This is a genomic window from Alphaproteobacteria bacterium, from assembly GCA_018662925.1.
Taxonomy (GTDB): domain Bacteria; phylum Pseudomonadota; class Alphaproteobacteria; order 16-39-46; family JABJFC01; genus JABJFC01.
This window is the reverse complement of record JABJFC010000021.1, coordinates 1-57,671: the sequence shown is the minus strand read 5'-3', so window position 1 is coordinate 57,671 and position 57,671 is coordinate 1. Positions and strand designations below refer to the sequence as shown.

Here is a 57,671-nt window from a genome sequence, read left to right as displayed (position 1 = left end):
CCTTTATGGAAAACAATTCAAAAGCCCTCAGCGTCCTGAAGGAAAACACAGCCCTTCTTAGGGCTGAAAAGCAGGTTTCTGTTCTTGCCTCGGATGCAACACACCCGCCCCACCCTACGCAACCTTGCACCTTGATATTCATCGACCCCCCTTATGGAAAAGATCTGGTGCTCCCCTGTTTACAGGCCCTGGATGAGATGGGCTGGATCTTTGAGGATACGCTTATCGTCTGCGAAATTGCGAGCAAAGAAAAACTCATTTTGCCGGCAACGTTTCATTTGGAAGAAGAAAGATCATATGGAACAGCAAAAATCGTCTTTATAAAGCCGTCATGAATAAGAAATTATAAAAAGTGGAGCGGGCGAGGAGAATCGAACTCCCGTCTTAAGCTTGGGAAGCTTCTACTCTACCATTGAGCTACGCCCGCTTTAACACACTTATATTATTACTAGATTTCATAAACAAGTCAGGTTGTTGAAAAAAATCCGTTGGGACCCCTTCAATGATCTTGAAAACTTTAAAAAGGGCTGATAGCGTGCGAGTAATTCAGATAGTTTTTCAGTGAGTCACAGGAAAAAATATGAAGATAAAAAATATTCTTCGAATTTACATACTTTTATACTTCGCTTTATTTGCCTGGGAAGCGCAAGCATCCTCAGAGACTGAAAATGTAGAATTGATCACATATCCTGAGAATGCTTTTTCAAAAATTGAGAAAGTAATTAGGCAAGCCCGTAAATCCATAGATATCTACGCCTATCATTTAAAACACCTCAAGGTAGTAGATCTTCTTATTCAGAAAAAAAGAGAAAATGTAAGCATAAGAGTTATTGCTGAACACGATCAGTACAAGCATGCTTTCAATAAAGAATCATCCACAGAGGCATACAGCAAGCTTGCAAATGCAGGTATCCCCATTCACCAAAAACCGAAATACTATAGAAAGAATCACCCAACGGGGCATTTTCATGCAAAATTTATTCTCGTCGACAATGAAACATTGCTTTTAACAAGTGGAGGATTCGATGGAATGACTTTTGACGTTTGCCGAGATTTAGGGGTTATTCTCCATCAGAAAGATTACAGTACAGAACTGCGTGAAGCTCACAATCTATTCCTAGCCGATTGGGTAAATCAGCCCTACAGAAACAGTTCGGATTCTTCTAGGCTTATTATTGGCCCCGAAGGTCAGAAGGAAATATTTCATAATTTTCTGCGCTCTGCCAAGAAAAGCCTACATGTCTACCAACAATATCTTAACGATGAGATGACACTAAAGATTCTTGCGAATGCTGTCAAAAAAGGCATCAAAGTCCAGGTGCTTATGATGCCTTTTCCCACCAGCTATGCCACTGATCCAAATTTTGAAGCACAAAACACCATGGCGAAGGCTAACGTTGATGTAAGATTGAATACCAACCACTACGTTCACACCAAGCTTATCATTGTGGATGAGAAAGAAGCTATAATCGGATCCGCGAGTCTCTCTAAAATATCTTTAGACGAAAACAGAGAGATCAGTTTTGCGTTGTCAGGCAAAATTGTAACGGAACTTTTGGACTTCTTCCAGAAAGACTGGAATAAGGCCCACTCCTTAGACAAGGGACGTACCCTGGCCCTTAAAAATAAAACCGACTGGAATCGCACTTTTAATAGCTAAAGCTTACTTTTCACTTGCCAACCTCGTAAGTGGAAATGTATGTTTCCAACAGCCTGTGGGGTCATAGCTCAGCTGGGAGAGCGCTACAATGGCATTGTAGAGGTCCGGGGTTCGATCCCCCGTGACTCCACCAACCTACGCTCTTACGAGCTTCGGTTGGCAGGCCACCCTCTTGGGTGGGCGACGACCGGAATCGTTAGAGATAGGTTGTCCGCCATAGCCTTGGCGAAGGCGAGCTAGAACAGCTTCCCATACTTTTTTTCTACGCCCTTCGGGCTACGCGTGGCGCAGCCAAGGGTAGGCCGATTAGGCCGAAGCAGTGGCCGGCGTAGCTGAAAGCGAAGACGGACTGGAGTTTCAACTGTGCTATGTGCACGCCCTTCGGGCTACGCGTGGCGCAAGGGTAGGCCGATTAGGCCGAAGCAGTGGCCGGCGTAGCCGAAAGCGAAGGCAAAAAAAAGCACATTTCATACCCGTGGGAAAAGCTGCATGTCTTCTTGGATCAATGCCTTAAAATCGTCAGAACAACTTCTCAATTCAATTCTCAGCTCCATACCCTCTCTCGCATTAATGCACTTCCCTACCCACTTGATACAATAAAAAAATCTCTCTATCCCCCTCAATCGCCCCCGGTCATGGGAACAAATCGAACGGGGAGCAAGACTTGGCGAACTAAGCCCTCTTTGGTCTTGGTAATACGCACGAGCTCTTGAATATTCTTTCCAATGGGCGCAATAAGACGGCCTCCAACTTTGAGTTGATCAAGCAATGCCTGGGGAACTTCCTCTGGAGCAGCCGTCAAAAGGATCGCATCATAGGGAGCCTCTGAGGGCCACCCCTTGTAGCCATCGCCAATTCTTACATGAACGTTGCTATAGTGTAGTTCCTTGAGAAGGCTCTGGGCCCTTTTGCCCAGCGGCTCTACGATTTCAATGGTAAAGACTTCCTGGCAGAGTTGAGACAGAATCGCTGCCTGATATCCAGATCCTGTTCCGATTTCAAGCACCTTGCTTTCTGGTGTTAATTGGGCCGCCTGGGTCATAAAGGCAACAATATAGGGCTGAGAGATTGTCTGCTCCCAACCGATGGGAAGCGGGCCATCTCGATAAGCCAAATGCTGGACTTCCTCGGGAATAAAAAGATGCTGAGGCGTTTCTCCCATGACCTTCAAAACAGTCGGATCTAAAATATCTCGGCTTGCCAATTGCAACTCAACCATCTGGTTGCGAAACATTTGGGCGTCACTTTCCTTCATAAGGGCTCCCTTTCCGTGCCCTATGAGAGTACACTGAAACAGGAGCAAAAGAAAAAGACTTTTGAGCAAACATCTCATCATTGGATTTCAAGAACGCCTGACCCTTGTATCGCATCATTTTTCAGAGCAATAAGAGCCTCATTTGCCGTCTCCATGGAGAAGACTTCGATCTCAGGCTTGATTCCAATTTTAGCAGCCTCTTTAAGAAATAGCTCTCCATCGCTGCGGGTATAGTTGGTGACACTGCGGATTATCCGCTCATCGTATATTAGTTCGTACTTAAGAGACGGTATATCTGACATATAGATCCCGCCCAGAACAATTGTGCCCCCCTTGTTTAAGCCCTGAAGAGCAATGGGAACAACTTTCCCCGACGGTGCAAAAATAATTGCCGCGTCTAATTTATCGGGGGGGATATCTCCTTCTCCTCCCACCCAATGGGCGCCCATCTGTTCTGCCAGAGCTTGGTGCTTTTTTTTATCACGGGTCGATACATAGACGTCTGCACCCCAGTCTTTCAAAATTTGAAGACAAATATGTCCTGCTGATCCAAAGCCGTATAATCCCACACGAGCCCCTTTCCATTGATCGATGCCCGTAAGTCGCAATGCGCGATAACCAATGATCCCTGCACAAAGAAGTGGGGCCGCATTTAAGTCATCATATTGTTTTGGAATTGGATAGCTTGTCCCAACGGGAACCACAATCTCTTCGGCAAAGCCTCCGCTGGTTGTCCAACCAGTATACTGAATGGAATCACAAAGATTTTCTCGACCAGTTATGCAAAAATTACACACCCCACAAACTTGGTTAACCCAAGCCACCCCGACGCGATCCCCAATTTTATATTCAGTGACGCCATTTCCGATTTCAGTCACGGCACCCACGATCTGATGCCCTGGAATGGTGGGATTCCTTTTCATGGGAAGATCCCCCTCGACGATATGCAAGTCGGTCCGACATACTCCACAGGCGTGTATGCGAATACGAATTTCATTAGCCCAGACAACTGGTGTATGCACCTCCTCGATCACCAATGGCTTGGTCTCAATGGGAGCTTGTTTATGTAACACACACGCCTTCATGAAATCCCCACTTATTGCATTCTAATTTCCATTATACTACAAAGAGAAGCTGTGATCTGCCTATTTTTTAGTCAATACTCTGGAAACTGCCATGCACACTCTCAAAATTCCTTTTGAAACTCGGGCCCTGAACCACCTCCAATCCCTTTCTGAGCAATTAGAAGAACAGCTTGGAGAGAAGGCCGATGTGGATTTCCACGAGGGTATATTAACGATCGAATTTGAGAACGGTGACCAGTATTTGCTGAATCTCCATAAACCCACACAACAAATTTGGCTCTCATCCCCCAAAAGCGGCGCTCATCATTTTTCCTGGAATGAAACGGGTGATCGCTGGGTTTCGACGCGCGACACCACGGTGCTAAAAGAACTTCTCAAATCGGAACTACAATAAACCGCCCTATTTTAGGCTGCAATTTCAACAACAACCTTGACCTCACCCACGACACACACTATACGAAACAAAGGTGGCCGGGTGGCAGAGTGGTTATGCAGAGGACTGCAAATCCTTGTACGTCGGTTCGATTCCGGTCCCGGCCTCCAGACTGGCTTACTGTGTCACTTTCCTTAAAAATCCCACACCCAATAGAGAGATGCTCGCAAAAATTGCACTGGAGATGAACGTGTAGGCTGGACCATAGAAATCCCATATGACACCCGCCCCCCAACTTGAGATCAGGTGAAGAATGCCATTTACGAAATAAAAGAATCCAAAAGCTGTGGCTCTTAGTTTCTCTGGCGACCGATCAGCCACCATGGTCATCAAGAGACTCTGACTCATCCCAATTTGCGCACCCCACAGGGCCACACCGATGAATGCCACCCAAATTGTCGTTGCAAATGCCAGAGTCAAATTTGAAAGCACAAGAACCCCAAAACTTATGCCCAAAAGTATTCGGCGATCAAAGCGATCTGACAATACGCCTGCTGGATATGCACTTAACGAATTGAATAGATTCATGACTAACATGACGAGGGATATGTATACCAAGCTAACGCCCAGCCCCTTCACCCTTAAGATAAGAAAAGCCTCAGAAAATCTGGCGAGCATAAACATCGAGGCAACAACAATAAGCCCCCAATAATCCCCACTAAAAGAGTGAAGGTCACGCCACTGAAGTTTACCTCTGGGCCCTTTTATTTCCTTCCCCTGAGCCTTGGCATGGAGAAGGGGGTCTTTCACCATAAAGAACAGAAGGACAGATCCTATAAGAGCCGGAACACAGGCGGCCCAGAAAACCGCATAAAAGTCATCGTCGGTGAAATACATAATGGGGATAACCACCAGGGCTCCAGCAAAAGACCCCACAACGGTCAGAGCATGGCGCAAGCCATAGCACTCACCCTTGATCTCCTTCGGCGCAATATCGCCCACGAGAGCATCTCGAGGCGCTGCCTGTAATCCATTGCTCAGTCGATCCGTTAATCTCCCAGCAAAAAAACCACCCACGCTCGCAGAAAGAGCAACCATTATACGTGAGATAAAGGCAAGTCCGTAGGCAAAACCCAAAAGCAACTTGCGTCGTCGCAGATAGTCACTTAGGACGCCAGAAAAAATACGACTGGTCAGGGCAACGGCCTCAACCACTCCATCCAAAAGCCCCATGACCGCCGCACTTGCCCCTAGCACGGATGTTAAGAAAATGGCGGAAAGGCTATACACCATGACCATGGAAACATTGATAAATAGATTTGAAAGTCCTATTCCCCATATGCCTTGTGGAATATGGAGCATCCCAGTCCGTTTCTTTGACTCCGGCTTGACGGCAATCGTCATGAATCATTCCCCAGATACTTAAAGGAAATCATATAAAAAATTCCTCAATTTACTTGGTGCCCCCGGGGAGAGTCGAACTCCCACTCCCTTGCGGGAAATAGATTTTGAGTCTACCGCGTCTACCAGTTCCGCCACAGGGGCAAATTTATCCTCGAGCATGATACCCATTGCCAAAGGAAGGTCAATGCTTTTATACAGAAATTCGGTAAGGATGTGTTTTAAGTCAATATTTGAGCTAAAAATTTAGCACTTTTGCACAACGTTATCCGGATACATTCTTTTGGATCTCACGGAAGAACATACAATCTTATTAATTGCAAAAGAAAGTTCTGGATGAGTGCAAAAATGCCTATTAAAGACCCAGTTCAAAACTCCATACACTATCCAAAACTCTCTTCATGTTCCATCAATTTTAGGCTGCTTTTTACAGTCTCAAGAGTCCCTTTGCGGCATTGAACACCTTTATAAAAGGTCTTGAATAGATTGCGAGATCCTTCCTTCTCACCTTCCAAGTATAATTGCTGTTCGCTGGCTCATAGCCCATTGCAGCAGCCTTTCTTAGTGAAGGCATAGCTTCTGAATTGAGAAGATCTGTATCTCTTTTCTTTTCAGAATTAAAATCCAAGTTATTGAAAATAGCGCTGCTCAGCATCATCCGAGCCTTCATAAATGGCGCTCTAGGATCCACGTTTTCTATCATCTCAAAGAGCGATTCAGCCAATCCATAATTTTTCGGAGAAAAGATTCCTTTACGATTTAAATAAGCATAGGTAAAGGCCGCAGGCGCAAACCCTTTTGAAGCAGGTTTTCTTAAATATTCCATTATATACTCACCCAGCTCTCCCTTATGACCGTGGTTGCTTTCTTGCCGCATGTACACTAAAGCCAAGTTATATGAAGCTACGGCACTTTTCGTAACAATGCTTTTTAAATGCCTTTCAACCTCTACTAAAAGGTTACTCGCTCTTTCGAAAAGTAGACTTTTTAGTGCCTTTTCTGGATTTTTCTCTTCAAGAAGAGACGTCATATAGTTTACAACTCTGTTCTTTGCATCTGATCCCATATTTACGATTTCAGTAACATCACCTTCCTTAACAGCAGTTACGAACTGACTTAACTTTTGCCGTGTAAAAAGGTTTTTGAACTTCCTACTCCCAATCTGCTCAAATAGGTCCATAGCCTCATTGTATTTTTCTACCGCCAAATTATTAGTATTTGCCGTAACTTTATCGTAAGTAGGCTTAGATCCTATAAAGAAATTCTCAGGTCTAATTTTTGCTCCCCTGTTGGTTATGGTACGTAATTTTTTATCAACAGAAGTAAGATTTGATTCCTTATAATATGCTTCATTGTCTAACATTAGATGTCCTGAAGTGTGAATTAGTTCAGAAAATTCGAAGGCATTAGATAATTTTCTATTTCTTAAAAACCTATATATTTTAGATACAGAGCCAACCCTCTTAAAATAATTGGGCGTTAAGGTTACTTTTTCCGGATCCATTTTTTTTTTCGCAGAAACAGCTTTCCCTGTATGTCTATCAGACAAACCTTCTGCATCTCCAAGTATCCCAGCTACATCTCCTAAGACGTCAAACACTCCGTCAGCCCAAACCGAATTCATCTGCATTGTCCCCATCAGAGATAGGGCTACAACCGTAGCTATCTGTTTTATATTCATGATTACCTTCCTGAATTACCTTCCCAATTTTACCTTCCGACTCTCAATCTACTCTTCTAAAGTCTTTTTAGGCTTTAGATCGTCCTGTTAGTCTCCGACACACAACCAACCATTTTAGGCCTGAAATCGTCCTGTTAGTGCCCGATGCGCAGCCCATATATTTAGCCATTTCTCAAAGTTTGAATTTCAAAGAATGTCAAAGTCACCCTACTCAATCATAGTACCTTCGCCTCCCAGACTTTAGTTTTAAAACCCTGCTATTCCTCCAAAAGGCCCTACTACCCCGCCCGGATCCATCACACTACCCAATTTTTTTCCCCCAACCCCAGAAGAAGTTCTGGTTAATTCCTTTAAAAGGGGGCCTGCTGTTGGATCATTTGCGGCAACAGCGTGACGATAGAATTGTGCCGCTAGAAACGTATCTCGATCTAAACCAAATAAACCCTTTTCATATGCGAATCCAAGAAATGTTAGAGCCTCTACTACACCATCACCCGCAAGAGACATGGCCTCTGAAATCACATCACCCGTAATCGAAGCACCGTTCAAATGGGCTCTCGCCTTAAACTTAACTAAATTCATCCGTGCCAGCGAACTGCCCGACGCATTGGCTCTTTTTAGCTCTTCTTCACTACGGCTATGAAAATGTGCAACTGTAGTGGTAAGCCCCTCTTTAAGTTCATCCCCTGAGCCCTCAGCAACTTTTGAAAGGGCTTTTATTTCTTTTCTAAAGGTGTCTGGATCAAGCTGGCTTAACTTTGTTCCATTCCGGAGCTCAGCAATGACTTCATTTAGCATTTTCCGAGCTTCATCCGTATCCTTAACTTCCAAAACAGGACCCACCGTATCAGCGAGACCAATTGCTACCATGGCACGCCGAGTTGCCTTGATGGCCTTTGGTGATAAATTTTCCGAAACGCTTGTGCCTTCAATGGCTTCTTTAGGTGTTAGGGTGAGCACGTCATTTGAGATGGATAACGAAATTGGCCTGAGGGCAGAAGCTGACTCATCATTAAGTCTAATCCCAAACAGCCCAGAAAACTTTCTAACAATTCTATTTTTCGCCGACGAGAACATACGTGCTACTAAATTTCTTTTAGAAGCTTTTTGAGGCTTCACATTTTGTTCCTCAGCATCTAGCACTTCCGATTTTGCACATGCATCACCGGCTAAGCAGCTTCCAAAAATTGTTAAAATGGCAAATGACGACACCATATAGCCTAGTGGCTTTTTCATTATTATTCTCCCAGACATTTAGTATTCATATTATGAACGACACATTCTTATTAAGTCAAAGTAAATATCGTTATCTCTTGTATTCAAAGTAAAAATTTAACTTTTTAACCGTTCAACAATCCTAAGTTAGAAGTTGAACTTTCCTGCCAGAAAGAGACGGGGTTTTCACCTCCGCCTCTCTCCCGTAGGGATTATTCTACTTAAGATTCTTATGGTATTGGAAGCGGTGGCAATGGAATCGGAAGAGCTGCACCTACAACAAGCTCAGCCGCCGTTAATCCTACCAAGCTTGCGCTCCCAAGAATCTTCAACCATTTTAGAACCCTTTCATTTCTTAGTGTGGTTCTTTGGTCCTTAAGAGCATGGGCGTTTCCTAATCCTGCTGCCCGATACAAATCGGATTTCCCTTCTACAAACTTGCCCCTCACTTGGTGTCTACTTTCCAAGGCATTTTTGTCGTTAGGAAGCATTGCCCAATACATACTGGCGAGATTTTCATTTCTATCCTCACCCCACCAACCAAACCTGTAGACCTGACCAAGCATGCTCACTGCAGGAGAAAACTTTTGCTGAGAAAGTGACTTGAGAACAGCCACTAAAATAGTTCCCGCCTCAGCATCATTTTTATCCACCAAAGGAGCTAAAAGTTGAAACAAGTTAAACGTAGCGACCACATTTCCTGACTGAACAGATTTGACAAGCTCTTTATCTGCAGGGTCAAATAGTTCTTCTGCTGATTCTCTTAAGCTGAGCCTGATTTCGGTTTTGTATCTCTTGTTAAATTCTTTTGCAGACAGTCGTGACCACTCCAGAAGTTGTGCTCTTATGACATCACCTCTACTGCCTTCAAGTGCTTCGAAGCTTGCCCACTTACCCCTATCTTCCACGATCCGAAGTAATTTCTTGCGAGCTTTTTTAGCATCTTTCGTATTAAAGACACGTGCCAATTCTTGCGCATCTTCAATCATTATGCGCGCTGCATTGTTTTCTCTGGCTGATTCTTGGTCAAAATCAGGCGTTTTCACACGTTGAGACTTAACAAACATATCAATTGGAGATATTCCTGCTGTTCCTGTCAGAGCACCCACTGAGTTAAGACGAGCTATTTCGTCCATTGCATCATTTCCAAGAAAATCTGCAAAGTAATAATAATCCTGACGGTCAACCATTAAACCCTCAGTTCTATCGCCAATTTTTTTTCTGTAGGTACTCGAAGCATCAGGATTTGCGAGCCAATAATTTTTGACTTGATCCATCGTTCTTTTGTCAACTTTATTAGGTGCCTTCTTAGCCAATTTCGATTCTACTTCTGTAACTGAATCAACTGCTCTCATAAGACGTGCCGTGTAATCCTCTGCCATTACCCCCTTACCAACGAAATCGGAGTTTCCAGAACCCTCGTATTCAAAACTAGGTATTTCGTCCACAACTCCTTTAATACGTGTGGATACTGTATTTGTATTACTGAAAGCATCATTCGCTGCCCCCAAACCAACCGTTGCCAAGTCAGCAGAGACCCACGCATTTGCCTCAAAACTAGACATTAAACCTATGCTGGTTATAACTGCGAATACGGAAAGGACGTTTTTAAGTGATTTTTTCATTATTATTCTCCCAGACTTTTTTTACAACTCTACGCATTGCATGTTTATAACACTATGCGCAACAATTGCATTTATACTAATTGGTAGTATGAATAGGCCGAATGACAGAAGTCAAAACAATTTTTACTACCTACTGTTTGCAATGGGAAAATTTACGAACCGAACCGAAACAGTTGGGATCCATTTTTTTTCAGCCAAGTTCTATGGATTTTATAGTCTGGACATAGCTGCTCTACAATCTTCCAAAAATCTGGTCCATGATTCATTTCCTTTAGGTGGGCTGTTTCATGGACGCACACATAGTGAGCCACTTCGAGAGACGCAAAGGCAAGACGCCACGAGTAAGAAATATTCCCCTCTCCGGAACAGCTCCCCCATCGGGATTTTGTATCTCGAACCCGCACCTGGTTAAGTTGAGCACCGATCATAGCGGCATAATCCTGGCTACACTCTTCCAAATAAGATTGGGCGAGCTGTCGAATCCATTTTTCCGTGATGAACTGGTGCCTTTCTTCTGGTCCCCTAAAGGAAACTTCCTGTCCCTCTACCCAAACATGAGCTCGCTTTCCCTCATGATACCTAAAAACGTAGGGTTTTCCCAAAATTGGCACTTGCACCCCATCGGTGAACGCCTCACGCTTCACGGGCCTTTGAGCCTTAGAAATAATCCAGTCGTGGGATTGATGTATAAATTTTCTGGCCGCACGCTGAGAAATACCCGGTGGCACAGTCAGTAGCAACTGATCCTTTGTATGAGCAAATCGCAAAGAAAGCCTCTTTGCGGTCCGACTCTTTCTTAAAAGCACGGGAATTTCTTGCTCTCCAAGCTGAAGTATTTCGAAAAATTCCTTAGGCGCTGGTATCATGGGCTTTCTATTCGTATCAAAAACGTTTAATATTAAAAAATAAGAACTAACAAAGTTTTAAGGTTTTGACCATAACCTGAAATGGAAAGCCTTATAAAGGAGAGTGCTTTATGAAGTCCCAAATACTGTTCGTCTTATTCTCTGCATTAATTGTGTTTTCTCAGCCAACCTACGCTCAAGAAGAACCTGTTGGCACAGAAGAACCTGTAGGCACAGCAGATACATTCCAAACAGAAGTAAATGAGATGGATTCTGTTCTGAGTGAGTGGCTCCACGAAGAATTATTCTGGTCAAAGAATACAACTGACCGACGCTCTAAACAGTGCCGACGCCTCGCTCATGAGCATGTCTCTAAAATGACAGAATTTCAACAATCCACCAATTCGGTGCATAGTGATCTCTTGAAAGAAATCGCTTACGAAATCCGAGTTAGATACGATGGGTTAAAGTGCCATCTTCACGGGGGCTGATTGATCTACTCGTCGCGGTAGGTCTTTTCCATCCGTTCATGGCGTTCTTGTGCTTCCAGACTAAGGGTTGCAATGGGACGCGCCTCCAATCTAGCCAGACCGATGGGATCACCTGTTTCTTCGCAATAGCCGTATGTATCCTCTTCAACTCGCGCTAGCGCCGAATCGATTTTAGAAATCAGCTTCCGTTCCCGATCGCGTGTCCGTAGTTCCAAAGAACGATTTGTTTCTGAAGTTGCGCGATCAGCCATATCTGGCTCGAAATGATCCTCTTCCTGAAGATGGTGAAGAGTCTCTTCTGATTCATGTAACAACTCAGAACGCCATTTCAATAATTTTTGCCGAAAATACTCCAGCTGTTTGGGACTCATATAGTCTTCGCTTTTTGATGGCTTGTAATCAGGCGGCAAAACTGCGCTCTCTGGAAGTGTCTCTGTCATTTTATCTCCCCTATAAGGTATAGAATCACGGTTTATCGTAAACATAAAGCCCCGATTCATGCTAGGACCTTCCAAACCGTACGCGATATTTTTTCTTATACTATACACAAAATATCAAGAAAATATAGTCTGTAAGAGCCATCTTTTGCCAAAAAATTACACTCCAACTTCCGTTGAATTTTGCAACTCGATTTTCTCCCTTAAAAAATCCACTGGAAAAAGGCAATGCATTGCCTTATGAATGGAACAAGAATCATCTCACTTAAGGGAATAAAATGACCGTCAGTTACAAGGAAACAATATTTTTGCCGAGAACATCCTTTCCCATGAAAGGAAATCTTCCAACACAAGAACCAAAGATTCTTGAAAAATGGCAAAAAATTGACCTGTACAAAAAACTACGAGAGAACGCAAAGGATTGTGAAAAGTTCATCCTCCACGATGGTCCTCCCTTTGCCAATGGACATATTCACATGGGAACCTCTCTCAATAAAATTGTGAAGGATGTCGTTATCAAAGCTTACCAAATGAGAGGCTATGATGCCCCATACGTCCCTGGCTGGGATTGTCATGGCCTTCCCATAGAGCGACAAATTGAAGAGAAAGCTAGAAAAGCCGGAAAGGTTTGGGAAGATATTCCCATTGCTCATATTCGCTCTGATTGTCGCAAAGAAGCCAAAAAATGGGTTGATATCCAGCGCTCTGAATTCAAAAGGCTCGGAGTTCTTGGTGACTGGGAAAATCCATATCTAACAATGGATTTCCATTCAGAGTCCCTGATTGTTAAAAGCCTATTTGACTTTTTAATGATGGGAAATCTCTATAAAGGCGTTAAGCCCATAATGTGGTCGGTGGTTGAGAAAACTGCCTTGGCTGATGCTGAAATCGAATATCATGATAAAACCTCTTCAAGCATTTATGTGCGTTTTCCAGTCAGCAAGACAGATTTCCCCGAGCTAAAAGGAAGTGCCGCCGTCATTTGGACAACGACACCTTGGACTTTTCCAGGGAACCGCGCCGTTTGCTTTGGGCCAGAGGTAGACTACCTCCTCATCAAAATTAAAAAAGACGTCGAAAAGGACTCGGATCATAAAGGTTCTTTAAAAGTTGGTGAAACCCTTATCATTGCCAAGGAACTTTTGGATGACTTTAAAGAAAAAGCCGGTATAGAATCCTGTGACATTCTCAAAGAGTTCAAGGGAGAGAAACTTGGCGGAACCATCTGTCATCACCCCTTCCATGGTAAGGGTTATGAACATGATGTTCCTTTGTTACCTGGAGATCATGTCACAATAGACCAGGGAACTGGACTGGTTCATACAGCGCCTGGACATGGTGAAGAAGACTTTTTCATTGGCAAACAGTTCAATTTGGAAGTCCCTGAAACTGTCGGGCCCGATGGTCTTTTCTACGAACAAGTCCCTTTGTTTGCTGGCCAACACGTCTTTAAAGCCGACGATAAAGTCATAGAGCAACTCCAAGCTCAAGACGCTCTCATCAGCGCAGATAAGATTGTTCACAGTTATCCTTGCTCCTGGAGGTCAAAGGCTCCCCTTATTTATAGAACGACACCCCAATGGTTCGTCAGCATGGAAAAAAATAATCTTCGCGAGAAATCTCTCAAGGCAATCGAAGACACCAACTGGGTCCCAGCTCAAAGCCGCAATCGCATTCAAGCCATGATGAACGGACGACCCGACTGGTGCCTTTCTCGTCAACGGGCTTGGGGAATCCCTATTCCTCTCTTTGTCTCAAAAACATCTGGCGACGTTTTAAAGGACGAAAAAGTTAATGACAGAATTGTGGAAGCCTTCTCAGAAGAAGGCACCGATATCTGGTTCACCAAAGATCCTCAAGAATTTCTGGGCAAAGCCTACGTTGCTGATGACTATGAACAGGTGAAAGACATTGCGGATGTTTGGTTTGAAAGCGGTGCCTCCTATCGATTTGTCTTGCAGACTCGAAAAGATTTGGCTTTTCCGGCATCTCTCTACTTGGAGGGATCAGATCAGCATAGAGGATGGTTCCAAGTCTCCCTCTTAGAATCATGCGCCCTTGAAGGAATAGCCCCCTTTAAGTCGGTTCTTACCCATGGTTTTGTCCTGGATAAAGCAGGCTACAAAATGTCTAAATCCTTGGGCAATGTTATTTCACCATTGGATCTGATCAAAGACTTTGGGGCCGATATTATCCGCCTTTGGGCCATTAGCTCCAACTACACCGAAGACCTCCGGATCGGAAAGGATATTCTCCAACAGCTGCAAGATATCTATCGGCGATTCCGTAACACCTTGCGATTTCTTCTGGGAAATCTATCCAAGTTCTCCGACAAAGATCGTGTAAATTATAAAGATCTCCCTGAACTGGAAAAATACGTTTTACACCGCCTCCAATGGCTAGACGGTCGTTCTCAGGAAGCCTTAAAAACTTTCAACTTTCATGTCTTTTTGACAGAGCTTCATACGTTTTGTTCCCAAGATTTGTCAGCCTTCTATTTTGACATCCGTAAAGACAGTCTCTATTGCGATGCTAAAAATAGTGATACCCGAAAAGCAACGCTCACGGTTCTAGATCACATCTTTACCTATTTAACAAAATGGTTGGCACCGATTCTGTGCTTTACGGCTGAAGAGGCCTATTTAGCTCGTTTTCCAGAATCTGAAGATAGCATTCATCTAGAAACGTTTCGCGACATCCCATCAGAGTGGCTCAACGACACTCTGAATCACAAATGGAATATCATCCGCAACGCACGGCGTGTCATTACAGGGGCACTCGAAAAAGAGCGTGCCCTGGGAAAGTTTGGATCAAGTTTGCAGGCCTCTATCATGGTCCACGCAGACTCTGAGACCATCCAAGCCTTCATGGGACAAAACCTTGCCGACATAAGTATTGTTTCTTCCGCACAAATGATTGAAGGCCAGATCCCAGAAAAAGCATTCACCCTAGAAGATGTTCCCAATGTGGGCATTTCTGTCCAAGTTACTTCCGGCGAGAAATGTGAAAGATGTTGGAAAATTCTTCCTGAAGTTGGTGATTCAAGCCAACATTCAACTTTGTGTAAGAGGTGTATTGATGCTGTCAACGACTACGGTCAAAACGATGCCGCGTAACTTAGGCTCAACCCGTCTTGGATATCTTCTGTGTTGTGCAATTATCATCGTAGATCAACTAACAAAGTTTTTTGTTCTGCAATATGGGTACGTCCTGAAAAAGGGGATTTCTATTACGCCCTTTTTCGATTTAGTATTGGTTTGGAATCGAGGAATTAGTTTTGGTGTCTTTAATGATGGTAACTATGGCCCCATAAGGACATGGGGACTGATTATCATTACACTTATAGCCATTTTCGCCCTTAGTATCTGGCTATACCGGTCCAAAGATACTTTTTCTAGTTTAAGCCTTAGCATGATTTTAGGAGGAGCGATCGGCAACTTGATTGACCGTCTCCGATTCGAAGCCGTCATAGACTTTTTATCTTTCCATATTGATAAATTCTACTGGCCAGCTTTTAATGTAGCCGATACTTTTATCACCATTGGAGTTGCTGGGCTCGTCATTGAGTCCTTGCTTCTTTCCAAAAAAAGATCTACAAAGTATCCGAATTAACCATGTAGAGGTTCTTTATGATTTTATTACGCCTGATGGCCATTCTCGCAATTCCAGTCGCCCTTTCCGGATGTGGTGACACACGAAAGGCACTGGGACTCGACCGGAGCTCCCCCGATGAGTTTACCGTTATTAACCGCGCACCCTTATCCTTGCCTCCTAATTTTAATCAACAGCCTACCAGAGGTGCAGGCTCTTCGAAAAGTGAATCAACTGATTCTCGAGCACTCACAGCAACTGAACAGGCCGAACAAGCCCTGTTTGGACAAAACAATCAGCGCTCAACTGAAAGAACTGCCAACTATAGCCCCTCGGCAGGTGAAAACGCGTTCCTGGACCTAGCTGGATACACAAAAACGACTCAAGAAGAAGCCTCTAATATCCGAGAGACGGTTGATCAGGAAGCAAAAGTCGCTCAAATGGACAAGACTTTTGTCCAAAAAATGCTTTTCTGGCAGAACAAAGATCAGCCTGGGAAAGCCGTTGACCCGAAAAAAGAATATAAGACACAGCATGACGGAAAGCTCCCTGGAGATATGTAGGCATGCTTGGAAGAGACTCCTTTACGTCTCTCAGCCTTTCTCTTAAAGCAACTTTCTTTTTAATTCTTTTGTTCCCAAGCGGCGTGTGGAGCGAGGTTTTTAACCCAAGCTCATTTACGCTCAAAAATGGTCTCCAGGTCTTTATTGTCAGCCAAAAGCGCTCACCTGTTGTCAACCATTCATTGTGGTTCAAAGTAGGTGCAGCCGATGATCCCCTAGGAAAATCCGGGCTGGCCCATTTTCTGGAGCATCTTCGCATAAAGGGCGGCGCCAAAACGTACAAGCCTCTGGAATTTCCAAAAAAAATTATGCGTATGGGGGGGGAAGGAAATGCTTACACAACACATGATTACACCTATTATACATTCCAAGTCTCCAAAGATAATCTTGAAAAACTTATGGCACTAGAATCTGATAGATTTGAAAATCTCCAGATTACCGATGATCTTATGGAATCAGAAAGGCGCGTTATTTTAGAAGAGCGACGTATGACCATTGAGACCAATCCCTTTGATCAACTAAACGAAAGCGCCATGGCTGCTTTCTACACACACCATCCTTATGGGACTCCTATTTTGGGCTGGAAAAATGAAATCGAAAAAATAACAAAAGCAGACACGGTCAATTTTCTTAAAAAATGGTATATGCCCAGTAATGCTGTCCTTACCCTCGTCGGGGATATCACTTTAGAGGAGGCACAGACACTTGCTGAAAAATATTATGGCCATTTGCCCAAAGACTCAAAGCCGGAACGAAGATGGGTGAAGGAGCCCATTCATCACGGAACCACTCAAGAGGTAGTGCTAAAAAGCCCAAGCTCACCAGGTATTTTATTTGAAGTCTTTTATGATGCTCCGAATTTAAAGTCAGTCCCCGCGAAGGATGCCTATGCTCTCCAAATTTTTTCAAAAATTCTCACCGGAAGCTCTAACGCAGAACTCTACAAAGCCCTTATTAAAAATCAAAAACTTGCCCAATGGGTTTCCTCTAGATATTCTCCTGGCTTACGATCTCCTTCTCCCTTTCGTATTTCCATCGGGGCCATATGGGCTCATGAGTTGCCTAAACTTGAATCCACTTTGCAGGCTGAGCTCTCTCGCATAATTACACAAGGTGTTACGCATGAGGCAGTAGAACGAGCGAAACAGATTCTCCTAAGATCGGTTGTTTATGAAAAAGAAAGCCTAGCAGATATCTCAGAAAACATTGGCCTGACCATTATGTCTGAACGCTCTATACAATCCCTTGAATCTTGGCCAGAAAATATTAAAAATGTTACCCGGCACGATGTAAACTCCGTGATCCGAAAAGTATTCGGTTCCCCACCCCGTATCGTTGCAAAAGGATTGAAGAGTTCTGAACCCAGTGGGACACTAGAATGAAACTTTTAAGATCTCTCACTTTTCTGACAGTATTGATCGTAGGAAGCATTTTCCTAAATACATCCCCATCATTGGCTGTGAATATTCAAGAAATTGAAACACCTAAAGGATTTCATGTCTGGCTCGTGGAAGATCATTCCGTCCCTTTGGTATCTATAGATATAGCCTTCCAGAAATCTGGGGCCTCCTACGCTCCACACGCTAGGGAAGGTCTGCCTGTTATGTTAACCGACCTCTTGTTCCACGGCGTTGCAAATCTAGATCGTCACCAGTTTGGCCAATACCTTGAAAACGTGGGCATTGACTCAGTGGAAGCCTATATCAATAAGGATAATTTCCTTCTCAGCACTAAGGTTGTCACCAGCAGTCTTTCCCATGCTTTTAAAACCTTTTCTTTAATTCTTAAACATATCCGCCTTGATCGCCTGGAAGTGGAAAAAGTTCGAAAGCAATATCCCCATAACGCTGTGATAGCCACTGGGAACGCCACTGACATTGCTCAAAGCACTCTTTGGAAAATACTCTTCGAAGGACATCCTTATGAAACTCCTTTAACCGGAACTCTAGAAGGGATTCAGGGTGTAACGATTTCCGATCTTAAAGCCTTTATGAAAGATCATTTTACCAAAGACAACCTGATCATCTCAGTTGCAGGGGATATTACGCCTTCAAAACTGTCTGATCTGGTGGATCAGACCTTTGGCAGCTTGCCTGAAAAGTCGCACATAAAAAATGTGGCAAAACCGGAACCAAAACTTTCTGGAAATATTATTGTCAGAAAAAAAGACTCTCCCCAGAGCGTCATTCTCTTTGCTCAAAAAGGGAAACTGCGCAGTGACCCCGACTTTTTTGCCCTCTATCTCCTCGTCTATTTGCTGGGGGGAGAAGAACACGTTTCGCGTCTTTCGGAAGAAATACGTGTAAAACGTGGGCTCGCCTATAACACACAAGTTTGGTTAGATTGGAATCAGCATACAAGTCTTATAACCGGCGAAATTCATACCAAAAATGCTTCCGTTAAAAAGGTTACCCAGATTATCCGGAAGGAATGGAAAAAACTCCAGGACAACGGCATTACCCAACAAGAATTATCCGAAGCCAAAGCGTATTTTCTTGGGAACTATCCTATGAATTTCACATCCCTTTCAAAAACCTCTAAACATGTCCTCAATCTACAATTGGACCACCTACCAAGCACTTATCCTGAAGATCGAGAAACAATCATAAGAAATTTAAAACTCGAGGATATTAATCGTGTTGCAAAAAAACTCTTTAATCCAAACACATTAACTTTTATTGTGATTGGAAAACCTGAAGGCCTCTAAACAAATAGTGAAAGACTCCAAATATGAGCACATACCTTCAAGACATTACGGGGTGTATTGGAAAAAATACACAATTCCATATTCAAGATTTGTCGGATCAGCTTGAAAAAATTACACCTCTATTTGACGCCTTTAAGAAAGATCCTAAATCCCAGAATTGGCCCTTCATTAAATGTCTTCAAGATAGCCAAGTACTCGACTCACTCCATTCTTATATCCAAACCTACACGTCACATTTTTCTAATATTTTAATCCTCGGAACAGGGGGATCTAGTCTAGCAGGACAGGCTTTTCATGTTTTAAAAAAACCATCCACTAAACCTACGCTATATTTTCTAGATAATATTGATCCCCATACATTTGCCACTCAATTAAATAAACTATGCCTAAAAGACACCGGCGTTATCGCTATTTCAAAATCGGGAACAACTGCTGAAACCAATGCACAGCTATTATTATGTTTAGAAGCTTGGAAAAAAGAAGTGGGAGAAAGAGAGTTACGTACCTATTTCACCCTTCTCACAGAAGATAAAGATTCTCCCATGAAACGCATTGGAGTTGAACATAACTTACCCTTCATCCCCCATGACCCACAAGTCGGAGGACGCTTTTCCGCTCTATCCTCAGTGGGACTTATTCCGGCACTGCTCTCTGGCCTCAATCCCAATAAAATACTTGAAGGTGCCCAGGAAGTCTTATCTGAAACAATAAATGCCACAATTCCTCACGATGCTCCTCCTCTTGTAGGAGCCGCCATAAGCGTGGGCCTTAATCAAAAGGCAAACGTTAATCAGACTGTTATGATGCCCTACGTAGATCGCCTCTCCATTTTTAGCAAATGGTACCGTCAACTTTGGGCCGAATCATTGGGAAAACAGGGTCGCGGAACAACGCCTATTTGCGCCCTCGGTGCTGTGGATCAACACAGTCAATTACAACTATATCTGGATGGCCCAAAAGACAAAATGTTTACCCTGCTTCTAAAAGAACCAGCTGAGTCCGGCACCCCCATCAAAACAAACGATCCGGCCCTTGCTTATCTGAATGGGCATACCTTAGAAACCCTAATAGAAGCTGAACAAGAAGCCACCAAAGAAACACTCTTAAAAAATGGTTGTCCTACGCGTGTTTTTTACCTACCCTCCATTTGTGAAAAAACCATAGGCGCCCTAATGATGCATTTCATGCTTGAAACTGTTTTTGCAGCTAAACTTTTAGACGTTGATCCCTTTGATCAACCAGCTGTAGAGCAAGGAAAAATTCTCACGAGAGAAAGGTTATCAATATGACGGTTCGACTCCTCCATCCCACCCTTATCAATCAAATAGCTGCAGGAGAAGTCGTTGAGCGTCCTGCCGCTGCTGTCAAAGAACTCATAGAAAATGCCATAGATGCTGGTGCAAATAAAATTGATGTGATCATTCGTGATGGGGGCCGTAGTTTGATTTCCGTAACAGATAACGGAACAGGGATGTCCAAAGAAGACCTGGAACTTTGTGTCGAACGCCATGCCACTTCAAAATTGCCCAACGAAGACCTTTTCAACATCCAATTTCTTGGCTTTCGCGGAGAAGCCCTTCCTTCCATTGGGGCTGTAAGCCGACTTTCCATTACATCTCGGTCCAAATCCTCAGATACAAGTTGGTGTCTGAAGATAGAAGGAGGAGACAAGTCCCCTGCCACTCCCGCCTCTTTTCCCGTGGGAACAAAAGTTGAAATTCGTGATTTATTTTTTGCCACCCCTGCCCGTCTTAAGTTTCTGAAAACGCCAACAACCGAGTTTTCCCATATCCAAGACGTCATTCAACGCCAAGCAATGGCCCATCCCAAAATCACTTTTACCCTCAAAAATGGTGATAAAACAGTTTCAACTCTCGATGGTGATTCTTCGGAAGATGGCCAACTCAATCGTCTGAAAGGAATCATGGGCCAAGAGTTTTCAGATAATGCTCTCCTGGTTACAGGAAATCGAGATGGCGTAAACTTGACTGGTTACGCCGGTATTCCGACTCTCAACCGAGGCAATGCGACCTTCCAGTATCTTTTTGTGAATGGTCGGCCGGTCAGAGACCGTCTTCTTGCAGGCGCTATTCGGGCCGCCTATCAAGACTTTCTAGCGCGCGACCGCCACCCCCTTTTGGCTCTTTTCATAGAGTGCCCATCTGAGCAAGTGGATGTAAATGTCCACCCTGCTAAGACTGAAGTCCGCTTCAGAGACGGAAATTTCATCCGTAGCCTGATCGTCAGCAGTCTACGACACGCCCTATCTGGATCTGGACACCAGGCTTCTACAACCGTTGCCAATCAAGCAATCAATGCCTTCCAAACGACTCCTGCTTCTGGCAATACATTCCCATCCTATAGCCAACGGCCAACGTCCCAATCATACGCCACGTATCCCCGATCAAGCGGTAGTCCAGCTCCATCTGCCACTCCCTCAGCGACTTTGCCAGAGTTTGATATTCACCCCTCGGCAAAGGGAGCCCCTTACCCTGTTGAAACACCAGATGACGAAGCAACAGATTATCCCCTAGGGGCTGCGCGGGCCCAAATTCATGAGACCTATATCGTCGCCCAAACTAAAGATGGCCTTGTTGTTGTGGACCAACATGCCGCCCACGAACGTCTCGTATACGAGCGTTTTAAAAAATCTTTGGCGGCCGATGGCATCAAGCGACAAGCACTTTTAATACCTGAAGTCGTTAATTTGACCGAAGATCTAGCCGCGCGCCTTCTTGCTTTCAAAGACGATCTCAAAACCTTTGGACTTCTCATTGAGGGCTTTGGAAAGGATGCCATTTTGGTCCGTGAAACCCCAGCTATTCTTGGAACTGTGGATGCTCAAGGACTCATCAAAGATTTAGTGGACGAGATTGTATCCTTTGGGGACGCTCTGGTGCTTAAAGAAAAAATTCAAGAAATCTGGTCCACCATGGCCTGCCATGGCAGTGTCAGGGCAGGTCGCATTCTGACCCTCCAGGAAATGAATGCCCTTTTGCGCCAGATGGAACAAACGCCCCACTCAGGCCAATGTAATCACGGCCGACCCACATACGTTGAGTTGAAACTCAAAGACATTGAAAAGCTCTTTGGTAGACGGTAGAAAAACATTACCAGTATTAGCCTGGAATTGGCTTACTCAACGGCAATATATATTTCCAAACTTGTGTTCTCAGGGTCACGCGCGTCTTCTCCATAGAGCTCATAGTCACCCGTATAAGTCCTTATATACTCTGGATTCCCATCAAAATATTTCCATATATGCTGCCACGCAGCAATCACAACAGCGGGCATAGGCCCCTTTTCTGTTTTGAAAACGAGATATTTTGACGCTAGTAAAGTTTTTACGACAAACCCCTCTGGAACAGAGTCTGTATTTTTCACTATAGTTCCTATGGAGAAAGAGTACTGCCCTTTCTCATCGGAAGCGTAATCCGAATAGAGTCCGTATAATTGATTGTCAGCAATTTTTTGGGGAATAGCTTCCGCTGCCCCCAACTTAAAAAAGCTCTCCCATGCTCCAGGTATTTTTCCTGTTTCAGGATTAAACTCCGCCTCATTACTTGTTCGTGTTTCACGACCAATAAAATGTTGCTCGGGTTTTTCAGCAATCCGGCTGTTCATTATTTTTTCCTTTTGATTACGATGCGGGAAATCTAACCCAATGGGAACAGTATCGCCATAAAAAAATTATGGGAGGAAAAAACTAATTTTCAGAAAGCATCCTTAGCTATTCTAAGCTTCCCTTTTACCTCTTTTTCGAGCAACTCAAACTTATACTCAATATATTCCATATGTCGGATAATAAGCTCGTTTTCTTTTTCCGACCGTTTATTCACAACAAAATCAGACTCTGCCAAACTTTGCGTCTGAATCCCTTGCAAATTTTGACCTACCATGATCAAGGGCATAAGGCAGATTTGAATTACATTGGACATAAAAAGCCACAGAACAAACCCTGGGAAAGGGTCAAATCTCCATACTTTGGGCGCTAGCGTATTCCAGGAAAGCCATATCACTGTCCAAAGTAGTATAATCATAAAAAACCCAAATGTCCCCACCTGGTCGGTGATCCAAAGGGCAAATTTCTGGATAGTAGAAAGCTTATCACTATAGGCTTCAGCAGGCTTTTTTACATGTGGTCGAGATTTTAAAATCTCTTCAACACCTGGTGGTCTTTTTAAATTGTGAGTTGAGGTAGCTGGTTGACCCCACGCCACATTCATACTCATAAATGCCAGAAAACCAAGGCAAAAGACAACAATATACCTTGCTGCAAACTTTAGGTCGTTATTCATTTTTCTTTTCCCACATTCGCACATTTAATGTAAGTTTAAGCGAAAATGAAACAAATGAAAAGTAGCTTCAGAGGTGTAGATACAAATTAAAGTTACTATTCCCCTAAAGAACACCAGACGGGCGTATGATCCGAGGCTTTTTCTTCTCCTCGAGGTAAGCGATCGACTTGAACGTCTTTCAAACGATCTGCTGCCTGCGGAGATACCAGAAGGTGGTCTATACGCAGACCTTCGTTTTGATCCCAACGCCTCCCCTTGTAATTCCACCAGGAGTATAGCTGATCTTTGGGAATGCCAGAAGAAACATGAAACTCCTTCAAGGCATCGGTAAGACCGAGATATAATATTTTGCGAAACGCAGCGCGCTCATGGTCGCTACACAGAATTTTACCTTCCCAACCGACCGGGTCATGAACGTCATCGTCCGTGGGCGCGATGTTATAGTCCCCTCCCACAACCAGTGACTCATCATATGTTAGCAATGTTTTCATGTGATCATAGAGCCTATCCAAAAATCGAAGCTTGTACTCAAATTTTTGAGACCCAACTTCTTGTCCATTGGGAACGTAGACTGAAGCCACCCGAACATTTCCTGTAACAACTTCAATATATCTGGCCTCTACGTCCAACGGATCTCCTGGCAACTCTGACCTAATATCTTCTATGGGAGATTTTGAAAGAATCGCCACCCCATTATAGGATTTCTGACCCACGATCGCCATGTTGTACCCCAAATCTTCAAAGGTGGTTTTGGGGAAAGTTTCTTCAATCGTTTTTGTTTCCTGGAGAAGCAAAACATCTGGCTGAGCCTCCCTTACCCAAGCCTCAACATTTGGCAAACGTGCCCTTATGGAGTTTACATTCCAAGTTGCAATCTTGGTCATTGGACTCTCTCCCTTCTAAACACTCTTCCGCATACTTGAGTTAAAAAATCGAAAACGAGCTACCACACCCACATGAAGAAGTGGCGTTTGGATTATCCTTGATAACGAGGGCAGATCCAATCAATTCTTCACGAAAATCAATCTCAGCCCCATTTAACAAATCAAGGGAGGGCCCATCAATGAGTATCTTGGCGCCCTCTTTCTCAAAAAATAAATCTTTTTCTTTACGTTGATCATCAAATTCAAAAGCATACTGGAATCCAGAGCAACCCCCACTCGATACAACGATACGCAACATCACGTCCGAGTTCTGTTCCTTACTTTCTTGAACCAACAACTTTGAAATATGCTCAGCTGCCTTTGGACTGATTTGAATTGAACTTTTACTTTCCATAAATTTACTACTTTGCACCATTATTAGAGGCCATTACCTCTTACTCTTCACTGACACCGACTACCACTTCTACACCGTTTCGGCCCCATATTTCAACGATAAAGACTCGACAGCAGAATACTTTGCAGACTATATTGCCATTCTGATAGAATGACTTGCGACATTTGGGAGCCCATAGAGTAACATTATGAATCTATATCATTTTTTCCGTGACTATATCCATCATTGTCTCGACGCTTTGGTGATGGAAGGAACACTTCCAGAAAAGCTTGATTATTCTAGAATAACGGTCGAACCGCCAAAAGAAAAAGAACACGGTGATATTTCCACCAATGCCGCTTTGGTTTTGGCTAAACTGGCAAAAATCCCCCCGCGCGAACTTGCTGAGCACTTGAAAGAAAAATTGGCAACCCACGAAGATGTGGCGTCTTTGGATATTGCGGGGCCAGGCTTTATCAACTTAACCCTCACGCCAAAATTTTGGCAAGACCGCTTGAAAGACATTCTAAATGCTGGAACCAGCTATGGCTGTTCCACTATTGGCAAAGGACAGCAAGTTAATGTGGAATATGTATCCGTAAATCCAACGGGACCAATGCACGCAGGACACGGCCGAGGAGCCGTCTTTGGAGATGTTCTAGCATCCCTCTTGAAAAAAATTGGGCACAAAGTCACCAAGGAATATTATATAAATGATGCTGGCGGACAATCAGATACGGTCGCAAAGTCGGTTTATCTCCGTTACCTGGAAGCCACTGGGGAAAAAATTGGACCCATTCCAGAAGGACTCTATCCGGGTGAATATCTAATTCCGATTGGACATGCCTTAGCAGAGAAAGATGGCCTAAAATGGAAAAACCTCCCAGAATCAGAATGGCTTAAACCAATCAGGGAATTTGCCGTCAAAGCCATGATGGATCTTATCCGCAGAGATCTGGATCTCTTGGGGGTTCACCATGATGTTTTCAGCTCTGAACTGAAACTTGTTCAAGAAGGACGCGTGGATGAAGCCCTCAAAGTCCTTGAAAAGCAGGGTTTACTCTACACAGGCGTTCTGGAAGCCCCGAAAGGCAAACTACCAGATGATTGGGAACCTAGGCCCCAACTACTCTTTAAATCAACAGAATTTGGCGATGATGTGGATCGTCCTCTCAAAAAATCCGATGGAAGCTGGACGTATTTTGCAAAAGATATCGCCTATCATTTTGATAAATATAAGAGGAGTGGCAGTCATCTCTACAATGTTTGGGGCGCAGATCATGGGGGATATGTAAAGCGCGTTAAATCCGCGACGCAAGCCATTACAGAAAAAAAAGGATATGTGGACGTATCTCTGTGCCAAATGGTGAAATTCCTAGATAAAGGCGTCCCTGTAAAAATGTCCAAAAGGGCCGACAACTTTATTCCCCTCCAAGAAGTGATCGAAAAAGTTGGAAAAGATGTGTTCCGCTTATTCATGCTGACCCGTAAAAATGATGCTCCTTTGGAGTTTGATTATTCGAAAGTCCTTGAAAAATCTCACGAAAATCCAGTCTTTTATATTCAGTATGCCCATGCACGTGCCCATTCTGTAAAAAGACAAGCGAAAGAAATATTCCCAAATATGCAACTTACACCAAATTCTTTTCAAGAAACTGACCTCCAGCCCTTGACGGATAAGGAAGATCTTTCCATGATGAAGAAGTTGGCCAGCTGGCCAAGGCAAGTTGAAACAGCCGCGGAAATGCGTGAACCTCACCGGTTAGCGTATTTTCTGTACGAGACGGCAGGGGAATTCCACTCTTTGTGGAATAAGGGAAAGGAAAACACCCAATTGCGTTTTATTCTCTCTGATAACAAAAAACTAACCCAAGCGAGACTTGCTCTTGTGCAATCTGTTGCTCTTGTGATTGCATCGGGACTTGAATTGTTCGGCGTACAGCCTGTGGAGGAAATGTAATTATGGACGAATCTCTTTGGAATAAAACCAATAGACCATCTGATAAACCACCGTTGCCTTTGCCTATAATCTTTGGTATCGGAGGTGCGGTAATCCTTTCCCTCGTCATCTGGTATGCATACCTCACCCGAGAAGATGCTATCCTCGACCCTCCCGTGAGATATAAAGCCGATACGGCACCCCTCAAACAACGACCTGATGATCCAGGAGGGGTAGAAATCCCCTATCAAGATAAGACTATATATGATCGTATTTCCATGACTGAAAGTCCGCAAGAAACTTCACAACCCGATCGTTTTCTCCCCCCACCTGAGGTTCCTATAGATTTTGACGAAGCCGAGACAGACATTGAAGCTTTTGTTGAGGAAGCTTTTGAGCAACCCATTAAAACCATTGAGACATTGGCAGATCCAGTACCAATGCTTCCTCAAGCACCGGTAACTCCTCAAACGGTTGTGTCCGAAGAAAAAGAGATTGAAATAGATGTGTCCATTCAGGAAACACCGGCTACTCCAAAAGCTCAGGCTCCTGCACTCCCAGAGGGGTCCTATTATCGCGTTCAAATAGCCTCTCTGCAAACGAAAGAGCTGGCGCAACAAGAGTGGAAATACTTATTTCGAAAGCATAAAGAAATTCTGAAAGATCTCCCCATGGCAATTTTCAAAGTAGATCTTGTGAGCAAAGGAATTTTCTTTAGAGTCCAAGTGGGAGAATACAAATCTGAACAACAAGCTGCTGAATTGTGCAACAAACTCAAAGCACAAAAAGCAGCCTGCTTTGTCATTCGAGATTAGAAACCCATGGACATAAGCCACTTCCTCCTGATGGCTATTGTTTGGGGAATTCCTGTCATCCTTGCTATTACATTCCATGAAGCTGCTCATGGGTTCGTTGCACGCTGGAATGGCGACGACACTGCCTATAGACTCGGGCGGGTCACTTTAAATCCCATACGTCATATTGATCTCTTTGGGACCATAATTCTTCCGGCATTTTTGATCCTGACCAAAATGCCATTTGTATTCGGATATGCAAAACCGGTTCCGGTGGACTTTTTACGCCTAAACAATCCAAAAAAAGATATGGTTTTTGTAGCTCTGGCTGGTCCCCTCACAAATATAATCCTGGCCTATATATCCGCACTCCTTTTTCATACGCTCCCATTATTCCCAGAAGTTATTGCGGAAAATTTTGCCAACTTACTGCGCAACTCTGTCCTCATTAATGTGGTCTTAGCCATTTTCAATATGATTCCAATCCCACCCTTGGACGGTGCAAGAGTCGCCCTTGGGCTCCTACCTATCAGATTTTCAAAATTCTTTATCAAACTAGAGCCCTATGGGATGTGGATTATTGTTGGACTTATTGCATTCCCTGCGCTATTGGAAAGTCTTACGGGGGTTTATATCCCCATATTGTGGCATATTTTAAGATGGCCCATGGCCGCAATCATTACCACCCTTGAAGCCTTAAGCGGACTTGGGTAATATATCTCTAGGAACTTGGGAAATAGGAGGACTATATGAGCATTGGTTTTGGACAAATACTACTGGTTCTTGTGATTATTTTGGTTCTCTTTGGAGCCGGAAAACTTCCAAAAGTAATGGCTGAGCTAGCGCAGGGCCTAAAGTCCTTCAAGAAAGGACTTAATGAGGAGGAAAAACAGATAGCTCCCAACCCTAAAAAATCCTCTAAGAAAAAGGCTTCATCCTAAAGGAACGCGCCATGTTCTCTATTGGTTGGTCTGAAATTGGCCTCATTTTAATTGTAGCAATCGTGCTGATCCGGCCCAAGGATCTCCCGCAGCTTTTGACATCTCTTGGCAGGTGGATCCGTAAAGGTCAAACTCTTCTGGGAACTACCAAACGCCTTTGGCACACGCTCCTAGATGAAGCAGAAATTGAAGAAATTAGAAAGAAAGCATACGATCAGGCGACTAAGATAAAGGCCTCCATAAACGAGAAAAATTAAGGAACTTCGATAACTTCTATCTCCACCAGGCTATCAGAAGTCTCTCTTATTATGGGCTTAGACTGATCGCGTCGTCCCTTATATTTTCCAACATATTGCAGATAGCTCGGATCCATAGGAGAATCACCTAAATCCATGTATCCACTCATACCAGATCCGTACCCAGACATAGCCTCCCTAGCCAATGCCTCCTGGCCCCAGCATAATCCAACAGCCATCCCCACAAAAAGGGCGATACCCATTATTTTCATTGCACTTACTCCGTAACCACAGCCCAACTATAAAACTCGAATGACCACATTCTAAATAGCTCTTAAGGTGTCTTATTCTTAAGGATATGGGAAAAAGGTTAACAAAAGGTTAACGAAGCGATTTTTTTAAAAAATAAAATATAACCTAGGATACATAGTAGATGAGGAAACGCTTCAAGAAAGGAAAAAGCACTCCTCTGTATACATTCTAGTCCAAAAACAAATTCTTTAGCTCATATTGTGAGTTATAGAAAAGAGTTCTGTAATTCGTGCCTTGGAAATAACATACTCCATTCAGCTCCGTAAAATTCTGATATACAGCCACACTCATTCAAAATTATAGAGATTTTCCCAGCGCTTTGTGTAATATGAAGACAAACGAGTGAAGAGTATAATGAGTCAGAAAGCAAAGCTTAAAGAGCAACCCCTTTTGGATCACCTGGTAGAACTGAGAAACCGGTTAGTTTGGTGTGTGGGCTTTTTTTCAATGGCCTTTATGGGATGTTATTTCTTTTCCCAAGAAATATTTTTGTTTCTGACTCGGCCTCTGATAAATGCCCTGGATGGCAATACCTCCCATCGTTTCATATATACGGGCCTAGGAGAGGCCTTCTTTACGTATATTAAGATCGCATTTTATGGGGCCTTCTTCCTATCCTGTCCCCTCATTCTGCACCAAATATGGAGATTCATTGCCCCTGGGCTTCATAAGACTGAAGCTAAAACGGTGAGGCCTCTTTTAATTGCGTCTCCGCTCCTCTTTTTAACGGGTGCAATCTTTGCCTATGCCGCCGTCCTTCCCATGGCATGGTCCTTTTTCGTGGGCTTTGAAGTCCCTGTAGCTCAAGACCAAATGGCCATAATGCTAGAACCTCGCATGACTGAGTATCTTTCTCTCACGATGGTTCTCTTGATTGCTTTTGGGCTCAGTTTTGAGTTGCCCATTTTACTGATCCTCCTCGCAAAAATTGGGCTTATTACAGCAAAATCTCTTCAGTCCAAACGACGCTATGCCATCATTCTCATCTTTGTCATGGCGGCCGTTCTCACACCTCCAGATGTGGTTAGCCAAATTGCGTTGGCCTTTCCGCTCCTTATCTTATACGAAATAACTCTGTTCCTCATAAGACGCATGGAACAGAAACAACCCTCTATACAGACTGAAGAACAGGCCTCTGCCTGACAAAACACATGATATGTCTGATGTAGTTAACAAGTTAGTTGTACGAGAAGAAGAAGTGTCCTGACTGCAGCTCCCCTTGAAGAAAGAGGAATTTCACTACTTATTGTGAATAAATATAACAACTTTTTAATAAACAGAGGTCTTATTTATATCTGGATACTTAGGTAACTTATTTTTTATATTGACATATAAATAGTATTAGTATAGGTAAACCATTCTGATTACATTAATATCATAGGTGCTTTATGGACTTATTTCATGTCTCTAAAAAAATGATATTGGCCATTTTAGCCATTTCACTCATTGTTCTTCCACAGATTGCTTTTGCTAACGATGGTGACGATAAAGAAAACCTCCCAATGCCTCCAATAAACGGTGGTTTGAGAGTGTCACCCTCAGATTTTGAGAGTGAAATTCAAAATGTTTATCCTATTCAATTTAGTGGAGCATCAAAGATTGATGCTGAAATTGTTCGTAGTATTCGCATTGAAATGGATAGAGCAGGCGGCCACCCTTTTTCAGGCAAGGGCTGTGACTATGCAATATATGCTGAACCTTCAGATGTAGCTTTACAAATGGCGTCCAGAATGAAGGAGTATTTACAGATTTTTCTCAATAGAAGTTCCAATCCAGAATTTACAAATAATTTACTTCAAGAGGTAACTGGATACTGTACGCGTTGTGATGCAACTCTCTCAAAAGTTTATATGATGTTTTTACGGCATGCCGCATCTATCAGTGTGGTTACTCCTGAAGAATTAGAGTTATTTAACCATGCTGTTTACCCTGGTTATGTTGATGCTTTTCAAGACAGGAAAGTTTGTGAAACTCATGATAAGACACTTTTACGTCTAGCTTCTGTTTCTCATAAGGTAGATGGAATTACTCGTGAGAATCTCAACAAGTCTTATGCTCCTATGATTTCCTATAGAGTAAAAGAGAAAATTAGATATCAGGTGGAAGAGCTTTTGGGTCCACAACTTCTTTTTCCAGTTCTTGGCCATGGAAAATTTGGTCTTTCAACTCTCACGAAAGCCTACTTACAAGAATTATTTCTTTTGGGCGTTCCCGACAAAAATGTAGTTGCTCATGGAATTAGTTTAAGTCCTGTGACTTTTAAATGTCATGATTTGGCTCACAAGCTTGTGGATCCAAGACGGAATTCTCTGAAGGATTATATTCTTTTTATGACAGATTTTCATATTGGGAAGATTATTGAAACTGGCAACCCTTCTTCTAAGGAGCCTTTACCCCCAGAGTATTCAGCTGATACGTTTTCTAAATTTTATACTCCTTTAGCTGTTGCAAAGTATTGTGCCTTACACGATGCCTTGCTAAGCATTTATAACTCATTTTTGACAAAGATTTTACCTTATCGTGGGCAAAAAGAGTTCGATGCCGTGATGGCGGGATTCTTCTGGGCTTTGCACGAAGAACCCAATTTCCCAAGTGAAATTTTTGGAGTTCCGGACCTTGATCTTGTCATTGATACTTTAGTGGGGGATTATTCTCCGACACTACCTTATACGCAAAAAAACACTGAAGAGACCTCTGAGGTTGATATAACTCATGACCCCCTTATAACGTCTCCATTAAATGGAACGACTTCAATGTCTGATGATGAAATTGTGGAATACGTTCTCTCCCATGGAAAAATAAGTGATTCTGAAGAAGTTAAATTTAAAGAAATGAGTGTTTTCTCAGAAGATGCAATATATAGAGAGGATGTTGTGGACTCGAAGGTGTTGAAAAGGAGCTCGCGATACATTGACGTGCAACTTAGTTTAAGAAGCGGAGATACACTGACGTTTTATTTTCCAACACTCTACCAAAAATGGCGTAACGCCGATGATTTGTTAGGCATATTAAATATAGCACACTCTTTGTATGACACGCCTTTGCAAAAGCCAGATCTTGAAAACGCTGATTCTCCACGGGAACTGGCTCAACAATTCCTCGGGAAGCTTGAAGAAAGAAAGTCAATCATGCTCAAACACTTTGCTAAATATGCAAAGTTCTTTGCTCATTACGCACCCTCTGAGGAGCCTGCTTTGGCGGATAATTATTTAAAAACTCATATGGTCCTGAATCTCGAGCTTATAAAAAAGTTTCCCTTGCTATTTCAGCAAGGACCTGCCGAACAATGAACTTAAGCTTTCTTGATTTTGGAGCGCTCTTTCTTTCACGCTTTCCAACGCCATCCAGCTGACACAAGCCCAGAACATACAATGGGACTAGCAGAGTTTGATGCCAAAAACACAGACAAAACCCTGAAGAAGAGATGCCAATAAGAAGTGTTCCAATGGAATAGCCAAGGGAGCAGACACCGACCGCATAGGACCCGGGTCATAAGCAGAGATCTCATGTCATTGTCAGCATCTGCCTGACCCATTTCTTTTCTTTCAAAAATAAGCTACGCTAAAAGAAAAAAAGGAGTAAATCCTATGCGAGGCTTATTTCAAATAATTCCACCTGTGATTCTATTGAGCATTATCTTGGCAAACTCTAATGCATTGGCTGATAGTTCTGCCCGATGCTGTCATTGTCTAAAGCCAGGAATAAACATTCATAGCACAGCGTACAAGTTTAAAACCAATACTCATTTTTTGGCCAATGGACCCTGTGAAAAAAGTGGCTTTACCTGTGATGCTCCGTACCGCACCCTTGAAGTGTCAGCGTGTCAGACACAAACCAAACGTAACATGGTGCAACGAAAAAAATTACGCAAAAAATCCGTAAAGTTCGCAGCTAAGAGATAATCTACTTTTCTTTTTTAAGGGTAAGGACTTCTTCCAAGTGCTCACCCAATGCTATGACGCGCTTTGAGTTCTTCAGCCTCTCTGGATAGACATAATAGAGAGGCAGTTCGACAGGATCGAGTTTGGGAAGCACCCTTACAAGATTAGATCCCTCAATTCCTGGATACTCTTCTGGAATAGAGGTAATGCCCAGGCCTGCTTCAGCAGCTTGGAATATACCCGCCGTTGTGTTGATACACATAAACGGTTCCCGTACACGACCGGACTCTGCACCAACCCGCAAAGGCCAGTTGATGTCACTGTATGGGTGCGCAGAAACATTTCCAAAGACGATGAGACGATGCTTGTCTAGGTCTGCCGCTTTTTTAGGAGTCCCGAATTCTTCCAGATACTCTTTACTCGCATAGAGCACTAAATGGAATGTATAAATATATTTCTGTATCAAGTGAGCTTGGTCTTGAATAAACGGACGAATAGCGACGTCTGCCTCTCGCGTACGAAGATCCAAGGCCTCATCACTCCCAATGATCGTCAAACGAATCTTCGGATATTTTTTAAGAAAGGACGGTATGTAATTCATAAGCCAAACAGACGCATTGGTCATGGTTGTCGCAATCCAAAGAGGGCCCTGGGGTTCTTCAGATTCTTCTTTGACCAACATTTCAGCACGCGTGGCTTCTTCGAACATTTTTTGAACAGATTCGAACATGATCTCACCCTGTTGCGTCAATACGACGCCACGGGCAAATCGTTCGAAAAGTCGGGCACCCAACCGATCCTCTAGCGTTGCCACACTCCGACTGATAGCCGACTGACTTATATTCAGAAACTCAGATGCCTTGGTAAAGCTGCCTGCTTTCGCAACATAGTAAAAAGTTTTAAGTCTATCCCATTCCATGCTGGCCTCCCATTTGACATCTCCAAGACAACCTAACACTATTTTACGACGAATGAAAATCCTGTATTGGGATAGGTCGTTTTAATTATACGTACACCCTATGTGTCCCTTTTCCAATTCCCGTCAACATTTCTCGAGAGATAGTTTGAGCAAGCGCTCCAAGGTGGTCCAAAGACATTCCAGCATTTACCAAATCAATCCATCGCCCTTCAGCGACAACGGATTCGGGTACATCCGTTACATCAACAACAATATAGTCCATAGAAACTCGCCCCAAAACAGGAACTTTCCAGTTTTCTAAAAAGCAAACTCCCTGATTGCTCAAAGAGCGCAAATATCCGTTGGAGTACCCCGCTCCAACAACAGCCAAGCGACTGGGCCGATCCAGCACGTGCGTCGCACCATACCCAACGCTATCACCAACTTCGCCTTCTTTGACTTGTATGATCCGGCCCCGAAAACGAACACAAGGTGTCATAGGATTCTTATCCATGCCATGATGTGTAGGGTTCATTCCAAACAAAGCAAACCCAGGACGCACAAGATCAAAATGATACTCAGGCCCAATAAAAATCCCCCCCGAATCTGCAAGACTGATAGGTGCTGTCGGCAATTGGGATACAATGCCCTTTAATCTCCCCAACTGTACATCATTCAAAGGATGATCTTTGACAGTAGAACAGGCAAGATGAGTCATATAAAAATGAATATTCATGGCTGCCAGCCATTGAAGATTATTAAGAAGTAGCTTCTGATCCTTTTTGTCTAAACCATTTCGCAACATTCCAGTATCAAAGTGAATAGCTGCATCTTTAGCGTTTTCCTCTTTACGGCACAGTTCATACCATGTCTTTATTTGCTCAATGTTGTTTAAAACAGGAATAAGATTGTGCTCAATAAAGCAGTCAGCTGTTCCCGGCAAAAGTCCCGTAAAAACATATATATTGCCTTGGGGCAGTGCCTTTCTCAAAGCAATACCCTCCTCAACATGAGCCACAAAGAACTCCTGACATCCAACCCGTTCTAAAGCAGCTCCCACCTTCTCTGCCCCTAAACCATACGCATCGGCTTTCACAACAGCTCCACATTTCCCAGTGGAAAGCATTTCGTTTAAAAAATAATAGTTTTTAATGATCTCTTTGGTATTTATTTCCAAAACGGACGTAATATGGTCTGGAACAGTCTCCGCAGACAAAGTTGTAATATCTTCTGTTGCTAAAAAAGTCATTTATTTTCCCATAATCAAACTCAACTCCAACACACTGTCTTCTTGATCTCCTCTTTATTAAAGCTCTTTGCTGAATGGGTCAAATATAATTGGCAGAAATCTCTAAATCTTATCTCTCCTTAATCATATCTTTCACAGCAATTTCTTTCATGTTACAAGGATGCAGAATTAGCTTTTTCATATTTAACCATTCTTCAAAATTAGACTGAAAATTATAAAATGTTTGACCTAAAATGGATCCGAGAGAACAAGGCACTGTTTGATGCGGGACTTAAGCGTCGAGGGCATGTGCCTGTGGGTAGCAAACTCCTTGAACTAGATGAACAGCACCGATCCTTAATTACCTCCATACAGGACATTCAACAAGAGCGGAATGAAAATGCTCGCAAACTGGGAATGGCAAAAAGCAAGGGAGAGAATATCGAATCTCTTGTAAAGGAAGGGGCTCTTCTCAAGAAGAAATTTCCTGAACTAGAAGCTAAAGAAGGCAAACTTTCCCAGGAAATTAAAACTCTTCTGGCTGGTCTTCCAAATCTTCCCGATGAAAGTACACCTGATGGTAAAGATGAAAGTGAAAATGTTGAGATAAGAAAATGGGGAGAGATTCCAACATTTGATTTCAAACCTAAAGAGCATGTGGAGATTGGGGAAGAATTGGGGCTCATGGATTTTGAGAAGGCGAGCCAAATGTCAGGATCACGATTTGTTGTCCTAAAAGGAGCCCTCGCACAACTTGAGCGGGCCCTAGTATCTTTCATGCTCGACCTACACACCCAGAATTTTGATTATGAAGAAGTAAGCGTTCCCTTCCTTGTCCGAGACAATGCCGTTTTTGGCACAGGTCAGCTGCCCAAGTTTTCGGAAGATTTATTTCAGACGACCGATGGCCGATGGCTTATTCCCACCGGAGAAGTCCCCCTCACTAATCTTGTAGCCGGAGACATACTCGACGAAGAAGATCTGCCAAAACGTTTTGTCGCCTACTCATATTGTTTTAGATCCGAGGCTGGTGCTGCCGGAAAAGATACACGTGGTATGGTTCGGCAACATCAGTTTAGCAAAGTAGAGCTTGTCAGTATCACCCATCCTGATACCTCTGGAAATGAGCACGAACGTATGACAAAATCAGCCGAGGAAGTCCTTAAGCGTCTAGCTTTGCCATATAGAGTCGTTTCCTTATGTACCGGTGATCTGGGGGTAGCTGCACGCAAAACATATGACATTGAAGTTTGGCTTCCAGGACAGAATACCTACAGAGAAATTTCCAGTTGCTCCGTTTGTGGTGACTACCAAGCACGCCGTATGAAGGCCCGCTTCAGGCCTATTTCTCTCGGAGAGAAGAAGGAAAAGCCGCAATTCGTCCATACTCTCAATGGCTCAGGGATTCCTATCGGCCGTACCCTCGTAGCGATCCTTGAAAATTATCAGCAAGAAGACGGTTCCGTCATCATCCCAGAAATTCTCCATTCTTACATGAATGGTCTAACGGAGATTCATCCACATGAGCGCGACTAAATATCCAAAAGTCACTGATCCATCTTCCCTAAGGATTCTTGTGAGCAACGACGATGGCATCAACGCACCGGGACTAAAGATCCTCAAAGAAGTTGCTGAACAACTTTCAGATGATGTATGGGTTGTTGCGCCAGAAACAGAGCAGAGTGGGGCTAGTCATTCGCTGACCCTCAGCCGCCCTCTTCGCATTCGACAGATTTCAGATCGGCGCTATTCGGTTGATGGCACTCCCACTGACTGCGTCCTATTAGGTGTCAATCACATTCTTAAGGACAAAAAACCTACTCTCGTTCTCTCAGGTGTGAACTACAACAGCAACCTAGGAGAAGAAGTAACCTATTCTGGCACCGTTGCTGCCGCCATGGAGGCGACACTTCTCGGCATTCCTGCCATTGCGCTAAGTCAAGTAATTGATCGCCGCCATCCGCCTAAATGGGCCACAGCCCTCCATTTTGCTCCAGACATTATTCGAAATCTTTTAAAGACCTACTGGCCAAAGGAATGCCTGATGAATATCAACTTTCCAGATGCGATTATCCACTCTGTCAAAGGAACCAAAGTTGTTCCTCAAGGCTTTCGTGATCTGTCCGGTGGCGAACTTTGGGAATGTAAAGACCCTAGAAACCGTCCATACTATTGGATTGGACCTCTTCCTGTGCAAAAATCCTTCACCCCTAGAACAGATCTATCTGCTATAGAAGAAAGTTATATTTCCATCACACCATTACATTTGGATTTAACCCATCATCAGACTTTGAACGCTCTGAAAAAGACTTTTAAAGAATAGGAAAGAGCGCCAATTTAGCTGATCGCTCGTTTGTTATCATCCTAAATCTCTATAGTGGAATTTGGGGAAGTGGAACTTAGCCCAATGGAACAGGAGCATAGGCGCGCCTCTGCCTAACTGTTCCCATGTTTAACTCCCCTCCATAAATTTCTTTTCCTGCCTCCACGACAAGAACACCGGAGAATTTTGGAAACCACTTGTGGGCCAAGTTTTCCCATATGGTGGCTAAAGAAAGGGATAATTTTGATCGAAAGGGGGGAATAAACAAAGCACCCTCCCGACGCAAAGGCGTAAAGAGGGTCTTCCGCAAAAGGGCACCCAGTTCCCGATAGCTATAGGGATGTCCAATGCCAAACGGGGTACGATCAAATCGTGTCCACATGCTTCGACGATGGGGCACCACCAAAAGCAGCTTGCCATCATCTTTAAGAACGCGCCAAGCCTCGCGAAGAAGGGCCGGTCCATTGGATGCATGTTCAAGCATATGTACCATTAGCAATCGATCCACGCTGGCATCAGGAAGGGGAAGAACATCCTCTTCAGTTAGTGCAACCAAAGAGTGAGTCTCCCTTCCTCCGTGATTAATTGCTGCAGAATGCAAGGTTGGCCATGGTATTGCTCCTTGTGGACCAGGCATAAAGGCAACCACGTGATTGCTATCCGTCATATAGTTGCGCAAATAGGGAGTCGCGTATCCCAATCCCAAAATAGTCATGTTTTTTGTATTCGGCCACATGGCTCGGACACGTCGCCGTATCATCCGTCGAACCATCTTACCACGACGGGCGCCATAAAAGTTTCTAAGATCTACACATTCCCAACGCATATGCCCTCTTACCGAATCTATCCAAAATCTCTTGCTTATAGAGTAAGGTGTTCATCATCATTTGCCAACTGGTGAATTCAAAGATGAAGGACGCGTTTTAACTACTCGTTAAAACGGAATGACAAAGCCCAAAGGCCTTTATCATCGGTTGTAATGACACCATGTTTTTTAGAACTGGGGATAAGAACAGAATCCCCTTCAAAAATCTTTTGCTCTAAGTCGCCGATCAATGCACCCTGGCCACGGGTCACAATCATGAGAGTGTCCACAGGGTGATCGTGAATCTTTACTTCTTGCCCTGGCTTTAAATGTAACCACTTCATAGAAAGTTGGCCAATATTCTTCGAGCAAAAGCGACTGATAGACTTGTGATCATTAAAAGCTTTAAGCGTAATAGCATCTTTACTGGCTGCATGTACTGGAGAATAGATATCCTCCATCTCTTCCCTTGGGATCACCTTAAAGGGAACTTCTTTCATATTTCTATGTCCTCTGTGTTCTCTAGGCAAGTTCTCGGCCATAATCATCCCTCGTAGACAAAAGTGCCAAAATCGTTATAACAGCCGTACCCATCAGATAAAAGGCGGGCACGATGTTTGTACCCGTCACTTGAATTAAGTAGGCAATCGCGACAGGCGCGGTTCCACCAAAAATTCCCATACTAAGATTATTGGTCAAGGCTACTGCAGAATAACGTACATTTGTGTTAAAGAACTCTACCAAAAAAGTGGGCAACGGTCCCAACACACCACCCACGAGGAAGGAGAGAGTTAAGTAGCCAGTCATATAGGCTTGTACATTCCCCTCGATGGTCAAAGAAATACAAGGATAAGCCACAACCATAATACTGATCGTGGAAAGCAGCATGACTTTCTTACGCCCGTATACATCCGATAGCTTCCCAAATAAAACTGTCGACAGGCCTAAAATTACGGTTCCCAGAGCATTTATAAAGAATGTTCCCTGACTCGTAAATTCAAAAATGGTTTTGGCAAAATTTATATAAAAGATCGTAATGGTATAGATTCCAACTGCTAGGGTCGTTTGGACCAAAACAGCTTGAACGATTTTTGGAAAGTTCTGAAACAACTCTCCAATAGGGAGTCTAGAAAGTCGATTTTCATTTTTGCAGTCCAAATACTTACCAGTCTCCTCCAATGAGCGACGCATATACATACCCCAGATAGCGCCTACCAATCCGAGGAAAAACGGAATACGCCACCCCCAAGTATAGAGTTCTTCCTGACTCAAAAAGGCTTCACAGCTAGCTCCTGCTATGGATCCCAACAACATTCCAGATACAAGACTTAGGGCTGCTAAACTTCCATACAATCCGCGTTTTTTGTTGGGAGAATGCTCAAGAATCGAAACAACGGTTCCGGCATATTCCCCTCCCATAGCAAACCCCTGCAAAATTCGCATACATACCAATAAAATGGGCGCCAGGGCCCCTATAGTTGCATAGGTAGGCAAAAGTCCAATGGCCGCCGTAGGAAGCGCCATCATATAAACGGACAGAATTAAAGACTTTTTCCGGCCAAGTTTATCTCCTATGTGTCCCAACACAATCCCCCCTATGGGGCGAACAAAAAGACCGACGGAGAAAATGGCAAAAGAGAAGACAAGAGGATAAAGTCCCTCCATAGGAGGAAAAAACAACGTCCCAATTACGGTGGCAAAATAGCCATAGAGCATAAACTCATACCACTCAATAATATTTCCAATCATACAGGGAAGAAGGGTTTTTCGCATTTTAAGCCTCACATTTTTTTGTACAACTTTCTGCACTATATCAGAAATAATACATGGGGCAATCTATGAATTCTGTTTCGGAAACGGCTAGAAATAATTGACAATTTTGGGGAAAGTTTTGATGATATTACAAATAAAAAAAAGGGAGACTGAAGAGTCTCCCTTTTGTATGAATTCACCCAACAAACGTGTGTTTTTAAGGATGGTAAACGTCCACCATGAATGCTTTATGCTCTGAAGCAACAGGCCTTCCCTTCTTCCTCTTGTGTCTTCCCCCACCAAAAGATTTAGGATGTTTTTTCTTTCCAACACTGACGGGAAAAGGATGTTGTCTTATAGGACATCGAACTTTGGCGAGAGACTCACCCGGCACACAATTGTACCTGCGAGCTCCTCCACATGATACACATGGAACCCTCTTCGGTGCTTTACGCTTTGCCAAGCCAGGACACTTCAAAGTAGACAAATAACATGAAGTAAATCCTTTTTTAGACTTAGATCCAGGGCAACACATATGCTTTTTATGACCCACAATAACTGGCCCTTTTCCAATACCACCAGGAGGTATCCGCTTTCCATGACGAACTGGCCCTTTTCCAATACCACCAGGAGGTATACGCTTTCCATGACGAACTGGCCCTTTTCCAATACCAACCTTATGTTTTAATCGCTTTTTAGTAGGTACTGCCTCAGCATCGTTTGGAACAACGGCAGACTGAATGAATAAGCCACCCACAACAAATAAAGAAATAATTAAACATCGATACATTGTTTTGCCTCCTGTAAATGAATCAAACTCCCTGCGCTTATTATGCCATATTATCGGAAATTTCTGCATATATTTCTTCGCATTGCCCACATCATACTTGCTTGCTCCGTCAGTTTAACTCAAGTAGGGTCCTAGAAAATGGAGAATGAAAATGGATTTTGCTAATTTTTTCCCACAAACTTTTTTAGCAATGTGCCTGAGTGCCTTGTTTTCTTTTATCATGATTAAAATTAATATTCATGATGTCCCAAATGAGCGTTCTTCCCACATGGAAACAACGCCTAAAGCAGGAGGCGTTGCCATTGCCCTTAGCTTTTTCCTTATGTCACTCTTCGGCACACGGCCTTTAGTTTCAGACGTAAGTCCCCTCATCACTCTTTGGATTGCGGCACTTGTCATGATGCTTATGGGCCTTTGGGATGACATCAACCCGCTGACATGGAAAATACGCTTAGGGCTTCAATTACTGGCAACAATTGTCATTGTGAGTCTGGGAATCAGCTTTGAAAATATTCTCCTATTACCAGGCCTAACCATTCCCCTAGGCCCATTAGGGTCCCTCCTCACAGCTTTTTGGCTCCTTTATTTCATCAATATGTTCAACTTTATGGATGGCATTAATGGGATTGCTGCCGTCCAAACCATTGGGGCATGTTTCTTCTTGTTCTTTCTTTCCTCTTCCCTAACTAGCACTTTTGCCCTTCTAGCCTTCGCAAGCCTGGGGTTTCTGTTCTTTAATTTTCCAAAGTCTCGATTGTTTTTGGGAGACTCTGGCAGCCAGTTCCTGGGATTCCTCCTCCCCGTCTTGGGTCTCATGATCGCGCTGCCCCAATTCTCGGATCATCCTATTTCTCCATTAGTCCTGCCCGTCTTATTTTTTAACTTTATCTACGATACGCTCTTCACCCTATTCCGACGGACCTTACGAAAAGAGAAAATATGGGACGCCCATCGGGAACATCTTTATCAACGCCTCAATCAATCGGGCTGGAGCCACACCAGGGTCACCTGCTTACATGTTGGCTTTATGCTCATCCAGGGCTTTACTTTGCTATGGATTCACGAAGAATACGTGAGCTTGCTTTTCATTCCCTTATTGGGAATCCAGGCAATTTACAGTGGATGGGTTTTAAGGAAAGAAAAACATTCATAAAAAATCTCAGCACTTTTTTAAGAATGCTAAGATTTTCTCTGCTAAATCCCCATATAAACTTTTCCTCACATGTAAAGCTTGGGGCAACCATATTTCGATGAATAGACATCATAATTTCTGCCCCACTCGCAGAGTGTTATAGAGCTTATTTTCCGCAGGTCCTTTTCTGGACATTTGCCGGACATTTGCCGGACATTATCTTGACATTTGTTGGACATTTGCTACCATATGCCTATGGCATTTACACCTCGATACACCATTTCGTCCGCTATGGCTCTGTCTCTGGGAGAGATCGAACGGGCTCGCCAAGCCATCTCAGATCTTCCTATCACGGCACGCATCTTAACCTCTTTGCGAGACACCGCACGCATTGCATCCACACACTATTCAACAGCGATTGAGGGCAACATGCTCTCAGCAGAGGAAGTCCGTGCTGTCATTGCGCAGAGAGAGCATTTCCCGAATCGGGCAAAAGATGAGCAAGAAGTGCAAAATTATTATCAAGCGCTTAATTATGTTGAGCAGCTTGCAAATGGCAAAGAAGCCTTGAGCGAAAAAACCATCCAAACCATTCACGGCATAGCTTACAATGGACGCAAGCGTCCCAGCCCCTACCGAGATGATCAGAATGTCATTCGCAATGGTAAGCTTGTGGTCTACATTCCTCCCAAGGATAAAGACGTGGCAGCACTTATGAAAGGCCTTGTGGAGTGGTTCAATTTAGGCGTAAAAGAGTTCCCCATTCCCATTGTGGCGGGACTCGCTCATTATCAGCTAGCAACTATTCATCCTTATTTTGATGGTAATGGGCGCACGGCACGGCTTCTTGCAACACTTGTCTTGCATAGGCACGGTTATGGGCTTAAGGGAATTTATTCTTTGGAAGAATATTATGCTCGGAATTTGAAAGCCTACTATGACGCTTTAACCGTTGGGAATGATGAAGACTATTATGAGGGCAAGCGCGCTGAGGGGGATCTCACTCAATTCTTAGAATATTTTATTGGTGGCATGGTGGACTCCTTCGTCACCATTCAACGTAAAGCAGAGCGATCAGCAAGCCAAGGTGCAACTGATCAGTCTCTCATGTTGCGCAGCCTTCTTCCAGAGCAACGGCAAGTCCTCAAGCTTTTCCAAACAATGGAGACTCTTGCAGTCATCGATATTGCAGAGTTTTTCAAAATTTCAGACCGTCAAGCTCGGAGGTGGTGTAAGGCTTGGACCGAGAGCGGCTTCCTTGAAATTGAGGATTCAAAAGCCAAAGCCCACCGGTACCGGTTGTCAGAAGTTTACGAAGCATTAGTTTTGGAAACCATTTCACAAGTTCATGAGAATATAACCTCACAATAGAAAAGGTTCACGTCAGGACAGATCATTGATGCCATCATAGTGTAAGCTCCTCGTCAACAACACGAAAAAAGAAAAAGACATCCCTTCCGTCTGCTCAAAATTAAGAGACTTCAATTGCTGGTAGTGACAAAATCATGGTTTGCCAAACTTCGCCGCAATGATGATTAGCCTTGCCTTCTAAATTGCAGAAAGCCATTATTTCCGTCATCACTCCGAATACCTACAAACCGAAAACCAACCTCAAATAGACGGTGCAGGTTTGTGTTGCCCTGGTTGCCTACCTTCTTGAACTCCGCATCCACTGTCTCCCACTGCTTCGCGGCCGTCCCACCCAGTTGGGATTCAACAGAACGAAAGAAGTTTGTATGATCAAAGAATTCAATCATCCCAGTTGGTTTCAAAACACGACAAGCCTCTTGGAAAGTTCCCTCATTCTCCTGAGAATTATCTAACAATATAAATCCCCAAGCGTGATCACCAATAAGCTCTAGAGAATTATCCTTCAGCGCCGTCCATATCCTTTTGTCATGCATATTTCCAACAACTGTGGGAGCTTCATGGCCATCCATTGAAACAGTTGGAACGTGTAAATGTCGATCTGTACAGGCACCACACGCTACTGTCTCAACTCCCATGCTTGAGCCAAGTTCGCCATTCAGTTGTGTCCCACATCCCAGTATAAGAGTCGTTCCAGGATTTTTTGAAAAATACTGTTTTAAAATCACCCCAGGATCATATTCAAAATTGTCAAAGGAAGTTACGTCCGTCGTGACAAAGCCAGAATCCTTAAGTACTTTCAATATTCCGTTTCTGCTTTCTAATGAGAAATCCTCTCCAGAATGTTCCTCTGAAAGAAAAAGTCTGGAAATAGTCAATTCAATATTACCCGCAGTGGGGCAAATCCCATAGATCCTATATTCTTCTAGAATGGATACCCCTGCTTTAATTTTTTTCTCAAAAGCCCCGCGTTTTTCTTTTTGCTCTAAACCTTCAGAAAAATGCTTGTCTACATAACGTTTAAAAACCTCTCGAACAGCTGTATCCGACTGGGCTTGGAACAAACCTTCAAACTGTGTATTTTCCTTTCTGAGGGACCAAGCTGCAGTTCTGGCAACATTAATCTCAAGCTGAGGGAAAAGGATTGCGCTCGACTTCAAGGTTTCAACACTATCGGCAAATGCCTTATAACCTGCTGTTCGAAGATTCTGGATTGCCTCACCAAAATGCTCCATATGAAGTTGATATAGTCTTCCACTGGATCCAACGCTTGCGTTAGCAGCATTGTTCTTAGACTGACTTGAGGACCCAAGCTTGCCACCGGCTCCACCACTTTCATCTACTGGAGGTTTAATGCCCAACTGATTTCGAAGGATATTTGAAACATAATCCTCTCCATTTGCAGAGTACTTTTTATGTGTTGCTGTCCACTTTTCCCATGGACTTCCTTCTACACTTTCATAAAATAGCGCCAGTTTATGCTTTTTACCCGCTTCTGCATCAGATATGGGAAATATTCCAAACGGAACAGATGCAGCAATAACCAATAAACTAAGTAAAATAATATTCTTCAAAACAATAACCCTCTAAAATTTGGTATGCATTAATTTCATGAAGGTAGCGTATAAGGACTATTTATACAATAAAAATGCACTTAACTTGTTGTGAGTCGATATTTTATTTGTAATTAGACACTCGATTAAGTTTTTAAAGCATACATTTCTACCCTCGCACTGCCGTTTCTTTTCCTATAGACTGATCGTAGAAAACCGAAGTAGGGAAAGGCATGAAGATACTTGTCGCCATCAAACGAGTTGTTGACTACAACGTCAAAGTTCGCGTCAAGAATGACCAATCTGGTGTCGAATTAGATCATGTAAAAATGTCCATGAATCCCTTCGATGAAATTGCCGTCGAAGAGGCGATTCTGTTTAAAGAACGCGCCCAAGCTAAAGAAGTGGTTGTTATTTCTATTGGACCTAAAGAGTGCCAAGAGACTCTGCGAACTGCCCTGGCACTAGGGGCCGATCGCGGCATTCACATTCTGATCGATGAAATCGTGAGGCCCCTTATTGCAGCAAAGATTTTAAAGGCCATTGCGGAAAAGGAATCGCCCCAAATAATCATTACTGGCAAACAAGCCATTGATGATGATTCTAACCAAACAGGCCAAATGTTGGCAGGCCTCTTAGGATGGCCACAAGGCACTTTTGCCTCAAAAGTAAAAGTGGACGGCCAATCTGTTATCGTGGAACGAGAGGTAGACACCGGTATTGAAACCGTAAAACTGTCACTCCCCTGCGTTATTACAACTGACTTACGTCTCAATGAACCGAGATATCCGTCCCTGCCCAACATAATGAAAGCCAAGCAAAAGCCCATTGAAGAACTCACACCTAAAGACATGGGGATAAAGATCGAAAGCAACCTCAAAACCGTCAAAGTCCAAGAACCTCCCAAACGAGAAGGCGGCACCAAAGTCACCTCAACAGAAGAGCTTTTTGAAAAACTTACCCAAGAGGCAAAGGTAATTTGATGCGCACTCTTATTGTTGCTGAGCACGAACATGGCCATGTGACCCAAGCGACCCTGGCTACTATTGGCGCGGCCTTAAAACTTAAAGCACCCATTGATCTGCTGCTTTTTGCCAACGCCTCTATTCCAAACGCTAAAGCTATTACAGAGGTTGAAAAAATTCTCCTGGCAAAATCACCTTCTTTTGCCCAACCACTGGCAGAATCAATGGCGCCCGTTATCGCGTCCTTAGCTAAAAATTATACGTACGTTTTGGCGCCCTCTAACACATTTGGAAAGAATGTCCTGCCAAGAGCGGCAGCCCTCGCAGATGTAGAGCAAATTTCCGATGTCATGGAAATTCAATCCAAGGATACTTTCCTGCGACCAATTTATGCTGGGAATGCTTTAGAAACGATCAAATCATCTGCGTCTCTAAATTTCCTGACCATCCGCACGACAGGATTTGACCCAGTGTCCCCTAGTGAAAAGCATTCTACACCGGAAGAATCCCTCTCTAAGGACCTGCTGGAATTGGGAAAGCAAAACCATTCTCACTTTGTAAAATTGACGGAAAGCACCTCTGATCGCCCCGAACTCACATCGGCACAAGTCGTTGTCTCTGGGGGACGCGGATTTCAATCCAAAGAAAAGTTTAAGCTGATAGAAGAGTTGGCTGATCGACTCAACGCTGCCATTGGCGCCTCCCGTGCCGCCGTAGATGCGGGCTTTGTCCCAAATGATTATCAAGTGGGCCAAACGGGGAAAGTTGTGGCCCCAGATCTCTATGTGGCTATTGGCATTTCAGGGGCGATTCAACACATTGCCGGCATGAAGGATAGCAAAATTATCGTGGCTATTAACAAGGATCCCGATGCTCCCATCTTTCAAATAGCCGACTACGGACTCGTGGGAGATCTTTTTAAGATCATCCCTGAACTCATAGATCTTTTAGATAGACGGAAGGCCTGACCCATGATTCACTCGGTAGGCATTGTTGGCGCAGGTCAGATGGGATCCGGTATTGCATATGCTTTTGCCTCAAAAGGATATCCGGTAACCCTCGTAGACGTCTCAGAAGATATGCTTGAGAAAGCAAAAACATATGTTGCTAAAACGTCGGAAAAACGCAACGAATCCCTAATAGATATTTCTTACTCAACATCCTTCAGTGATCTCACCTCAACAGATCTCATCATCGAAGCCGTTCCAGAAAATATAGATCTTAAGAAGATGGTCTTTAAGGAAATCCAACCCTACTTGAAAAACTCCGCAATCCTAGCCACCAATACATCCTCTATTTCCATAAGTGATCTGGCAGCGGGCACCAATTGTCCAGAACGGTTCCTGGGCATCCACTTCATGAATCCCGTCCCCCTTATGAAGCTGGTGGAAATCATTCCTGGCTCTAAAACAGATTCTGCAGCTATCTTAAAAATAGATGATGTCATCAAAAAATTAGATAAGGTTATCGTCCATTCTAAAGATGTCCCTGGATTTATTGTGAATCGAATTTTGATGCCCATGATTAATGAAGCCATAATTACCCTTGATCAGGGCGTTGCCTCTGCCAAGGATATTGATGCAGCCATGAAATTTGGCACCAACCAGCCTATGGGGCCACTTGCCCTCGCAGACCTAATAGGGCTTGATACCTGCCTCTCTATCATGCAAGTTCTCCATAATGGACTTCAGGATTCAAAATATGCCCCCTGTCCCCTATTGGAAAGATATGTGTCAGAAGGGCGTTTAGGACGGAAAACAAAAAAGGGATTTTATGACTACACATAAACCTTCGGACAAAAATCCAAAGAATATTCCTTCAAAAAAAGAAGCGCTTCCAAAAGAATACGGCGGGCCAAAAGGACTGGAACCCACCCGTTACGGAGACTGGGAACGGAATGGCCGTTGTAGTGATTTTTAAGTTGATATGATGACACCCTTTTTCTCAGGCCAAAACATCAGCTGCATTCGTTCCGGAAACAATGTGTTCTCCTCCAAAGATTTTTCCCTCAATAAAGGCGAGCTTTTGTTTGTCACTGGACCTAATGGTTCTGGAAAATCAAGTTTCCTCCAAATTTTATCTGGACTCTCTACCTCAAATCAGGGGCACCTCCATTGGAATGGGCTTAAAATCAAAACCCCCTCTCAAAACCATTTTCAACGCCTTCACTATTTGGGGCACGATAGAGCGCTCAAGGATGATCTAACACCCTTTGAGACTCTGTGCTTCTGGTCAAATATGCCAGCTAGTATGATTTCTGACACCTTGGAGCTGTTTGGCCTCAACAACCACAAATACCGGCCCATAAAATGCCTCTCTCACGGACAAAAACAGCGACTTACTCTGGCCCGCCTCCATCTGTCAGAAAAGCCCCTATGGATCTTAGACGAACCCACAACAGGATTGGACGAGCCTAGTTTTCACACGTTCGTGAATGCCCTAAATATCCACCTTCAGAAAGGCGGCCTTGCCGTTATTGCGACCCATGCACCTTTCCAAGTCCCCTTTCCAACGCAAGTTATTTCTATGACCGGTACAATTGGAAAGACTTTGTGATGAAATTATCTTTTTGTGCTCATCTTCATCAAGAACTAAGTCTTTCCTGGCGCAACAAGTCATCTGTGCTCTTACAGTGCACCTTCTTAGTGTTAGCGAGTTTTCTCTTTCCACTTGGACTGTCTGATTTATCGACCTTAGAGACCCTGGCCGTTCCCATTCTGTATGTCCTGGCCCTTATGGCTTTCTCAAATTCATTTCCTCAAATTTTTCAAAAGGATTTTGAAGATGGGACGCTGACACAACTGTACCTGCACCCTGTTTCAATTCATAGGATAGCCCTCATAAAAGCTCTCGCTCTTTGGATTTCCCATGGGCTCATTTTAGTAGCAATCGCCCCTTTTCTCGCAATGCTTTTGAAAATACCCATGGACCTACTTCCCCTGATCATCCTCTCCCTTTCCCTCTCCCTTCTCGCGGCCGCCCTCATCGGAACATTGGCTGCGTCTCTTACTCTGGGCTCAAAAAACAAATTCTTTTTAACAAGCGTGCTTGTATTTCCTCTTTTCGTGCCACTAATTATCTTTGGAACCCATGCCCCCCTTTCTGAAACATGGTCTCCTTTTCTAATGCTTTTGGGATTGTTTTTACTTTATCTTCCCATTAGCATTTGGCTATCTGGATTTGCATTACGTGAAGCCTTGACCCAATGAGAGAAGCAAAGCACCCATGAAACTTAATTTTTTCTCACCCACCGTTTTTCTTCGCTGGAGCAAAAATCTCATTCCAGTGGGCCTCATTGTCACCACAGTGCTGTTAGGCATAGGACTCTACTGGAGTCTTTTCCTCTCTCCAGATGACTATCAGCAAGGCAGCGCTGTTAAAATCATGTATGTCCACGTTCCTGCTGCCTGGTTTTCTCTTGCTGCCTATGCAGTCCTCTCCACAATGAGCGCCCTACATCTTATTTTCCGGGCACCCATGGCATCTCTCTTGGGAAAGGCCTCCGCCATCACAGGCACTGCTTTCACCGCTGTGTGTCTTATTACCGGTTCCTTATGGGGCAAGCCCATGTGGGGAGCCTACTGGGTGTGGGATGCACGCCTCACCTCTATGGCCATTCTCTTTTTCTTTTACGTAGGATACTTAGGTCTCTACTACGGTTTCGACAATCGGGAACATGCCTCTAAAATGGCATCTATATTGGGGCTAGTAGGGGCATTTAATCTGCCCATTGTGAAGTGGTCAGTTGAATTCTGGAGTACTCTTCACCAAAAAACGAGCTTTATGAGTTTGAGTGCACCGAGCATTCATTCTTCCATGCTGACACCTCTGCTTCTGATGGCTGCTGCCTTTGCAAGTTACTATGGAACGCTCTTACTCATTCTGGTCCGCCGTGATCTCCTTAAACAAAAGCACCAACGGCAGATACAAACAGACATCCTAAACCATATAAGAGAAGCCGCCTAAAAAATGCCCGATTACAATTTTTATATTTTCTCAGCCTTTACAACGACCCTCGTCATTTTGGCGCCTTTACTTATTTTTAATCTTTTAAGCCTCCTCAAAGCAGAAAAGGACTTGGCAGATTAACATGCGCCCTAAACATCACCGTATGTTTTTTATTTTAGGAAGCCTGACCATTGGAGGACTGGGCCTCTGGCTTATTCTTACTTCCTTCCACGAAAACCTCATTTTCTTTTATGGCCCCACCGAATTAATCAGTGCAAACCCCAGCCCCACAAAACGGGTTCGCATTGGCGGATTGGTTCAAGAAAAAAGCCTAGAACTCTCAGCAGAAATGACCTCCTTCAAAATAACCGATGGAGAAACAATCGTCACGATTCAGTACACAGGAATCCTGCCAGATCTTTTTAGGGAAGGCCAAGGGATTATTGCTCAAGGGACCTATCGAGGTGATCATACTTTTTACGCCGAAGAAATCCTGGCAAAACATGATGAATCCTATATGCCAAAAGAAGTGGCCGATACCCTTAAGGAAAAAGGCCTTTGGCAAGGAGATCGCCCATGAATGCGCTCATTGGCGAAGGACTCCTTTTTGCTGCTCTGAGTATGGCGTTGGTGCAAGCCTCATTGCCCCATACTGCAAAACAAGACTATCTAAGAGCACGGCAAATTCTAGCAACAGGCCAAGGCCTCGTGATCACAATAGCCTTTGGACTTTTGCTTCACGCCTTTGCCATCTCAGACTTTTCCTTTCTTGTTGTATTCAAAAACTCTCATCAAGACATGCCATATATATATAAACTGACCGCCCTCTGGGGAAATCATGAGGGCTCTATGTTGTTGTGGGTCCTTCTCTTAAGTCTCATGGGAATGCTTTTTTCATGGAGAAAGGCCCCAAGCACCCGTATGTTGTCACAAGCCCTCGCTGTCCTCGGTGGCATTAATGGCGGATTTATTGCCTATGTCCTTTTTTCGTCCAATCCTTTCCTGACCTTAGCCGTCACCCCTAGAATGGGTCTAGACCTGAATCCTCTCCTTCAAGATCCTGGACTCGTGATCCATCCCCCGTTCCTTTATATGGGATATGTTGGCTTTGTGATCCCATTTGCCTGCGCCTGCGCAGCTCTCTTCCAAAAAGAAATTGCCACTAAATGGGTTTCCTGGATAAAGCCATGGACACTCTGGTCGTGGGCCTCTCTCACCACGGGCATCACTCTAGGCAGCTACTGGGCGTACTATGAATTAGGCTGGGGGGGCTTCTGGTTTTGGGATCCCATAGAAAATGCATCCCTCATGCCATGGCTCAGTGGCACAGCCCTCCTCCACTCTCTCCTGGTCTTGGAAAAAAGGCGTTCCCTTAAAGGCTGGTGCATTTTTCTTGCGCTCCTTACGTTTTCCCTCTGCCTTCTAGGATCCCTCCTCACCCGTTCAGGTGTTGTCAGTTCTGTCCACGCTTTTGCTCTGGATCCTTCTCGCGGATATTTCATCCTAGCACTCTTAACAATCATCGCAGGAAGTGCGTTTTCACTTTTCGCAATTCGTCGTAAAAAAATTAGAGAATCGAGTACGATAAAGGCTTTCTCAAGAGACACCGCCCTCATCAGCAACAATGTACTTCTCATGACCGCCCTGGGCGCCGTACTCCTTGGAACCATATATCCAATTTTCCAAGAAGCCATAACAGGTGAAGCTGTCACCGTCGGGCCCGTATACTTCAATAAGATTTTCCTCATCCTCACACTCTTCCTGGGATTTGCTATGGTCGTTGGGCCCAGAATCCCGTGGCAAAGCGTTAGCCTTAAAAAATCTTTTGATCGACTGGGCATTCTTGGACTCGCCACATTAGCCGCCTTTACTTTTTTCTATTATTGGCTGCACAAAAGTTTATCCATATCACTCCTCTTAGCCACAGCCTTTTGGCTTTTGTTTGGGACGATTGGTCTGTGGATACGAAAAACGCAAGCGACCCGCCTGAAAAAACTATCAAAGACATTCAACTTGATGACAATGGCCCACTTAGGATTCACAATTACCCTCATTGGGATCTCTGTGGATGCTGGCTTTCATAAGGAAGAACTATCCGCTCAATATGAAGCAAGCGGTTTTTACTTTGCAGGTTACGCCTTTAATTTCAACGGTTTTGAAACCATTGAAGAACCTACTTTTACCTCCCGAAAAGCAGAGATTGAAATTCATACGGGTTTTGATCATCTGGGAAATGTCTATCCAGAGAGACGCTTTTATACAATATCTCAAACAGCAACATCGGAAGTTGCCCTCTATACAATATGGCTTTCTCAAATATACGTCACTTTAGGCAACGAACTACCCGATGGTAAATGGAATATCTATGTTGCCTATCGGCCCTGGATCCTTTTAATCTGGATCGGAGGACTACTTATGGCCCTCTCCGGTTTCTTGGGTGTAATCCCCTTTAGAGCACGGAAAAAGAAAGATCCTCTAAAAAACAAAACCCGTTCTTAATCATTTCACTTGAAATGAGAAGGCATCCAATAGTAAACCAGAGCCATACTTGGAGTGGTAAATGCTAGAGCAATTTATTTACGATTACGGCTATTGGATGATTATCGTCGGCGCCCTCATTGAAGGAGAGGCGCTCCTGTTGCTCGCGGGTGCTTTTGCATACCACGGGTTTTTCTCCCTCCCCCTTGTCATGCTTATTTCTTACGTTGGGGCCATAATTCATGATCAGCTGCTGTTTTTCCTGGGGCGCTATGGCGGCACTTGGCTCTTGAAACGCTGTCCTAAGTGGGCCAAAAAGACCGAGCGGGTTTTCAAACTTATGAAGAAATACGATAACATCTTCATTCTGGGCTTTCGATTCATCTATGGCATCCGAACCATCACCCCCATTGCCATTGGCATGAGTGAGATCAAACAACGCCGATATGCACTCCTGACTCTTCTTGCAGGGGCCATCTGGGCTATCGTTATTAGTTTTCTGGGATACTTTTTCGCCGAAGCTATTGAATCTATCACTCAGAATTTTGACAAGGTGCAGAAATATATTGCTGCAGGCGTTGGGGTGGTTGTCTTAGCAGCCGCCAGTTATTACTATTTTAAAAAAAAGATAAGAAAGGAAATTGGAGATGACAGCCCTCCCAAATGAGACTCCCCACAAGTTTCATGTCTCCTGGAAAGAATTCCATCGGGATACACGCGCTCTTGCCTGGAACCTTCCCAAACAACCCTGGAAAGGCCTTGTTTCTATTACGCGCGGTGGGCTGGTACCATCCGCTATCATTGCACGAGAACTGGATATCCGCCTAATCGATACCGTCTGTATCATTAGCTACGATGATCTAGACACCCAAAAAGAGGCCGAAACCCTCAAGCCTGCCTCATCCATCATAGAATCCCAGGGAAAAGACTGGCTCATTATTGATGATCTGGTCGATACGGGCAAAACGGCCTCTATCGTCAGAGACATGTTGCCACAAGCCTATCTAGCCGCCGTCTATGCTAAACCCGCAGGGCGCCCTATCATTGATAGCTATGTGACCGAAGTCAGCCAGGATACTTGGATTGTGCTCCCATGGGAGACAGATGGGGAGTAGGCAGAACTACACGATCCATAATACTCTTCCCCCTCATGCTGGAATATACCCCATCATCAAGCTCACGCTAAATTGGGAAAAAACAAGAAGAGGACCGGTATATTTAAGACCGATCCTCTGTTGTTACACGTATAGTTTTTATCCAAGTAAGCCGCGTTGAGGCTTACATATCCAACTTCTTTTTCATACCGGGACACTTAGTATTTATACAATGGGATGAGCTAGTTTTAGCTTTACTGATAACATCAGAGCTTCCACACGCAACCTTACAGTCTTTTCCCTTTTCAATAGCTGGGCAAACATATTTGACACACGCGTTATAGCCAGGAGAATCTTGCGTCTTATGCCAATTGATATTACACGCTACTGAACACGGAACTTTTGCCGAAGCATCCGTCGTAAACCAAAAACTGGCCATAATAACAAAAACGGGTGCGATTCTATAAATAAATTTACGTAACATCTTAACTTCTCCCTATAATATCTGTTTTTTAAGATTTGGACCTTCCAAGCCTTCTGACTTGCATTGTATCATGTATAAGCATGATATTTTACAAAAATGTAAATTCCGTCAAAGTTTAGAGAGTAACCCTTTGAGGTATTGAAAAGCTCCAAAAATCCCTTCTACAGCATCCCAATCATGCGCCACCAGACTGGACCCAAGAGAGCCCAAACAGCCAAGTTCACTACCGAGATAATGGCGCCTAGAGCCCACCAAGTTTTGATCTTCACGTATTTGGCGCCATAGAATACGGGCGCTGGACCTGTTCCATAATGGGTAAGTCCACTGGAAAGGGAAGAAAATACGGCCAATAGAAGGGCTGCAGGGAGGGGTGGAACACCTGCGGCAATGAAGGCCACGAGGAAAACCGAGTACAGGGACGAAATATGGGCTGTCGCACTGGCAAAAAAGTAATGGCTATAAAAGTAGATCAAGGCCAGGATGACAACCGCAACCCCCATCGTATAAGTCGAAACAAGTGACTGAACATGAGCACCAAACCATTTCATCATGCCAAACTCAGCCAAATAGGTCGCCATTCCTAGGAGTATGGAAAACCAAATAAGGGTATCCCAAGCTCCCCTTTCTTTCAGGATATCTTCCCAAGACAATACACCCGTCGACAAGAGGGTTACCACCCCTAATAAAGCAGCCGTTGCAGGATGCACGTCTAAGCTAGAACCAAAAATCCATAAGACTAACAGAACGGAGAAGGTGAGCAACATCACCACTTCTCCAAATTGCAACGATCCCATCTCTTTAAGGTTTTCTCGCGCAATATTTGGGGCTTCCGGGGTCGTTTTCACCTCTGGAGGATACAAATAATAAAGAATCAAAGGAATGAGGAGCAAACAAACCATGCCTGGAACTATTGTAGCCAATACCCATGTCATCCACGTTATCTCGGCCCCAAACTCTCTGGCAAATCCAATTGTAAGAGGATTGCCAGCCAGAGCTGTTAAGAAAATACCACTAATCACAACATCGGCTTGAAAGGTTACCTGCATCAAGAAGGCCCCTATTTTGCGCTGCGTGCCTTCCTTCGGGCTGCTCCCGTACTCTTCTGAGAGAGACTTCACAATGGGAAACAAGATCCCACCGCTGCGGGCCGTGTTGCTGGGAATAACGGGAGACAATAAGAAATCCGTCAAGACAATCCCATAGGAAAGTCCCAAGCTGCTTTTTCCGAGCAAAGAGATAAAAAAGTAGGCAATCCGAGAACCAAGCCCTGTTTTGATAAAACCTTTTGCAATAAAGAAAGCAAAAACCACAAGCCAAACGACTGGTTTGCTAAAGCTACTGAGGGCCTGGGGAAGCGTCAGCGTTTGGGTGAGGGTTGCAAAGACAACGCCCAAAAGCGCGATAGCCCCCATAGGAAGAGGCTTTAAAACAACCCCCAGAATAGTCCCAAAAAAGATAATAAAAAGCTGCCAAGCTTTCAAATCAAGACCCGAAGGTGGATCAATGAGCCACAGTCCTCCGCAGATGACAAAAATCACCAAGGCGGGAACTATCTTCATTCCTTCCCAGGTAATACTGGAAAATCCTGGTAAAAAACGAGGCGACAATGTTAATTTTCCATTGGCCATTGTAATATCCTTTCAAATACTCATCTCAATCGGAACATATTCCAAAAAAATTTCGCCCCGAATGTACCACGGGTTTTTGAATAAGCAACCCCGGAAATACTACCTTAGTAACCCTTAATGTAAGTAATGTGGTGAAGTGTATCGACAGATCCATTCGGGTTTGGTATATGCCATCAGATGTGAGTGTTTTTTCTCACTTTCCCATCTCCATGGGGGCGCTTAGCTCAGTTGGTAGAGCAGCTGACTCTTAATCAGCGGGTCACAGGTTCGAATCCTGTAGCGCCCACCAGGAGGAGAAAGGGATACAGAAGATTAGAGAAATCGCGATAAAAAATCCGGAAGCATATCGGAAGCAGTAGAAGAAAATTCATCATATAAATTTGAACCATAGTTGAAATCTCAACTAGCATTGATGTTGCATCTATGCGTACTTTTAGTGCTTCAAATGGTGTTGTGCATTGAAAATTTCAAATTTTTGATCATCTAAAAGCTAAATTATCTCCAAGTTAGAAGCTCATAAAAAATTTAGGATTGACAGGATGGTTCTAATCGTTTTTATTTATAATAAATGAAAACTATTCATTACGTTTACTTTGTAATACTTATATAGATCTATATATACTTTTATATATATTTATAGATTTGCATAGAAGTTACTGTGTCAAAAACATACAGGAGGCTTACAAATGGAAGCTAAACTTATTACACCTAAGGAGCTATCGATGAGTTGGGGATTGAAATCATTAACCTTTAGCCAGTGGCCATGGAATGGCAGTGACCTCAAACCTCTCAAACTTGGAGGCAGAATCCTTTGCCGAATTGAGGATATAGCTTCTTTTGAACAGCAACAATTCCGAAAAAAACAACTTCCAACTAGAGGAGATAACAAATGCACTCAACTCTTCTCGTAGATGAATCTACATTGCCTGTTTTACCAACACTTGCTTGTCAAATTGGCTTAAGGGAAGCTATCGTGTTGCAGCGGATTCATTATTGGCTAAACCCGAAACTCAACAAGAATTTCTTTCAAGGTTGTCATTGGGTACACAACACATACGAGCAATGGCAAAAGCAATTTCCTTTTTGGGGTGAAAGAACAATCCGACGTATCATCAGATGCTTGGAGGTAAAAAAATTTATTCACAGCTTTGTCTCACGATCACTCGAAAACACAAAATATTACACTATCAACTATGAAAGTTTAAAGACTGTGATACTGCCTATAAACAATTCGATAGGCTTGAATAGAGATAAGCTAAGCTCTAAAAGAGACCAACAGAATGCGGGCATCAATTCCACTCGTAAGTCGAAGCTGGTAATCCGGGGTGAGCAAAATAAGAAAGCAACTGGCCAAAATGGGATAGCAACTGGCCAAAATGAGATAGCAACTGGCCAAAATGTGCATGAGCAAACGGCCAACTTGGCCAATGCAAGTGGCCAAAATGTGTATGACCAAACGTCCAAATTGGCCAGTTCATTAAAGGAAACAAATAATACACAAAGATATATACTTCCTCCTCCTCTTACTCCTCCTCCAAGTGACCAAATTAGCCAGAAGGAGGAAGGAAAGAAGGAGGAATTTTATCAAAACATGATCGATGTTTGGAACAGCCAAGTTCAAGCTCAACTCGATGAAAAAATTCAGAAGGTGCACCTGAAAAAAGTACACTTTGCGAAGTTGAAGGAGCTTTTAAGTGAGGTATTCCATGACAATCCCGCGGAGTGGAACGCCTATTGCTCTCGAATCAGTACTTGCCGTTTTTTGATGGGAGAAAGCCCAAGTGGATTCCGGGTAACTCTTGACTGGGCCATGAAGCAAGAGAACGCTCGCAAGGTTTTAGATGGTGAAATTTACGACAAGCAACAAGCGAACACTTTCAAAGAAAAGCCCTGGCCTATGTTTGAACAAGAATTAATCGAGCATTGTATAGCTCGCAATTCACCAGAGGAAAGTTTGAGAGAATCTTGGATCAAAATATCAAAGTTTTTGGTATTTGACCTAGGGCAAGCTGTTTTTACTTCCTGGTTTTGGGATATGTCTCCTCAGTTATCTCAAAATTCGATTTATTTATCCGTAAAAAGTACATTCGTCAAAGATTATATCACAACGCACTACAAGTCGGCACTTGAAGAAGCGCTTAAAGCAGTGTTTCCCGACATGACAAACTTTGAAATCTACTTAGGAGATTCAAATGCTAAGACATGAGAATAATCAAAAACCTGCATATTATGGAGATAAGATGTTCATTAAGGTGATTGAGGGTTGGGCTTTGTGCTATCATTTAGCCTGTGCTTCCAAATGTAGAGTTGATTGTGAACTCAAAACAACTTTTAGCACCCTATCTGCACGCCTTCTTCCACTTCAGGGTAAAGGGTAACACAGTCTCACGGGATGATTCTTGTGGGAAGGGGTGTCATTAACGTGATTACCGTTTGCCTATCCATAAAGTAATCCGTCTCTACGGCAAGTAAAGTCTGGTAGTTCAGTTTTTATGCAAGAGCTGGTAACAAGTATCGTGGAGTTAATCGCAAAAGTTGGTGACGGGCTGTAATCAAGCTGCAGCAACTTCATCAGTGGTGATGAATTCACACCCATCGGTGAATCTGACACCTGAGACAACTTTTGGCAACTGATTTC

The 57,671-nt window shown here is 43.7% G+C and carries 58 protein-coding genes and 5 tRNA genes (1 of these 63 running past the window's edge); 39 read left to right on the top strand and 24 right to left on the bottom strand.

Annotation, left to right across the window (positions count from 1 at the left end):
* Nucleotides 1–335, top strand: the 3' portion of a protein-coding gene (gene rsmD / locus HOL16_01600; GenBank protein MBT5389387.1) for a 16S rRNA (guanine(966)-N(2))-methyltransferase RsmD. 238 nt of this gene lie to the left of the window's left edge; 335 of the gene's 573 nt are visible here — the last part of the coding sequence; its start codon lies off the left edge, out of view; its stop codon occupies nt 333–335.
* 18 nt (nt 336–353) lie between these two features.
* Here rsmD and HOL16_01595 read toward each other — a convergent pair.
* Nucleotides 354–427, bottom strand: a tRNA-Gly gene (locus tag HOL16_01595).
* A 153-nt stretch (nt 428–580) separates the two neighbouring features.
* Between HOL16_01595 and HOL16_01590 the strand changes: the two genes are divergently transcribed.
* Nucleotides 581–1,660, top strand: a complete 1,080-nt coding sequence (locus HOL16_01590; protein MBT5389386.1) for a hypothetical protein — start codon at nt 581–583, stop codon at nt 1,658–1,660.
* Between the two features lie 57 nt (nt 1,661–1,717).
* A tRNA-Ala gene (locus HOL16_01585) sits at nt 1,718–1,793 on the top strand.
* A gap of 486 nt (nt 1,794–2,279) precedes the next feature.
* On the opposite strand, the gene HOL16_01580 is transcribed toward HOL16_01585, so the two are convergent.
* Both HOL16_01580 and HOL16_01575 read right to left on the bottom strand, forming a co-directional pair.
* Nucleotides 2,280–2,993: a protein-L-isoaspartate(D-aspartate) O-methyltransferase gene (locus tag HOL16_01580; GenBank protein MBT5389385.1), complete on the bottom strand. Its 714-nt coding sequence runs from the start codon at nt 2,991–2,993 to the stop codon at nt 2,280–2,282.
* Nucleotides 2,993–4,000 carry a zinc-dependent alcohol dehydrogenase family protein gene (locus tag HOL16_01575; GenBank protein MBT5389384.1) on the bottom strand — a complete coding sequence of 336 codons (1,008 nt, stop codon included), beginning with the start codon at nt 3,998–4,000 and terminating at the stop codon, nt 2,993–2,995. Before HOL16_01575 ends, HOL16_01580 begins: the two co-directional genes overlap by 1 nt.
* 91 nt (nt 4,001–4,091) lie before the next feature.
* Between HOL16_01575 and cyaY the strand changes: the two genes are divergently transcribed.
* Nucleotides 4,092–4,394, top strand: a complete 303-nt coding sequence (gene cyaY / locus HOL16_01570; GenBank protein ID MBT5389383.1) for an iron donor protein CyaY — start codon at nt 4,092–4,094, stop codon at nt 4,392–4,394.
* Between the two features lie 75 nt (nt 4,395–4,469).
* Nucleotides 4,470–4,543 (top strand) — tRNA-Cys (locus HOL16_01565).
* A 7-nt stretch (nt 4,544–4,550) separates the two neighbouring features.
* Here the strand turns inward: HOL16_01565 and HOL16_01560 are convergent.
* The 6 genes from HOL16_01560 to HOL16_01535 all read right to left on the bottom strand — a co-directional run bounded on the left by HOL16_01560 (nt 4,551) and on the right by HOL16_01535 (nt 11,161).
* Nucleotides 4,551–5,777 (bottom strand): MFS transporter, encoded by a 1,227-nt coding sequence (locus HOL16_01560; protein MBT5389382.1) that lies wholly within the window; start codon nt 5,775–5,777, stop codon nt 4,551–4,553.
* Between the two features lie 54 nt (nt 5,778–5,831).
* Nucleotides 5,832–5,918, bottom strand: a tRNA-Leu gene (locus HOL16_01555).
* Nucleotides 5,919–6,201: 283 nt separating this feature from the next.
* A complete protein-coding gene (locus tag HOL16_01550) occupies nt 6,202–7,455 on the bottom strand; it encodes a sel1 repeat family protein (GenBank protein MBT5389381.1) in 1,254 nt (417 codons plus the stop codon).
* A gap of 246 nt (nt 7,456–7,701) precedes the next feature.
* Complete coding sequence (locus tag HOL16_01545; GenBank protein MBT5389380.1) at nt 7,702–8,691, bottom strand: hypothetical protein; 990 nt, start codon at nt 8,689–8,691, stop codon at nt 7,702–7,704.
* A gap of 209 nt (nt 8,692–8,900) precedes the next feature.
* Nucleotides 8,901–10,295, bottom strand: a complete 1,395-nt coding sequence (locus HOL16_01540; protein ID MBT5389379.1) for a hypothetical protein — start codon at nt 10,293–10,295, stop codon at nt 8,901–8,903.
* 152 nt (nt 10,296–10,447) lie between these two features.
* Nucleotides 10,448–11,161 (bottom strand): M48 family metallopeptidase, encoded by a 714-nt coding sequence (locus HOL16_01535; protein MBT5389378.1) that lies wholly within the window; start codon nt 11,159–11,161, stop codon nt 10,448–10,450.
* 110 nt (nt 11,162–11,271) lie between these two features.
* On the opposite strand from HOL16_01535, the gene HOL16_01530 reads away from it, so the two are divergent.
* Complete coding sequence (locus HOL16_01530) at nt 11,272–11,631, top strand: hypothetical protein (protein MBT5389377.1); 360 nt, start codon at nt 11,272–11,274, stop codon at nt 11,629–11,631.
* 5 nt (nt 11,632–11,636) lie between these two features.
* Here the strand turns inward: HOL16_01530 and dksA are convergent, their stop codons facing one another.
* On the bottom strand, nt 11,637–12,071 hold the full coding sequence (gene dksA / locus HOL16_01525) for an RNA polymerase-binding protein DksA (protein ID MBT5389376.1): 435 nt from the start codon (nt 12,069–12,071) through the stop codon (nt 11,637–11,639).
* A gap of 275 nt (nt 12,072–12,346) precedes the next feature.
* Between dksA and HOL16_01520 the strand changes: the two genes are divergently transcribed.
* From HOL16_01520 to mutL, 7 genes are read left to right on the top strand one after another with little or no spacing between them, the layout of a single operon-like run.
* Nucleotides 12,347–15,184 (top strand): isoleucine--tRNA ligase, encoded by a 2,838-nt coding sequence (locus tag HOL16_01520; GenBank protein MBT5389375.1) that lies wholly within the window; start codon nt 12,347–12,349, stop codon nt 15,182–15,184.
* Nucleotides 15,147–15,680 carry a signal peptidase II gene (gene lspA, locus HOL16_01515; protein MBT5389374.1) on the top strand — a complete coding sequence of 178 codons (534 nt, stop codon included), beginning with the start codon at nt 15,147–15,149 and terminating at the stop codon, nt 15,678–15,680. The genes HOL16_01520 and lspA overlap by 38 nt, the downstream gene beginning before the upstream one ends.
* Nucleotides 15,681–15,697: 17 nt before the next feature.
* On the top strand, nt 15,698–16,222 hold the full coding sequence (locus tag HOL16_01510; protein ID MBT5389373.1) for a DUF3035 domain-containing protein: 525 nt from the start codon (nt 15,698–15,700) through the stop codon (nt 16,220–16,222).
* 2 nt (nt 16,223–16,224) lie between these two features.
* Nucleotides 16,225–17,604, top strand: coding sequence for an insulinase family protein (locus tag HOL16_01505; GenBank protein MBT5389372.1), 1,380 nt, complete (start codon nt 16,225–16,227; stop codon nt 17,602–17,604).
* Nucleotides 17,601–18,929, top strand: coding sequence for an insulinase family protein (locus HOL16_01500; protein ID MBT5389371.1), 1,329 nt, complete (start codon nt 17,601–17,603; stop codon nt 18,927–18,929). The genes HOL16_01505 and HOL16_01500 overlap by 4 nt, the downstream gene beginning before the upstream one ends.
* A gap of 23 nt (nt 18,930–18,952) precedes the next feature.
* Nucleotides 18,953–20,218 (top strand): glucose-6-phosphate isomerase, encoded by a 1,266-nt coding sequence (locus HOL16_01495; protein ID MBT5389370.1) that lies wholly within the window; start codon nt 18,953–18,955, stop codon nt 20,216–20,218.
* Complete coding sequence (gene mutL, locus HOL16_01490; GenBank protein MBT5389369.1) at nt 20,215–22,032, top strand: DNA mismatch repair endonuclease MutL; 1,818 nt, start codon at nt 20,215–20,217, stop codon at nt 22,030–22,032. Before HOL16_01495 ends, mutL begins: the two co-directional genes overlap by 4 nt.
* Nucleotides 22,033–22,064: 32 nt before the next feature.
* Here mutL and HOL16_01485 read toward each other — a convergent pair whose 3' ends face one another.
* From HOL16_01485 to erpA, 4 genes are all read right to left on the bottom strand, one after another.
* Complete coding sequence (locus tag HOL16_01485) at nt 22,065–22,553, bottom strand: AraC family transcriptional regulator (GenBank protein MBT5389368.1); 489 nt, start codon at nt 22,551–22,553, stop codon at nt 22,065–22,067.
* Nucleotides 22,554–22,642: 89 nt separating this feature from the next.
* Complete coding sequence (locus HOL16_01480; protein MBT5389367.1) at nt 22,643–23,155, bottom strand: DUF1003 domain-containing protein; 513 nt, start codon at nt 23,153–23,155, stop codon at nt 22,643–22,645.
* 167 nt (nt 23,156–23,322) lie between these two features.
* Complete coding sequence (gene xth / locus HOL16_01475) at nt 23,323–24,111, bottom strand: exodeoxyribonuclease III (protein ID MBT5389366.1); 789 nt, start codon at nt 24,109–24,111, stop codon at nt 23,323–23,325.
* A 40-nt stretch (nt 24,112–24,151) separates the two neighbouring features.
* The gene (gene erpA, locus HOL16_01470) at nt 24,152–24,505 is read right to left on the bottom strand and encodes an iron-sulfur cluster insertion protein ErpA (protein MBT5389365.1); all 354 of its coding nucleotides are present in this window, start codon (nt 24,503–24,505) and stop codon (nt 24,152–24,154) included.
* A gap of 187 nt (nt 24,506–24,692) precedes the next feature.
* Between erpA and HOL16_01465 the strand changes: the two genes are divergently transcribed.
* The 5 genes from HOL16_01465 to HOL16_01445 are packed head-to-tail and all read left to right on the top strand — an operon-like array spanning nt 24,693 to nt 28,415.
* Nucleotides 24,693–26,444, top strand: coding sequence for an arginine--tRNA ligase (locus HOL16_01465; protein ID MBT5389364.1), 1,752 nt, complete (start codon nt 24,693–24,695; stop codon nt 26,442–26,444).
* 2 nt (nt 26,445–26,446) lie between these two features.
* Nucleotides 26,447–27,238, top strand: a complete 792-nt coding sequence (locus tag HOL16_01460) for an SPOR domain-containing protein (protein ID MBT5389363.1) — start codon at nt 26,447–26,449, stop codon at nt 27,236–27,238.
* A 6-nt stretch (nt 27,239–27,244) separates the two neighbouring features.
* Entirely contained in the window at nt 27,245–27,931 is a 687-nt protein-coding gene (locus HOL16_01455) for a site-2 protease family protein (protein ID MBT5389362.1), read from the top strand.
* 35 nt (nt 27,932–27,966) lie between these two features.
* Nucleotides 27,967–28,158: a twin-arginine translocase TatA/TatE family subunit gene (gene tatA / locus HOL16_01450; protein ID MBT5389361.1), complete on the top strand. Its 192-nt coding sequence runs from the start codon at nt 27,967–27,969 to the stop codon at nt 28,156–28,158.
* An 11-nt stretch (nt 28,159–28,169) separates the two neighbouring features.
* The gene (locus tag HOL16_01445) at nt 28,170–28,415 is read left to right on the top strand and encodes a hypothetical protein (GenBank protein MBT5389360.1); all 246 of its coding nucleotides are present in this window, start codon (nt 28,170–28,172) and stop codon (nt 28,413–28,415) included.
* On the opposite strand, the gene HOL16_01440 is transcribed toward HOL16_01445, so the two are convergent.
* Entirely contained in the window at nt 28,412–28,666 is a 255-nt protein-coding gene (locus HOL16_01440; GenBank protein MBT5389359.1) for a hypothetical protein, read from the bottom strand. The two genes, HOL16_01445 and HOL16_01440, sit on opposite strands and share 4 nt — an antisense overlap.
* A gap of 394 nt (nt 28,667–29,060) precedes the next feature.
* Between HOL16_01440 and tatC the strand changes: the two genes are divergently transcribed.
* Both tatC and HOL16_01430 read left to right on the top strand, forming a co-directional pair.
* Complete coding sequence (gene tatC / locus HOL16_01435; GenBank protein MBT5389358.1) at nt 29,061–29,849, top strand: twin-arginine translocase subunit TatC; 789 nt, start codon at nt 29,061–29,063, stop codon at nt 29,847–29,849.
* A gap of 245 nt (nt 29,850–30,094) precedes the next feature.
* Nucleotides 30,095–31,996, top strand: a complete 1,902-nt coding sequence (locus tag HOL16_01430) for a hypothetical protein (GenBank protein ID MBT5389357.1) — start codon at nt 30,095–30,097, stop codon at nt 31,994–31,996.
* Nucleotides 31,997–32,609: 613 nt separating this feature from the next.
* On the opposite strand, the gene HOL16_01425 is transcribed toward HOL16_01430, so the two are convergent.
* Nucleotides 32,610–33,506 carry a LysR family transcriptional regulator gene (locus tag HOL16_01425; protein MBT5389356.1) on the bottom strand — a complete coding sequence of 299 codons (897 nt, stop codon included), beginning with the start codon at nt 33,504–33,506 and terminating at the stop codon, nt 32,610–32,612.
* A gap of 85 nt (nt 33,507–33,591) precedes the next feature.
* Entirely contained in the window at nt 33,592–34,734 is a 1,143-nt protein-coding gene (alr, locus tag HOL16_01420; protein ID MBT5389355.1) for an alanine racemase, read from the bottom strand.
* A 219-nt stretch (nt 34,735–34,953) separates the two neighbouring features.
* Between alr and serS the strand changes: the two genes are divergently transcribed.
* Nucleotides 34,954–36,249: a serine--tRNA ligase gene (serS, locus tag HOL16_01415; GenBank protein ID MBT5389354.1), complete on the top strand. Its 1,296-nt coding sequence runs from the start codon at nt 34,954–34,956 to the stop codon at nt 36,247–36,249.
* Nucleotides 36,236–37,036, top strand: a complete 801-nt coding sequence (gene surE / locus HOL16_01410; protein MBT5389353.1) for a 5'/3'-nucleotidase SurE — start codon at nt 36,236–36,238, stop codon at nt 37,034–37,036. The genes serS and surE overlap by 14 nt, the downstream gene beginning before the upstream one ends.
* A gap of 76 nt (nt 37,037–37,112) precedes the next feature.
* Here the strand turns inward: surE and HOL16_01405 are convergent, their stop codons facing one another.
* From HOL16_01405 to HOL16_01390, 4 genes are all read right to left on the bottom strand, one after another.
* Nucleotides 37,113–37,862, bottom strand: a complete 750-nt coding sequence (locus HOL16_01405; GenBank protein MBT5389352.1) for a class I SAM-dependent methyltransferase — start codon at nt 37,860–37,862, stop codon at nt 37,113–37,115.
* Between the two features lie 101 nt (nt 37,863–37,963).
* Nucleotides 37,964–38,341, bottom strand: a complete 378-nt coding sequence (locus HOL16_01400) for a cupin domain-containing protein (protein ID MBT5389351.1) — start codon at nt 38,339–38,341, stop codon at nt 37,964–37,966.
* A gap of 22 nt (nt 38,342–38,363) precedes the next feature.
* On the bottom strand, nt 38,364–39,614 hold the full coding sequence (locus HOL16_01395) for an MFS transporter (GenBank protein ID MBT5389350.1): 1,251 nt from the start codon (nt 39,612–39,614) through the stop codon (nt 38,364–38,366).
* Nucleotides 39,615–39,810: 196 nt separating this feature from the next.
* On the bottom strand, nt 39,811–40,383 hold the full coding sequence (locus HOL16_01390) for a hypothetical protein (GenBank protein MBT5389349.1): 573 nt from the start codon (nt 40,381–40,383) through the stop codon (nt 39,811–39,813).
* A 220-nt stretch (nt 40,384–40,603) separates the two neighbouring features.
* Between HOL16_01390 and HOL16_01385 the strand changes: the two genes are divergently transcribed.
* Nucleotides 40,604–41,536, top strand: a complete 933-nt coding sequence (locus tag HOL16_01385; protein MBT5389348.1) for a glycosyltransferase family 4 protein — start codon at nt 40,604–40,606, stop codon at nt 41,534–41,536.
* 228 nt (nt 41,537–41,764) lie between these two features.
* A complete protein-coding gene (locus HOL16_01380; protein ID MBT5389347.1) occupies nt 41,765–42,886 on the top strand; it encodes a Fic family protein in 1,122 nt (373 codons plus the stop codon).
* A 164-nt stretch (nt 42,887–43,050) separates the two neighbouring features.
* On the opposite strand, the gene HOL16_01375 is transcribed toward HOL16_01380, so the two are convergent.
* On the bottom strand, nt 43,051–44,457 hold the full coding sequence (locus HOL16_01375) for a hypothetical protein (protein MBT5389346.1): 1,407 nt from the start codon (nt 44,455–44,457) through the stop codon (nt 43,051–43,053).
* 212 nt (nt 44,458–44,669) lie between these two features.
* Between HOL16_01375 and HOL16_01370 the strand changes: the two genes are divergently transcribed.
* From HOL16_01370 to gpt, 11 genes are all read left to right on the top strand, one after another.
* A complete protein-coding gene (locus HOL16_01370) occupies nt 44,670–45,419 on the top strand; it encodes an electron transfer flavoprotein subunit beta/FixA family protein (protein ID MBT5389345.1) in 750 nt (249 codons plus the stop codon).
* Nucleotides 45,419–46,369 carry an electron transfer flavoprotein subunit alpha/FixB family protein gene (locus HOL16_01365; GenBank protein ID MBT5389344.1) on the top strand — a complete coding sequence of 317 codons (951 nt, stop codon included), beginning with the start codon at nt 45,419–45,421 and terminating at the stop codon, nt 46,367–46,369. The genes HOL16_01370 and HOL16_01365 overlap by 1 nt, the downstream gene beginning before the upstream one ends.
* Before the next feature lie 3 nt (nt 46,370–46,372).
* Nucleotides 46,373–47,188, top strand: coding sequence for a 3-hydroxybutyryl-CoA dehydrogenase (locus HOL16_01360; protein MBT5389343.1), 816 nt, complete (start codon nt 46,373–46,375; stop codon nt 47,186–47,188).
* Entirely contained in the window at nt 47,175–47,321 is a 147-nt protein-coding gene (locus HOL16_01355) for a DUF1674 domain-containing protein (GenBank protein MBT5389342.1), read from the top strand. Before HOL16_01360 ends, HOL16_01355 begins: the two co-directional genes overlap by 14 nt.
* Before the next feature lie 63 nt (nt 47,322–47,384).
* A complete protein-coding gene (gene ccmA / locus HOL16_01350) occupies nt 47,385–47,957 on the top strand; it encodes a heme ABC exporter ATP-binding protein CcmA (protein MBT5389341.1) in 573 nt (190 codons plus the stop codon).
* Nucleotides 47,957–48,610: a heme exporter protein CcmB gene (locus HOL16_01345; protein ID MBT5389340.1), complete on the top strand. Its 654-nt coding sequence runs from the start codon at nt 47,957–47,959 to the stop codon at nt 48,608–48,610. Before ccmA ends, HOL16_01345 begins: the two co-directional genes overlap by 1 nt.
* A gap of 16 nt (nt 48,611–48,626) precedes the next feature.
* Complete coding sequence (gene ccsA / locus HOL16_01340) at nt 48,627–49,367, top strand: cytochrome c biogenesis protein CcsA (protein ID MBT5389339.1); 741 nt, start codon at nt 48,627–48,629, stop codon at nt 49,365–49,367.
* Nucleotides 49,368–49,491: 124 nt separating this feature from the next.
* A complete protein-coding gene (ccmE, locus tag HOL16_01335; protein MBT5389338.1) occupies nt 49,492–49,929 on the top strand; it encodes a cytochrome c maturation protein CcmE in 438 nt (145 codons plus the stop codon).
* Nucleotides 49,926–51,848: a heme lyase CcmF/NrfE family subunit gene (locus HOL16_01330; protein MBT5389337.1), complete on the top strand. Its 1,923-nt coding sequence runs from the start codon at nt 49,926–49,928 to the stop codon at nt 51,846–51,848. Before ccmE ends, HOL16_01330 begins: the two co-directional genes overlap by 4 nt.
* Nucleotides 51,849–51,909: 61 nt before the next feature.
* The gene (locus tag HOL16_01325; GenBank protein MBT5389336.1) at nt 51,910–52,494 is read left to right on the top strand and encodes a DedA family protein; all 585 of its coding nucleotides are present in this window, start codon (nt 51,910–51,912) and stop codon (nt 52,492–52,494) included.
* Nucleotides 52,475–52,942: a xanthine phosphoribosyltransferase gene (gene gpt / locus HOL16_01320; GenBank protein MBT5389335.1), complete on the top strand. Its 468-nt coding sequence runs from the start codon at nt 52,475–52,477 to the stop codon at nt 52,940–52,942. Before HOL16_01325 ends, gpt begins: the two co-directional genes overlap by 20 nt.
* Nucleotides 52,943–53,105: 163 nt before the next feature.
* On the opposite strand, the gene HOL16_01315 is transcribed toward gpt, so the two are convergent.
* Together HOL16_01315 and HOL16_01310 are read right to left on the bottom strand one after the other, a co-directional pair.
* Nucleotides 53,106–53,405, bottom strand: a complete 300-nt coding sequence (locus HOL16_01315; protein MBT5389334.1) for a hypothetical protein — start codon at nt 53,403–53,405, stop codon at nt 53,106–53,108.
* 161 nt (nt 53,406–53,566) lie between these two features.
* Complete coding sequence (locus HOL16_01310; protein ID MBT5389333.1) at nt 53,567–54,964, bottom strand: DASS family sodium-coupled anion symporter; 1,398 nt, start codon at nt 54,962–54,964, stop codon at nt 53,567–53,569.
* 282 nt (nt 54,965–55,246) lie between these two features.
* Here HOL16_01310 and HOL16_01305 point away from each other — a divergent pair.
* The 4 genes from HOL16_01305 to HOL16_01290 all read left to right on the top strand — a co-directional run bounded on the left by HOL16_01305 (nt 55,247) and on the right by HOL16_01290 (nt 57,411).
* Nucleotides 55,247–55,322, top strand: a tRNA-Lys gene (locus tag HOL16_01305).
* Between the two features lie 433 nt (nt 55,323–55,755).
* Nucleotides 55,756–55,944: a DNA-binding protein gene (locus HOL16_01300; protein MBT5389332.1), complete on the top strand. Its 189-nt coding sequence runs from the start codon at nt 55,756–55,758 to the stop codon at nt 55,942–55,944.
* Entirely contained in the window at nt 55,923–57,239 is a 1,317-nt protein-coding gene (locus HOL16_01295; protein MBT5389331.1) for a hypothetical protein, read from the top strand. Before HOL16_01300 ends, HOL16_01295 begins: the two co-directional genes overlap by 22 nt.
* Nucleotides 57,226–57,411 carry a hypothetical protein gene (locus HOL16_01290; GenBank protein ID MBT5389330.1) on the top strand — a complete coding sequence of 62 codons (186 nt, stop codon included), beginning with the start codon at nt 57,226–57,228 and terminating at the stop codon, nt 57,409–57,411. The genes HOL16_01295 and HOL16_01290 overlap by 14 nt, the downstream gene beginning before the upstream one ends.
* The last annotated feature ends 260 nt before the right edge of the window (nt 57,412–57,671 follow it).

Coding starts and splice junctions, on each gene's coding strand:
- HOL16_01590 (MBT5389386.1), top strand. CDS start 581: ATGAAGATAAAAAATATTCTTCGAATTTACATACTTTTATACTTCGCT.
- HOL16_01580 (MBT5389385.1), bottom strand. CDS start 2,993: ATGAGATGTTTGCTCAAAAGTCTTTTTCTTTTGCTCCTGTTTCAGTGT.
- HOL16_01575 (MBT5389384.1), bottom strand. CDS start 4,000: ATGAAGGCGTGTGTGTTACATAAACAAGCTCCCATTGAGACCAAGCCA.
- cyaY (MBT5389383.1), top strand. CDS start 4,092: ATGCACACTCTCAAAATTCCTTTTGAAACTCGGGCCCTGAACCACCTC.
- HOL16_01560 (MBT5389382.1), bottom strand. CDS start 5,777: ATGACGATTGCCGTCAAGCCGGAGTCAAAGAAACGGACTGGGATGCTC.
- HOL16_01550 (MBT5389381.1), bottom strand. CDS start 7,455: ATGAATATAAAACAGATAGCTACGGTTGTAGCCCTATCTCTGATGGGG.
- HOL16_01545 (MBT5389380.1), bottom strand. CDS start 8,691: ATGAAAAAGCCACTAGGCTATATGGTGTCGTCATTTGCCATTTTAACA.
- HOL16_01540 (MBT5389379.1), bottom strand. CDS start 10,295: ATGAAAAAATCACTTAAAAACGTCCTTTCCGTATTCGCAGTTATAACC.
- HOL16_01535 (MBT5389378.1), bottom strand. CDS start 11,161: ATGATACCAGCGCCTAAGGAATTTTTCGAAATACTTCAGCTTGGAGAG.
- HOL16_01530 (MBT5389377.1), top strand. CDS start 11,272: ATGAAGTCCCAAATACTGTTCGTCTTATTCTCTGCATTAATTGTGTTT.
- dksA (MBT5389376.1), bottom strand. CDS start 12,071: ATGACAGAGACACTTCCAGAGAGCGCAGTTTTGCCGCCTGATTACAAG.
- HOL16_01520 (MBT5389375.1), top strand. CDS start 12,347: ATGACCGTCAGTTACAAGGAAACAATATTTTTGCCGAGAACATCCTTT.
- lspA (MBT5389374.1), top strand. CDS start 15,147: ATGCTGTCAACGACTACGGTCAAAACGATGCCGCGTAACTTAGGCTCA.
- HOL16_01510 (MBT5389373.1), top strand. CDS start 15,698: ATGATTTTATTACGCCTGATGGCCATTCTCGCAATTCCAGTCGCCCTT.
- HOL16_01505 (MBT5389372.1), top strand. CDS start 16,225: ATGCTTGGAAGAGACTCCTTTACGTCTCTCAGCCTTTCTCTTAAAGCA.
- HOL16_01500 (MBT5389371.1), top strand. CDS start 17,601: ATGAAACTTTTAAGATCTCTCACTTTTCTGACAGTATTGATCGTAGGA.
- HOL16_01495 (MBT5389370.1), top strand. CDS start 18,953: ATGAGCACATACCTTCAAGACATTACGGGGTGTATTGGAAAAAATACA.
- mutL (MBT5389369.1), top strand. CDS start 20,215: ATGACGGTTCGACTCCTCCATCCCACCCTTATCAATCAAATAGCTGCA.
- HOL16_01485 (MBT5389368.1), bottom strand. CDS start 22,553: ATGAACAGCCGGATTGCTGAAAAACCCGAGCAACATTTTATTGGTCGT.
- HOL16_01480 (MBT5389367.1), bottom strand. CDS start 23,155: ATGAATGTGGCGTGGGGTCAACCAGCTACCTCAACTCACAATTTAAAA.
- xth (MBT5389366.1), bottom strand. CDS start 24,111: ATGACCAAGATTGCAACTTGGAATGTAAACTCCATAAGGGCACGTTTG.
- erpA (MBT5389365.1), bottom strand. CDS start 24,505: ATGGAAAGTAAAAGTTCAATTCAAATCAGTCCAAAGGCAGCTGAGCAT.
- HOL16_01465 (MBT5389364.1), top strand. CDS start 24,693: ATGAATCTATATCATTTTTTCCGTGACTATATCCATCATTGTCTCGAC.
- HOL16_01460 (MBT5389363.1), top strand. CDS start 26,447: ATGGACGAATCTCTTTGGAATAAAACCAATAGACCATCTGATAAACCA.
- HOL16_01455 (MBT5389362.1), top strand. CDS start 27,245: ATGGACATAAGCCACTTCCTCCTGATGGCTATTGTTTGGGGAATTCCT.
- tatA (MBT5389361.1), top strand. CDS start 27,967: ATGAGCATTGGTTTTGGACAAATACTACTGGTTCTTGTGATTATTTTG.
- HOL16_01445 (MBT5389360.1), top strand. CDS start 28,170: ATGTTCTCTATTGGTTGGTCTGAAATTGGCCTCATTTTAATTGTAGCA.
- HOL16_01440 (MBT5389359.1), bottom strand. CDS start 28,666: ATGAAAATAATGGGTATCGCCCTTTTTGTGGGGATGGCTGTTGGATTA.
- tatC (MBT5389358.1), top strand. CDS start 29,061: ATGAGTCAGAAAGCAAAGCTTAAAGAGCAACCCCTTTTGGATCACCTG.
- HOL16_01430 (MBT5389357.1), top strand. CDS start 30,095: ATGGACTTATTTCATGTCTCTAAAAAAATGATATTGGCCATTTTAGCC.
- HOL16_01425 (MBT5389356.1), bottom strand. CDS start 33,506: ATGGAATGGGATAGACTTAAAACTTTTTACTATGTTGCGAAAGCAGGC.
- alr (MBT5389355.1), bottom strand. CDS start 34,734: ATGACTTTTTTAGCAACAGAAGATATTACAACTTTGTCTGCGGAGACT.
- serS (MBT5389354.1), top strand. CDS start 34,954: ATGTTTGACCTAAAATGGATCCGAGAGAACAAGGCACTGTTTGATGCG.
- surE (MBT5389353.1), top strand. CDS start 36,236: ATGAGCGCGACTAAATATCCAAAAGTCACTGATCCATCTTCCCTAAGG.
- HOL16_01405 (MBT5389352.1), bottom strand. CDS start 37,862: ATGCGTTGGGAATGTGTAGATCTTAGAAACTTTTATGGCGCCCGTCGT.
- HOL16_01400 (MBT5389351.1), bottom strand. CDS start 38,341: ATGAAAGAAGTTCCCTTTAAGGTGATCCCAAGGGAAGAGATGGAGGAT.
- HOL16_01395 (MBT5389350.1), bottom strand. CDS start 39,614: ATGCGAAAAACCCTTCTTCCCTGTATGATTGGAAATATTATTGAGTGG.
- HOL16_01390 (MBT5389349.1), bottom strand. CDS start 40,383: ATGTATCGATGTTTAATTATTTCTTTATTTGTTGTGGGTGGCTTATTC.
- HOL16_01385 (MBT5389348.1), top strand. CDS start 40,604: ATGATTAAAATTAATATTCATGATGTCCCAAATGAGCGTTCTTCCCAC.
- HOL16_01380 (MBT5389347.1), top strand. CDS start 41,765: ATGCCTATGGCATTTACACCTCGATACACCATTTCGTCCGCTATGGCT.
- HOL16_01370 (MBT5389345.1), top strand. CDS start 44,670: ATGAAGATACTTGTCGCCATCAAACGAGTTGTTGACTACAACGTCAAA.
- HOL16_01365 (MBT5389344.1), top strand. CDS start 45,419: ATGCGCACTCTTATTGTTGCTGAGCACGAACATGGCCATGTGACCCAA.
- HOL16_01360 (MBT5389343.1), top strand. CDS start 46,373: ATGATTCACTCGGTAGGCATTGTTGGCGCAGGTCAGATGGGATCCGGT.
- HOL16_01355 (MBT5389342.1), top strand. CDS start 47,175: ATGACTACACATAAACCTTCGGACAAAAATCCAAAGAATATTCCTTCA.
- HOL16_01345 (MBT5389340.1), top strand. CDS start 47,957: ATGAAATTATCTTTTTGTGCTCATCTTCATCAAGAACTAAGTCTTTCC.
- ccsA (MBT5389339.1), top strand. CDS start 48,627: ATGAAACTTAATTTTTTCTCACCCACCGTTTTTCTTCGCTGGAGCAAA.
- ccmE (MBT5389338.1), top strand. CDS start 49,492: ATGCGCCCTAAACATCACCGTATGTTTTTTATTTTAGGAAGCCTGACC.
- HOL16_01330 (MBT5389337.1), top strand. CDS start 49,926: ATGAATGCGCTCATTGGCGAAGGACTCCTTTTTGCTGCTCTGAGTATG.
- HOL16_01325 (MBT5389336.1), top strand. CDS start 51,910: ATGCTAGAGCAATTTATTTACGATTACGGCTATTGGATGATTATCGTC.
- gpt (MBT5389335.1), top strand. CDS start 52,475: ATGACAGCCCTCCCAAATGAGACTCCCCACAAGTTTCATGTCTCCTGG.
- HOL16_01315 (MBT5389334.1), bottom strand. CDS start 53,405: ATGTTACGTAAATTTATTTATAGAATCGCACCCGTTTTTGTTATTATG.
- HOL16_01310 (MBT5389333.1), bottom strand. CDS start 54,964: ATGAAGATAGTTCCCGCCTTGGTGATTTTTGTCATCTGCGGAGGACTG.
- HOL16_01300 (MBT5389332.1), top strand. CDS start 55,756: ATGAGTTGGGGATTGAAATCATTAACCTTTAGCCAGTGGCCATGGAAT.
- HOL16_01295 (MBT5389331.1), top strand. CDS start 55,923: ATGCACTCAACTCTTCTCGTAGATGAATCTACATTGCCTGTTTTACCA.
- HOL16_01290 (MBT5389330.1), top strand. CDS start 57,226: ATGCTAAGACATGAGAATAATCAAAAACCTGCATATTATGGAGATAAG.